This is a genomic window from Andreprevotia chitinilytica DSM 18519, assembly GCF_000711875.1.
GTDB classification, from domain to species: Bacteria; Pseudomonadota; Gammaproteobacteria; order Burkholderiales; family Chitinibacteraceae; genus Andreprevotia; species Andreprevotia chitinilytica.
In genome coordinates this window covers 40,522-84,879 of the sequence record NZ_KL543993.1, presented here as the reverse complement: position 1 = coordinate 84,879, position 44,358 = coordinate 40,522, and the positions used below count along the sequence as shown (strand labels likewise).

38 protein-coding genes, 1 tRNA gene and 1 pseudogene are annotated in these 44,358 nt (G+C 57.2%); 11 read left to right on the top strand and 29 right to left on the bottom strand.

The genetic code is table 11. The features are described from left to right. Both BR41_RS23375 and BR41_RS24980 read right to left on the bottom strand, forming a co-directional pair. On the bottom strand, positions 1-1,716 hold a 1,716-nt coding region (locus BR41_RS23375; RefSeq protein ID WP_169741354.1), incomplete at its 3' end, for an RHS repeat domain-containing protein. Between the two features lie 419 nt (positions 1,717-2,135). Beyond that, complete coding sequence (locus BR41_RS24980) at positions 2,136-2,288, bottom strand: hypothetical protein (protein ID WP_156970881.1); 153 nt, start codon at positions 2,286-2,288, stop codon at positions 2,136-2,138. A 115-nt stretch (positions 2,289-2,403) separates the two neighbouring features. On the opposite strand from BR41_RS24980, the gene BR41_RS22020 reads away from it, so the two are divergent. Beyond that, positions 2,404-2,715, top strand: coding sequence for a helix-turn-helix domain-containing protein (locus tag BR41_RS22020; RefSeq protein WP_035061664.1), 312 nt, complete (start codon positions 2,404-2,406; stop codon positions 2,713-2,715). Positions 2,716-3,410: 695 nt separating this feature from the next. Beyond that, positions 3,411-4,199: a substrate-binding periplasmic protein gene (locus BR41_RS22010; RefSeq protein WP_084187532.1), complete on the top strand. Its 789-nt coding sequence runs from the start codon at positions 3,411-3,413 to the stop codon at positions 4,197-4,199. 116 nt (positions 4,200-4,315) lie between these two features. Here the strand turns inward: BR41_RS22010 and BR41_RS22005 are convergent, their stop codons facing one another. Then, the gene (locus BR41_RS22005) at positions 4,316-4,873 is read right to left on the bottom strand and encodes a MarR family winged helix-turn-helix transcriptional regulator (protein ID WP_084187530.1); all 558 of its coding nucleotides are present in this window, start codon (positions 4,871-4,873) and stop codon (positions 4,316-4,318) included. A gap of 38 nt (positions 4,874-4,911) precedes the next feature. Then, the gene (locus BR41_RS22000) at positions 4,912-5,235 is read right to left on the bottom strand and encodes a DUF2917 domain-containing protein (RefSeq protein ID WP_035061656.1); all 324 of its coding nucleotides are present in this window, start codon (positions 5,233-5,235) and stop codon (positions 4,912-4,914) included. Between the two features lie 95 nt (positions 5,236-5,330). On the opposite strand from BR41_RS22000, the gene gcvA reads away from it, so the two are divergent. Beyond that, complete coding sequence (gene gcvA, locus BR41_RS21995; protein WP_035061654.1) at positions 5,331-6,230, top strand: transcriptional regulator GcvA; 900 nt, start codon at positions 5,331-5,333, stop codon at positions 6,228-6,230. A 4-nt stretch (positions 6,231-6,234) separates the two neighbouring features. On the opposite strand, the gene BR41_RS21990 is transcribed toward gcvA, so the two are convergent. From BR41_RS21990 to BR41_RS21935, 12 genes are all read right to left on the bottom strand, one after another. Beyond that, positions 6,235-7,527 (bottom strand): cation:proton antiporter, encoded by a 1,293-nt coding sequence (locus tag BR41_RS21990; RefSeq protein WP_051711625.1) that lies wholly within the window; start codon positions 7,525-7,527, stop codon positions 6,235-6,237. Between the two features lie 30 nt (positions 7,528-7,557). Then, positions 7,558-9,999, bottom strand: coding sequence for a penicillin acylase family protein (locus BR41_RS21985; protein WP_035061652.1), 2,442 nt, complete (start codon positions 9,997-9,999; stop codon positions 7,558-7,560). 196 nt (positions 10,000-10,195) lie between these two features. Continuing rightward, complete coding sequence (locus BR41_RS21980) at positions 10,196-11,071, bottom strand: GNAT family N-acetyltransferase (RefSeq protein WP_035061649.1); 876 nt, start codon at positions 11,069-11,071, stop codon at positions 10,196-10,198. Positions 11,072-11,092: 21 nt separating this feature from the next. Further along, the gene (locus tag BR41_RS21975) at positions 11,093-11,419 is read right to left on the bottom strand and encodes a hypothetical protein (RefSeq protein WP_035061646.1); all 327 of its coding nucleotides are present in this window, start codon (positions 11,417-11,419) and stop codon (positions 11,093-11,095) included. Positions 11,420-11,447: 28 nt separating this feature from the next. Next, entirely contained in the window at positions 11,448-15,377 is a 3,930-nt protein-coding gene (locus tag BR41_RS21970; protein WP_035061643.1) for a non-ribosomal peptide synthetase, read from the bottom strand. Positions 15,378-15,534: 157 nt separating this feature from the next. Continuing rightward, entirely contained in the window at positions 15,535-16,083 is a 549-nt protein-coding gene (locus tag BR41_RS21965; RefSeq protein ID WP_035061640.1) for an RBBP9/YdeN family alpha/beta hydrolase, read from the bottom strand. A 60-nt stretch (positions 16,084-16,143) separates the two neighbouring features. Beyond that, positions 16,144-16,848 carry a 4'-phosphopantetheinyl transferase family protein gene (locus tag BR41_RS23370; protein ID WP_156970879.1) on the bottom strand — a complete coding sequence of 235 codons (705 nt, stop codon included), beginning with the start codon at positions 16,846-16,848 and terminating at the stop codon, positions 16,144-16,146. 2 nt (positions 16,849-16,850) lie between these two features. After that, positions 16,851-18,575: a tryptophan 7-halogenase gene (locus tag BR41_RS21955; protein WP_035061637.1), complete on the bottom strand. Its 1,725-nt coding sequence runs from the start codon at positions 18,573-18,575 to the stop codon at positions 16,851-16,853. 254 nt (positions 18,576-18,829) lie between these two features. Next, positions 18,830-19,525, bottom strand: a complete 696-nt coding sequence (locus BR41_RS23365; RefSeq protein WP_051711621.1) for an acetyltransferase — start codon at positions 19,523-19,525, stop codon at positions 18,830-18,832. Next, on the bottom strand, positions 19,522-20,913 hold the full coding sequence (locus BR41_RS21945; RefSeq protein ID WP_035061634.1) for an ANL family adenylate-forming protein: 1,392 nt from the start codon (positions 20,911-20,913) through the stop codon (positions 19,522-19,524). The genes BR41_RS23365 and BR41_RS21945 overlap by 4 nt, the downstream gene beginning before the upstream one ends. Then, on the bottom strand, positions 20,910-21,638 hold the full coding sequence (locus BR41_RS21940) for an SDR family NAD(P)-dependent oxidoreductase (protein ID WP_035061631.1): 729 nt from the start codon (positions 21,636-21,638) through the stop codon (positions 20,910-20,912). Before BR41_RS21940 ends, BR41_RS21945 begins: the two co-directional genes overlap by 4 nt. After that, entirely contained in the window at positions 21,635-22,021 is a 387-nt protein-coding gene (locus BR41_RS21935) for a hypothetical protein (RefSeq protein ID WP_051711618.1), read from the bottom strand. The genes BR41_RS21940 and BR41_RS21935 overlap by 4 nt, the downstream gene beginning before the upstream one ends. Positions 22,022-22,613: 592 nt before the next feature. Between BR41_RS21935 and BR41_RS21930 the strand changes: the two genes are divergently transcribed. Then, positions 22,614-24,368, top strand: coding sequence for an LTA synthase family protein (locus tag BR41_RS21930; RefSeq protein WP_035061628.1), 1,755 nt, complete (start codon positions 22,614-22,616; stop codon positions 24,366-24,368). Positions 24,369-24,384: 16 nt separating this feature from the next. Here the strand turns inward: BR41_RS21930 and BR41_RS21925 are convergent, their stop codons facing one another. From BR41_RS21925 to BR41_RS21910, 4 genes are all read right to left on the bottom strand, one after another. Continuing rightward, positions 24,385-25,311 carry a Dyp-type peroxidase gene (locus BR41_RS21925; RefSeq protein ID WP_035061626.1) on the bottom strand — a complete coding sequence of 309 codons (927 nt, stop codon included), beginning with the start codon at positions 25,309-25,311 and terminating at the stop codon, positions 24,385-24,387. Continuing rightward, positions 25,308-25,913 carry a YqiA/YcfP family alpha/beta fold hydrolase gene (locus BR41_RS21920; protein WP_084187527.1) on the bottom strand — a complete coding sequence of 202 codons (606 nt, stop codon included), beginning with the start codon at positions 25,911-25,913 and terminating at the stop codon, positions 25,308-25,310. Before BR41_RS21920 ends, BR41_RS21925 begins: the two co-directional genes overlap by 4 nt. Before the next feature lie 21 nt (positions 25,914-25,934). Further along, on the bottom strand, positions 25,935-26,924 hold the full coding sequence (locus BR41_RS21915) for a quinone oxidoreductase family protein (protein WP_035061624.1): 990 nt from the start codon (positions 26,922-26,924) through the stop codon (positions 25,935-25,937). 194 nt (positions 26,925-27,118) lie between these two features. Beyond that, positions 27,119-27,194, bottom strand: a tRNA-Thr gene (locus BR41_RS21910). Positions 27,195-27,481: 287 nt separating this feature from the next. On the opposite strand from BR41_RS21910, the gene BR41_RS21905 reads away from it, so the two are divergent. From BR41_RS21905 to BR41_RS21880, 7 genes and pseudogenes are all read left to right on the top strand, one after another. Further along, positions 27,482-28,633: an O-antigen ligase family protein gene (locus BR41_RS21905; RefSeq protein WP_169741353.1), complete on the top strand. Its 1,152-nt coding sequence runs from the start codon at positions 27,482-27,484 to the stop codon at positions 28,631-28,633. 116 nt (positions 28,634-28,749) lie between these two features. Continuing rightward, positions 28,750-28,851, top strand: a pseudogene (locus BR41_RS25345) (prepilin-type N-terminal cleavage/methylation domain-containing protein); the annotation flags it as partial. Positions 28,852-28,949: 98 nt separating this feature from the next. Further along, a complete protein-coding gene (locus tag BR41_RS24475; RefSeq protein ID WP_156970877.1) occupies positions 28,950-29,297 on the top strand; it encodes a hypothetical protein in 348 nt (115 codons plus the stop codon). Positions 29,298-29,909: 612 nt separating this feature from the next. Continuing rightward, on the top strand, positions 29,910-30,788 hold the full coding sequence (locus BR41_RS21895) for an ABC transporter permease (protein WP_035061614.1): 879 nt from the start codon (positions 29,910-29,912) through the stop codon (positions 30,786-30,788). A 10-nt stretch (positions 30,789-30,798) separates the two neighbouring features. Further along, positions 30,799-33,219, top strand: coding sequence for a tetratricopeptide repeat protein (locus BR41_RS21890; RefSeq protein ID WP_035061611.1), 2,421 nt, complete (start codon positions 30,799-30,801; stop codon positions 33,217-33,219). Positions 33,220-33,302: 83 nt separating this feature from the next. Then, positions 33,303-34,067 carry a hypothetical protein gene (locus tag BR41_RS21885; RefSeq protein ID WP_156970875.1) on the top strand — a complete coding sequence of 255 codons (765 nt, stop codon included), beginning with the start codon at positions 33,303-33,305 and terminating at the stop codon, positions 34,065-34,067. Continuing rightward, entirely contained in the window at positions 34,064-34,966 is a 903-nt protein-coding gene (locus tag BR41_RS21880) for an ABC transporter ATP-binding protein (protein ID WP_035061605.1), read from the top strand. Before BR41_RS21885 ends, BR41_RS21880 begins: the two co-directional genes overlap by 4 nt. A gap of 41 nt (positions 34,967-35,007) precedes the next feature. Here BR41_RS21880 and BR41_RS21875 read toward each other — a convergent pair whose 3' ends face one another. The 9 genes from BR41_RS21875 to BR41_RS21835 form a co-directional block, all read right to left on the bottom strand. After that, positions 35,008-37,434 carry an O-linked N-acetylglucosamine transferase family protein gene (locus BR41_RS21875; RefSeq protein ID WP_084187525.1) on the bottom strand — a complete coding sequence of 809 codons (2,427 nt, stop codon included), beginning with the start codon at positions 37,432-37,434 and terminating at the stop codon, positions 35,008-35,010. Between the two features lie 85 nt (positions 37,435-37,519). Next, positions 37,520-38,962 (bottom strand): sulfate adenylyltransferase subunit CysN, encoded by a 1,443-nt coding sequence (gene cysN, locus BR41_RS21870; RefSeq protein WP_035061601.1) that lies wholly within the window; start codon positions 38,960-38,962, stop codon positions 37,520-37,522. Positions 38,963-39,079: 117 nt separating this feature from the next. Then, positions 39,080-40,006 carry a sulfate adenylyltransferase subunit CysD gene (cysD, locus tag BR41_RS21865; RefSeq protein WP_035061598.1) on the bottom strand — a complete coding sequence of 309 codons (927 nt, stop codon included), beginning with the start codon at positions 40,004-40,006 and terminating at the stop codon, positions 39,080-39,082. A gap of 170 nt (positions 40,007-40,176) precedes the next feature. Further along, a complete protein-coding gene (gene rsfS / locus BR41_RS21860) occupies positions 40,177-40,548 on the bottom strand; it encodes a ribosome silencing factor (RefSeq protein ID WP_035061596.1) in 372 nt (123 codons plus the stop codon). Between the two features lie 149 nt (positions 40,549-40,697). After that, positions 40,698-41,330 carry a nicotinate-nucleotide adenylyltransferase gene (gene nadD / locus BR41_RS21855; protein ID WP_035061593.1) on the bottom strand — a complete coding sequence of 211 codons (633 nt, stop codon included), beginning with the start codon at positions 41,328-41,330 and terminating at the stop codon, positions 40,698-40,700. Then, positions 41,327-41,935, bottom strand: coding sequence for an ATPase (locus tag BR41_RS21850; protein WP_035061591.1), 609 nt, complete (start codon positions 41,933-41,935; stop codon positions 41,327-41,329). The genes nadD and BR41_RS21850 overlap by 4 nt, the downstream gene beginning before the upstream one ends. After that, complete coding sequence (locus BR41_RS21845; RefSeq protein ID WP_035061588.1) at positions 41,932-42,129, bottom strand: hypothetical protein; 198 nt, start codon at positions 42,127-42,129, stop codon at positions 41,932-41,934. The genes BR41_RS21850 and BR41_RS21845 overlap by 4 nt, the downstream gene beginning before the upstream one ends. Before the next feature lie 29 nt (positions 42,130-42,158). Further along, entirely contained in the window at positions 42,159-43,415 is a 1,257-nt protein-coding gene (locus BR41_RS21840; protein ID WP_035061585.1) for a glutamate-5-semialdehyde dehydrogenase, read from the bottom strand. A 92-nt stretch (positions 43,416-43,507) separates the two neighbouring features. Further along, complete coding sequence (locus tag BR41_RS21835; RefSeq protein ID WP_051711613.1) at positions 43,508-44,284, bottom strand: trypsin-like serine peptidase; 777 nt, start codon at positions 44,282-44,284, stop codon at positions 43,508-43,510. Positions 44,285-44,358 lie beyond the last annotated feature (74 nt).

Below are 44,358 nucleotides of genomic sequence, written 5' to 3'. Positions count from 1 at the left end.
TTCGAGATTGCGGGCTTGGTCGTATGCATAGGTCGTTGTAACGCCATTGAAATCGGTGCGACTCGCCACATTTCCGTTCGCGTTATAGGTCGTTGCATTCGACGCGTTCAGATTCCCGGCCCCACCGGGCTGGGTTTGAACAATCGGTTTGGCAACGCCAAGCACATTCTGGAATGTATAGTTGCGTTGTGCACCGAGCGGATCGGTGACAGTAGCTTGGGTGTTAACACTCGTAATATCGGTGAAGCTCACAACGTCGTAATGCTCAACCTTGCCTGCATGCTCGGTGGAGGTGGCTTTGCCAGCGCTGTTGTATGTATAGGTAGCAAAGCGCACGCCGTTTTCGTCGGTAATGCCGGTCAAGGCATAGGGCAGATTGTTTTGCGCCGTCTTGTCCTGTTCGTTGTACCAATAAGTTTTCTTTGTGCCGTCTGGGTAGGTCACGGAAGTTAGAACGCCAGCAGCCGGGTTACCCGATAAAACAATCGAACTCGCTTCGTCGTAGGCATAGGTATAAACACCGCCTGCGGGATCGGTCATTGTCGCCATTTGACCGGCGCTATTGTAGGTAAATGACAAGGCATGGCCGAAGGCATCGGCAACTTTGGTCAACAGGCCCGACCTCGGGGCAATGGCAGCTGGTGTAGCAGCGTCGGAATAAGTGAACGTTTGCACTTGACCATTGCGGTCGGTGACTGACAGCAATTGCCCGGTCAGACCATAAAACTCGGTCGAATTGTTGGCGGCATTAGCAACGCTATAGCCAGTAATGTTGCCGCTGGCATCGGTCAGTTTTGTCACACGGTCGTTGATGTCGGCAGCAGGTGCGAGACTCGTTGCCGTTCCGAAATTCAGTATGCGATCCGCGCCACGTTGCACTGCAAAATCGTTTGCTAATGCAACCCCGGATTGATCCGCGTTGGCCATGTAGTGGAAACACCAAGACTGGCCGGTAGTTGTACCGAAACCCGGATAGCACGCGTTATCAGGCCAAACGCCGTTGATTGCATTCAGATTGGCTTGAATGTTGGCGTAGTCGATACCTGTGACTGCGTAGTTGTTAGACCACGTGTTGCGGTCACTACGATAGGTACGGGTAAATCGCAAAGTATTGCCGCTACTACCTTGGTAATCGGTTTCGATTTGCTGCTTCAAACCAGTCGAAGGGAGGATCGGATTGCCAGCTTTGGGTGGTTTGTTGCAGCTGTCGCAATCAGGCTCTGCGGGATCGAGCATGACGCAATATGCCCTGTTCGACTGATAGGGAACGACAACATCAAACTTTAGCTGGAAGTACGCAGGGCATTCCGCATGCAGAATAATGCCCGATTCTTCCAATATTGGCGGCAAATTGTTAGCAATGCTAACCTGGGTAACCCAATGCCAGTAATAAGTATTGTGTCTTCCATTGGTAGTTTGATCACCATCGGGAATAAACAACTCCTGATAGATCGGTGCTTGCTGAGGAGGAACCAGCTCAGGGTGCGCGGCAGTGTACGCAGGCGCATTTTGCAGTATGACTGCATACACAGCCTCTGCCGTGTTCTGTGGCGCATTATATGGCGCATCGCCAAAGCAGAGGATGCAAGGCGTTCTAAGCTGATAATAGAAATGCGGCTCAATGTCTCGCGCGTGGACGCTAGTGCCAGTTGCCAATAACATCAAGCCAGCCAAACCAAGCCAGTACGATTTCTTCAGTCGAATAATGAATTGCACAAACGTCCCCTGATTATGTTTGGACGAATAGCGTCAATTGACGCAATTGCGAAAGCCGTTTTCTTATTTGCTCGGACAGCATTACCCCTGAACTTGCTTTTGTTTTGTCCGAGGGATTCTGCGTTTATTTGGAACTACTCGCTCAGCGTATTGCTTTCGCGCAAGTAGCATCGCTACATGCCCAGTACCGAATATCAGCTGCAGACGGGAGGTAAGAAGAGAAAATGGGGGCAAGACCAGCCAAGCGGAATTCTTTCATGTTTTCCCTGCAACTTCTTAAATTTGTAAGAAAAAACCTTAAGCATAGTGACAGCATTTAAGATTCGGGTTTTTACCTATTTTGATACCCAATGCCAACGGCATCCCGACAGACGGCAGAGTGATAAGCGAACATGGTTTTAGCGTGTGGATGTCGGGTTTCATTGGCCTCTGCCCTCCGGATACGGCAACCGGATGGCATGCCAAAGCGCTAGTGGGAAAATGACAAACCCGTACAGATACCAGCCAACAATCGAACGCCCTTTGAAGTTGGCAATCATGGCCGGGATGGCGGCCAGCGACACGGCGAACATCAAATACACCATCTGCACATTACTCCGGCTTTCTTGAACCCAACAACACTACCGAATCGGTAGTATTTAAACAAGCAGGACAGCTGACCATCTTGTTTTTGTGCTTGGGGTCAGCATGTCGGTGCTTGCGAAACGGCTAAAGGAAGCGCGCCTGCGGGCAGGGCTGTCGCAGGAACGGCTGGGGATCGATGCGGGGCTGGACGAGATGTCCGCCAGCACGCGAATGAACCGCTATGAGCTGGGGAAGCGCATTCCCGACCCGGAGCTGGTCGAGACTTTTGGCGCGGTCTTAGGGGTGCCAGCCGCCTACTTTTATGCGGTCGAAGATGAGGTGGCGGAGCTGTTGCTTGGTTTCCACGCCTTGCGTGTGGAACACCGAAAGCAAGTCTTGGCCTATATCGAAACGCTGCCGCAGCAACACGAATAACAAAAGGCCGGAAATCCGGCCTTTTTTGCTGGGGTTCATAAAGGTAGGTATCTGCTATAGCGTTGCGAATGCGCTTGGGAGTCCAAAGACCAGTGGCATCACCAACTGGAAAGCATCGGAGGTGGAGCAGCTTTTTTAGCGCGATCCGGCGCTCAAGACCTGTCTAATTAGCCGGTCACACGTGGCGAATTCATTGGCTTGGGGGATTGGCGGCAGGGACAAAATATTAGACACTTGAACCCCTGCGTTTCCTTATCTGCCGCGCCTTAGCGGGCCGAAAGACTGAGGGACTTTTAATCCGTTGGTCGCAGGTTCGAGTCCCGCACGACCCACCATGAAATACGTAGCAAACCAAGGGCCTGACATTGATCAGGCCCTTGTTGTTTCTGCAGGTTCTCTTCCGCAATTCCCCTTCTGTTCCGCCAATATATTCTCTGCGCGTCGGTTTCCCTCATCGCCGTGCCTGTGGGGCCGAGGCCGAGAGAATCCTTGGCTTGATAGGCACCATGCTGCCTCATCGCTCGCTGTGCGACCATCCTCTCTGGCGGCAACTCATCGGAATCACATCAATTGATATTTGGTCGAACTGGACAACGTGCCAGCGCGTAAACTATTCATAAGATGATGAATTGAAGGTAATTCCCCGGTTTTGCTGGGGTGCTTGATTTGGCAAGGTTATATGTCAGGTGCACGCAATGAATAAAATGCTTCAGCGATGCTGGTGCTTTCTTGCTGCAATATGCTGCTGTGCCAGCTTTTGCATGGCCGGAGAGCCTGTGTTGATTGTTTCTTCCGATTACGAGCCATATACGTCTTCCCGCAATAATGGTTCGGGTGTTGTATTGGAATTGATAAAACAGGCCTTTGCTGAAATGCATCGCGATGTCACATTTCAGTTCTACCCGTGGGTCCGCTGCGAAACCATGGTCGGTGCTGGAGAGGCATTTGGCGCGGCCCCTTATTTCAAAAATGAAGAGCGCCTGAAAAAATACGATTTTTCCGATCCAATTGTCTATTCCTCCAATCGCTTTTTCTTTAATAAGGAAAAATTCCCTAAAGGGTTTTCATGGCATACGTTAAAGGACTTTCGCGGATACAGAGTAGGTGGGATCAGGGGGTATTGGTATATTCCGGATTTTGAGCAGGCCGGACTGACAATCGATTATGTCAGCGATGATCAGGCAAATTTACGAAAGCTTGTTTTCGCGCGCATTGATTTTCTCGTTCTCGATGAATTCGTCGGGCAGAAAATACTGCGAGAAAATTTCTCGGCCGCAGAAGCCGCAAAAATCGGCGTATTGGAGCGGCCTGAAAGTTTCATCAAGTTCCACCTGATGATTTCCAGAAAATACCCTGACCATGCAGAACTGGCAGCGGAGCTTAATCAAGGATTGAGAATAATGAAGAAAAAGGGGAGTTATCAAGCGATCCTGCAGCGTTACGGCCTGCCTAGTCATTTTGCAGTTGATGATCCAGACAAATAGCTATTCCAAACGCGACGAAACGATTAGCAAGAAATGGCCAGGGATACAAGCCGCTGCCGCCACATCTGGCGGCAGCGGTGATGTCGGCATCGGACGTCAAGCAGATCTAACAGCCCTCACTGCCGCAACCCGGCATGGCTTGTTGGTTCGATGAACTGGATTTGCGGTACGCGCGTACTTTGATCCGGCACGATGGCGCAGGGGTCATGCGCGCTCAGTTTGTGCAGCATGCGGTAGAACACCGTGCGCTGCTCGCCCAGATCGCTGAAGAAGTCCATATCGATCCGGTTCACGGCTGGCATGGCGCGTAGTACGGTTCTTTCGCCGATTTCAGTCAGTACCAGGATCTTGGCGCGCGTGTCGGTCGGGTGAGGGTTGCGCTCGACCAGGCCACGCGATTCAAGCGTGCGCAGCACTTGGGATGTCATCATCACGTCGCTGCAGGTGTGGCGTGCCAGTTTGACTTGCGTGACATACGTTTCATGCTCGGAGAGCTGCAGCATGCCGGAGAGCAAGGTGAACTGGGCTTGCGTCAGGCCGTAGGGGCGTAATGCGGCGGTGATGGTGCGTTGCCAGGCGCTTGATACCTGCAAGAGCAGGAAGCCTGTGCTGTCCCCTATGTGTTCGCCAATGTGTTCGTTATCTGCGTGGTCTGGCAGGGCCAAGTTTGTCATTCTGCTATTCACCGGAAAGTCCCTTGTTGTGCGAATGTTCATGCAGCGGGCTGCTGCTCGCGTTGGTCGCCACTGGCCCCTTGGTGGAAGCTTGCACCGTGGGCGCTTCCCAGGTTGCTGATGGAACGCCCCGGAAAGCGGGAAGGCTTGGCGACAGACCACAGGCTCAGCGTGCAATCGCCCTCTACCAACAGGTCGCCCTTGGGCAGTTCCACCTGGTCAGCATCGTTCAGGACGTAATCGGTGCCGGTGCTCGATACGGTAAGCCACGCGACCCCGCTCTCGCACCGTGCCGCGAGGTTGCCAATGCGGGCGGAAAACAACTCCCCCGGATAAATTTTCAACCTGAGATAGGTGAGCATTTTTGGATAGCAACCGAGCCTGTTTCCGCCACTATACTGCGTAAAAAGAAGCGGTTCGCCGATCTGTTTTCACCTTTTATGTGAGAGAAATTAACATGCGAGAGCATCCGCCACTGGCGGCGTTACGGGCGTTTGAAGCGGTGGCGCGAGTGGGCAGCGTGGTCAAGGCTGCGGAAGAGTTGCATGTCACGCACGGGGCGGTGAGCCACCAGTTGCGTGCGTTGGAGGAGTACCTCGGCATCGAATTGTTTGCGCGCAAAGGCAAGCGGTTGCGCCTGCTGGAAGAGGGGCGTGTCTACGCTTTGCAGGTGCGCCTGGTACTGGAGGAAATAGCGCGTGCCACGCGGGCGGTGCTGGCCCAGCCGCGCGCCAACGAGTTGTTCGTCGGCGTGATCCCGTCTTTTGGCCAGCACTGGCTGGTGCCACGCTTGCCGACGTTCTCTGCCATGTACCCGGAGTTGCGCCTGCATCTGCGCGCCTCGCTGGAGATGGAAGACCTGCACACGGCGCAACTGGATATCGCCATCCGCATGGGCGCGGGGGGCTGGGAAGAGCTGCACCAGCGACGGTTGATGAACGACAGCTTGCTGGCGGTGGCCTCCCCACACTTCAACGGCGGCAAGTTGCCTGTCAAACCAGAGGACGTGTTGGCGTGCCCGATCATCCAGACCGCCGAGCCGTGGGGATCATGGCTGATGGCCGCCGGGTTGGAGGAGCGCCCGCCCAGCGGCATCTGGATGAACGACTCCAACCTGGTGCTGGAGGCCGTGCGCCTCGGCCAGGGCGTTGCGCTCAGCCGCCGTTCGCTGGTCGATGGCGCATTGCGGCGGGGCGAGCTGGTGCGGGTGACCGAGATCGAAATCCCGTACCAGTACCCCTACTGGCTGGTTTGGCCGCCGCGCTCGCACGGGTCGGCCAAACTGGAAGCCTTTTCACGCTGGATGGCGGACGAGGTAGCCCGGTACGAGGCGAATCTTGAAGCAGCAGCGACCTGACCGCTCAAACGCCATTCTCGGTGGCGACATCCTGCAGCAAGGGTGATTGAGTCGCCATGCGTGTCCGCCACCAGTGCAGCATCGGTGAGGTCAGCATGGTGGTCACCAGCGCCATCAACACCAGCATCGAAAACACGCTGGCCGGAATCACACCCAGGCTGAAGCCGATGTTGAGCACGATCAGCTCCATCAGTCCGCGCGTGTTCATCAGCATGGCGATGACACGTGAGTCGCCGATGGCCAAGCCACTGGCCCGCGCGGCCACATAGCTGCCGCCGTATTTGCCGACGATGGCGCACGCGATGAACACGCCGGTCCACAACGACATCTGGCCCGAGAATAGCGCCGACAGATCCATGTTCAGCCCCGTATAGGCGAAGAACACCGGCACCAGCAGGATGTTGACCAATGGCGGCACGCTGATCGACCAGCTGCCCAGCGCCTTCTGCTGTTTGCTCAACAGCAAGCCGAGCATGAAGCCACCGAACGCCGTGTGCACGCCGATATAGGACGTGGCCGCGGCCGACACCAGGACCAGGCATAAGGTCACCGCCAGTTTGGCTTGTTCGGCCAAGGCGCTGCCGCGTGCATCCAGAATCGCCAGTGCCCGCAGCAACAACGGTTTGACCACGAAAGAGAAGACCAGGCAATACGCGCCGAACAGTGCCAGCTTGCCGGCGAACTGCATCGGATCGAAGCCGGCGCTGGCAATCGCGACAATCGCCAGCAGCATGAACCAGCCGATGACGTCGGTCAGTGCAGCGGCGGACATCGCCATGCTGCCGGCGGGGGTGTCCTGATAGCCCAGATCGCTGATGATGCGGCCCAGTACCGGCACGGCGGTGATGGATAAGCCGATGCCGCAAAACAGCACGTACGCGGCGCGCGGTACTGCTGGCGCAAGGAGGGCATGGGAATACCAGCCTGCTAGTGCGCCGAGTGCGAACGGGGCGATCAATCCGCCCAGGGCGATGCTGAGCGCGGCGCGGCGGTTTTTGCGTTCGCGCAGGTGATCCAGGTGGAAGTCGAGCCCGAACTGGAACATCAGCAACACCAAGCCGATCTGGCTCAACAGGTACAAGCCGTTCTTCACCCCGCTGGTGGCCAACAGGTTGTGCAATTCCGGCACCGCTGCGCTCAGGCAAGACGGCCCGATCAGGATGCCGGCGAGGATTTCGCCGATCACCGGCGCCTGGCCGAGGCGTTGGGCGATGGCACCCAGCGCCAGCGCGAAGCCGACGATGCAGACGATGCTGAGGAAGAAACTGATCAAAGCGCTTTCGTGCAGGGCGGACATGATGTTCCCGTCTATAGATCGTGGTTAGGGTTAATTATCGCGAATCGGCGTTAACGTCAGCGTGGAAAAACCATCGCCGCTCAATGCAGCCGGCGCCGTTGGAATGGCGATATAAGCGCCCGACCGCCACATGCTGACCAGATTGCGGTAATACGGCGAAAGCACGTTGCCGGACTGGCCGGTCGCCAGCACGAAGCGCGAGTGTTCCAGATCTGCCAGATCGTAGAGCGCCCGGAAGACAGCGCCGTGACGGCTATCGAACGGGTGTTGCTCATCCTTGAAATTGATCCGGCCGACATTGACGGTGAAGGTGTCGCCGGCACTGGGCGTCTCGATATTGAACAGGCGCGACAGCAGCGGATGCTTGGTGAACGGCCGGTGCTCGAAGCGGGCATGGTGGGCGTCGCCCCAGCGCCAGTCCTGGGCATCCTTGCCATAGCGCTGGCGCAGTTCGGCCAGTGCCAACGGCAAGGCGGCGGTGATCAGGCGCTGGCAAGCGGCATCGCCCTGACCTTGCTTGTCCTTGCACCAGGCGGCTTCGCCATCGACGTTATGCAGCACGTTCAGCAGCGTCTGCTGCACGCTGCGGTGCTCCCAGTAGTCGTCGAACAAGGCTTTGCCCAACGGCGGCTCGAAGATCATTTTCGACAGCTGGCGCAGCCACGCGGTCGCCAGCAAAGGCTCGGCGTGATCCGTGTCCATGGTGCCGTCCCAGTTCCGCAGCTGATCCATGGCCTGGCGGGATGCATCGTCCGCTGGCGGCGCAGCGAGCAACGTCAGCAACAGGTCGAGCAGCGCTTGCGAGCGGGTATCGGCCTGAATGGCAGCGAAGCTATCCAGCGTGTGGCGCGGCTTCTGCTGCAGCAGCGCCGCGATCCGGTCGTAGCGATAGGGCAGCCCCCACTCGCTGGTCAGGAAGTACGGGTAATCGTCCGGGACGATCTTCTGATTGGCGCTGGCGATCCAGCCTTGCGCCGGGTTGTATTGCTGTGGCAAGGCATCGAAAGGGATGAAGCCGCCCCAGTCGTAGCGCGCCTCCCATCCGGGGGCGGGCACCATGCCATGCAGATCGTTGTCTCGCCGGCGCAGCGGCACGCGGCCGGGGGCGATAAAGCCGATATTGCCGCTGTCATCGGCGTAAACCATGTTCTGCTGCGGCGAATGGAAGTCGCGCAAGGCGGTGCGGAACGACGCCCAGTCCGTTGCCTTGCCCAATGCGATACCCGCACGCACGGTTTTGTCATCCGGCTCCAGCGCCGTCCAGCGCAAAGTGATCACGTGGCTGCCATCGCCTTGTAGCGCTTGGCGGGCGGGATTCAACACATCGCTGATCACCGGCCCGTGACGGGTGCGGCGTACGGTGAGCGTGATGGGTTCAGCGCCTTTGATGCGAATCTGTTCCTTGTGGGCGGCGAAATCCGCCCAGCCGTCCGGCGTGCGGTATTGGCTGGGCTTTTGCGAATTGATCGCCTCGATGTAAAGGTCTTGCACGTCTGACCCGGTATTGGTGAAGCCCCACGCGATGTGGCTGTTATGCCCCAACAGCACCACCGGCAGCCCCGGCACGGTTGCGCCGACCGCGTTCAGCCCCGGTGCGGACAAATGCGCCAGATAGAACACCGACGGCACCGACAAGCCCAAGTGCGGGTCGTTGGCCAACAGCGGTTTACCGGATTCGCTGCGTTTGCCATCCACCACCCAGTTGTTAGAGCCAATCCCCTCGACATGGCCGGTCGGCGCAGCGGCCAACAGCGCACCCGCTTGCTCGGCCGCGCCATTCAGGCCGCGATACAGCTTCACGTAGTTGGCGGTGGCCGGCGGCAGCTCACCGGGGTAGGGCGCGATGAATTGCTGGATCTGCGGCAGATCGAGCTTTTGCGCCAGCCGCATGCGTTGCAATTCCATCGACCAGTTGGTGCTCAAATCCCACGCCAGCATGGTTTGCCACGCGATGCTGTCCACGGGCGTCCACGGCTCGGGGGCAGGGGCGCCGGTCAGCAGGAACTCGGGTGGCAACGGGCCATGCCGCTGCGCCAGATACGCGTTGACCCCGTCCGCATAGGCTTGCAGCGAATCGACCGTGGTGGTGTCGAGATTGGCGTAGATACGTGCTGCGTTCTCGTGCACGCCGATGGTGCGGATGAACTTGTCGATATCGAGCGCCGCCGGCCCGAGAATCTCCGCCACGCGGCCGCTGGCGATGCGCCGGTTCATTTCCAGCTGCCACAAGCGGTCTTGGGCATGCACAAAGCCCAGCGCGAAATAAGCCTGATTTTCGCTGGCTGCAAACAGATGCGGCACGCCATTGCCATCGCGGACGATCTTCACCGGCGCTTGCAAGGTCGCCGAGTTGATCTGGCGGGTGCCGGACAGCTGCGGCAAGCTGGCGCTGCGATACCAGAGCAGTGCTGCAGCGATAAGCAGCAAGAGGATCAGCAGGCTGGTGGCGGTGATTTTCAGGGCTTTTTTCATTCGTTCTTATGGTGGTTCGGGTCTGCTTGCTGGGGCGGTGACGTTAACGTCGCTCCACAATCTAGTCCCCTCTCACACTTGTGGGAGAGGGTTAGGGAGAGGGTCGGGAAAAGGACGCTGCACATGACATGCGCCCTCACCCCCAGCCCCTCTCCCACAAGTGTGAGAGGGGAGCCCTTGTGCTACCGTCGTCAACTCACTGCATGTAGTAATCCAGCACCAACGGTGCCGAATACAGGTGATTGATATCCTGCTTGCCCAGGTTCTTCGACTTGTAGATCGACGGCACTTCCCGCGTCATGCGGGATGAGAAGCGCGGTGTGCGGCCTTCGAGCAGGTCGTCGTTCATCACCAGACAACGCACTTTCAGCTTCAGGCACAGACGGGTGCGTAACACCGGCAGCAGCTCGTGGAACACCTTCAAGTTGCTGATGTAAAAAACACGGGCATAGGGTTCGAGGTGGCTGCGGCGCAGTTTCTTCACCATCAGGTAGCACGTCTCGCCGGCGGCATTGCTGGCCAGCACGTGCAGGCAGTTCAGGTGACGGTGATCGTCGAACACCCGCCGCCCTTCGCCTTCCAGCTGTTCGTCGATGCGCTCGGGGTCATATTGGAGGCGGTAGCGGGTGGTGAACGATGCCAGCGTCGGCAGCGGATAGATCACGCGCAGATGCGTTTCCAGATCGACGAAGCCGAACTTGCGCTGGATATCGAGCACGCCCTGTGTCGGGGTGAGGTTGGTGATTTCATAACCACGCAGGCCGCAGATCGGGAAGAACAGCTTCAGGCTTTCGTTGCGGTAGGCGTCCTGCACATACCAGCTATGGATTTCGCAGAACTTGCGCTCCACGCCACCCACCTCGCGCCGGCTGAACAGGGTGCCGATATAGCCCACCACCTTGTCCTCGTCCGTCATGACATAGCCGTAGTAATCCTCTTCCCCGCCCCAGTGGCGGCGAAACATGCGCTCGCGATTTTCCCGCGGCAAACCACGCGAATTCAGCGGTGATGAACGCAGCAGCTGGTAGACCTGCTCGCAGTCGTTCTCGGTCGCTTTGCGGATATCAACCATGTTGCCCTCCTCGCTCGGCGATCAGACCGTTGCCGCTTCCAGCGTTTCTGCCGCGGCTGTCACGCCCAATTCCTCGTGGATGAAATCGATCAGTGCAGCCACGCTGCTGAACGGACTGATCTTGCGCGACACGGCTTTTTCCGAAGTCAGCGACACGCTTTGATCCATCTCGTCCTCGATTTCTTCTTCCAGCGTGGACAGGAAGTTGACCAGGCCCATCGAATCGAACACGCCGTTGGTGCCATACAGTGCCAATTGCAAGCCTGCGCTGGTGTCGATGGGGTTGTCGCGCTCGGCGTTGATGGCTTCGAGCGTTTTCATGATGAGCGAGAAGACTTGGTTTTCCATGGCAATGTCCTTGCAAAAGAGGTGGAGGTCAGTGAACCGGGAATGGGTTGGGTGTTGCGTGAGTGATTTCGGCCAGCACCGGTGCGGCGGCCTGATCGCGGCTCAGGTACGCGATCAGGTGCGCGGCCAGCATGGCTTCGTTGGGGCCATCGAGCACATCGAAGTGGTCGCAATCGAGGTCGATCAGGTTGAAATCGCCCCGGGTGCGGGCTGACCACAAGTCGAGGTTCGGCCGGCGTTCGTTGCGTGCGGCGCGGAACACGGTGATATCGCCGTCGATCAGGCCATGCGCGGCATGGGCGGCATCCAGCCGCATGTTGTGCAGCAGCGTTTCCATCAGGCGCGGCCCGATTTCCAGATCGCCGCGCTGGCTGGGCATCACCCGCTCGATGTCTTGCGTCAGCCGGCTGCGGGCGGCATCGGGGTCGTATTTCGGATCGTCTTGCGGTCCGCCATCGAGCAGGAACAAGCGGACTTGCTGACCGGCCCGCTCCAGTTCGCGGGCGATTTCAAAGGCGATCTTGGCACCCATCGAATAGCCGACGATCACGAACGGTCCTTGCGGCTGATTCAGCACGATTTCGTGGTGGAAGCTTTCGGCCAGCGCCGCCAGTGAGTCGAAACGGGCTTTCTCCCGCTGCGCGTGGCCGTCGTCCCAATGGTTGTCGTCGTATTGCAGACCAAATGCCCGGCAGGCCGATCCCAGCCGCTCCGCCAGCGTGCGATAGATGGTCGACGAGCCGGACATCGGTGGGATGAAGAACACCTGCTGCGCCGTGGCCGCCGCCTCGTTGGGGCGGGACAGCGGAATCAGCAGGCTGTTGTTGTCCTCGCCCTGTTGCTCCATGCGCTGCGCCAGCTGGCGGATGGTCGGATAGTGGAATACATCGCGTAGGCCGAGCGTTACTGCGCAATGCTCGCCGATCTCCTGCAGCATGCGGATCGCCAGCAAAGAGTGCCCGCCGATGGCGAAGAAATGATCGTCGATGCCGATGTCCCGCTCGGGCAGCAAGGCTTGCCAGATCGCCAGCAGTTGGTGCTCGCTCGCAGTCTGCGGCGGGGTGCTGGCTACGCCGCTGGTGGCGACGCTCGGTGGCGGCAGCTGATCGACATCGAGCTTGCCGTTCGGTTTGGTCGGCAGGCGATCGAGCTGGATGAACAATGTCGGCAACAGCGCCTGTGGGAGCCGCGCGGCGAGTTCGGCACGCAGGCGGGCAATATCCATGACCGTCGTCGCGGTGAAGTACGCCACCAGCATCTGCCCGCCACCATCGGCGGTGGCGACGGCGCGTACCGTCGCTTCCTGCACATGGGCGCACGCCAGCAGCGCATTGGCGATCTCATCCACCTCGATACGCACGCCGTTGATCTTCACCTGGCCGTCGATGCGGCCCAGGTATTCCAGTTCGCCGCACGGGCTCAGGCGGGCCAGATCGCCGGCGTAATACAGGCGCTCGCCCCACGGCGCGGTCAGGAAGCGCTCGCGATTGAGCGTGTCGCGGTTGATATAGCCGCGCGCCACCTGAATGCCACCGAGGTAGAGCTGGCCGACGCAACCGACCGGCACCGGCTGCAACTGCGCATCCAGCACGTGCAGCGTGGTGTTCCACACTGGCTTGCCGATGTAGACCACGCTGTCTTGCGGCCGGACGACGTAATAGCTGACGTCGATGGTGGCCTCGGTCGGGCCGTAGAGATTGAGTAGCTGCACGTCCGGCATTGCGGCGAAGACGTTATGCGCAGTGACCGGCGACAGTGCTTCGCCGCTGGTAACTACATGGCGCACTGAGCGCAAAGCGGCCCGTTGCACCGGCCCGACGGCGGCGAGCACCGCGTTGAGCACACTGGGGACGAAGTGCAGGCAGGTGACGCCGGTTTCTTCGATCAAGCGGATCAGCGCCGGCGGATTGTGGGTGACGGACTCCGGGCATAGCACTTGCCGTGCACCGAAGCACATCGGCTGCAGGATTTCCCAGACCGAGACATCAAAGGTGTAGGTGGTCTTCTGCAGTACCACTGCGCTGGGCGAGAGCTGCAGAAAGTCAGCCTGCCATGCCAGCCGGTTCAGCAGCCCGCCGTGCTCCACCATCACGCCCTTGGGCTGGCCGGTGGTGCCGGAGGTGTAGATCACGTAGGCCAGATCGGCGGGTTTGGCGGTGCTGGCAGGCTTGCGATCGCTGGTGGCGGCGATCTTGGCGGCGTGCATGTCCAGTTCAATCACTTTGCCCGGCAACCGTGGGCGTCGCGCCAGCGCCGCGGAGTTACTCAGGGTGGCGACACTGCCGCTGTCGTCGATCAGGAAGGCGATGCGCTCAGCCGGGAAATCCCGGTCGATCGGCACATAAGCCGCACCGGCCTTGAGGATGGCCCACACGGCGACGATCATTGCCGCGCTGCGCTCCAGCATGACTGCGATGCGGGTATCCGGGCCGCTGATCAGGCCGCTGGCGAGCAGGTAATTGGCGAGCCGGTTCGCTTGCTGGTTCAGCGCTTGATAACTCAGCTGCGTATCCCGATCCTGCACGGCGATGGCATCGGGCTGGCGTTCGACTTGCTGGTGGAACAAGTCGAGTACGGTCTGTGCATCTGCGTGTGGCAGGTCGTGGCCGGTATGGTTGTACTGATCCAGAAAAGTCCGATTGAAATGGCTGTGCTGGAAGTCAAAGGCGCTGGCCGGCGCAGCCAGTTGGGCGGCGAAATCACGCAAGCCGTGCAGGTATTGCTCAACCAGCGGCTGAATGCCGTACGTGCCCCAGTAGTGCTGGTTGAAGTCGAAATGCAGCTCCGGCGCTTGCGTCTCGCCGAAGTCGCGCACGTGCAGCGTGAGCGGGAATTTCTCGCCTTCGCGGGTGACAGGGGCCAGCCGGCAGCGGGTGCCGAGCAAGGCAGGGCCGACGTCTTGGCGCTCGAACGAAAACACGCAATCGAACAGCGGTTTGCCCAGCGCGCCGGCACCGGTGGCGACCCGGCTCAGCGGGTAGCGTTGATGGCGATACAGGTCTTTCAGTTGCCCTTGTAGCGCGTGCAGAAAATCGCCCAGCGTGGTCTCGTCGTCGAGGTGCGCGCGGACCGGCAGCAGGTGGACGAACAAGCCCGGTACGGTGCGCTCGGCGGCGCTGTGGCGGTTGAGGATCGGCATGCCGATGCACGGCGAGCGATTACCGGACTGGCGGCTCAGCAGCAGCAGGAACAGGCCGAGAAACACCGCTGCCGGCCCGATACCCATGGCCTGTGCCTGGGTTTGCAATGCTTGATAGAGCGCTGGATCAAGCGCGATCTCCGCCCGGTCGGAGCGACCCTTGATGCGCTGCGGATGCGGGAACAGCGGCTCGGGCAAATCCGGGAAATGCGCCGACCAATAAGCCTGATCGCTGATGCAACGGGCGGACTCGGCATAGTTGCCGTCGCCGCAGTGCGGCCAGACTTCAACGGGCGTCCCGCTGACCAGCTTGCCCATCAGCATTGGGTCGTTATTGATCGGGTCGTTGTAGGCCGCGACCAGCCGCTTGTAGAGCAGCAGACCGGTCCAGCCGTCGATCAACAGGTGGTGGCAGGCAAAGACCAGCGTATGGCGATCGGGCTGTTCGAGGATGACCAGCAGCCGATGCAACAGGCTGTGGCCGTCGAAGGCGAACGGCTGGTCGAAGAGTCGCTCGACATGCTGCTCGACGCATTCCGGCGTGGCGCGCTCGCCCAGTGCCGTGATCTGCAGGCGGGGCGGCGGGGTATCGGCCGGCAGCACCGTGATCGCAGGCTGGTGGTTATGCACCGCCACCGTGCTGCGCAGGGTGTCCACATCGCGGAACACCGCGTGGTAGGCGCGCTCCAGCCGCGCCAGATCGAGCGGCCCGTCGACATCGATGCGGGCACCGACGTGATAGAGCGTGCCCGATTGCTGCAGCACATCGAAGTAAATGTCCTGCTGGGCCAGGTTGAGGTCGTAGCGCGGATGACTCACGAGTATTCCTGTCTGGAGAGTGGGCGGTGGTGCACTTACTCCCCTCGCCCATTTATGGGAGAGGGGCGGGGGGTGAGGGTCGTGCAAGCTGCAACTTGCTTTGCAAGCACCCTCTCCCTAACCCTCTCCCATTCCATGGGAGAGGGGATAAAAATGCTCAATGACTCAACAACCGATCCAGATAAACCTGCCCGGCACTCCACTCACCCAGATTCGATTTCGAATTGATATGGCCGGCCGAGCCGATGCTGATGCAATCGGCACCCCAGGCATTGGCGAAGTCACGGGCGCGGTCGATGTCGACGTAGGGGTCGTCATCGCTGGCGATCACCAGGCTGCGGAACGGCAGGCGGTGCGTCGGCATCGGGGCGAACACATGGGCTTCGGCCGGCGTGTGTTCGGGTGAATCGACGTCGGCCGGGGAAACCAGCAGCGCGCCCAGTACCTTGTCGCTGATGTCGGCGGCGCTCGATGCCCAGTTGGCGATCAGCGCGCAGGCGAGGCTGTGGGCGATCAGCACGACCTTGCCCGGGGTTTCGCGCACGGTGCGATCCAGCGTGTCGATCCAGCTTTGGCGGTCGGGGTGATCCCAATTTTGCTGCTGCACCCGCAAGGTGCCGGGGTACTTGTATTCCCAGTGGGTTTGCCAGTGCTCCGGCCCGGAATTGCCCAAGCCGGGCACCACCACCAATGTTGCTTGCGTCATGTCAGGACTCCTCCTTGCTGCGTTTCACGATGGGGCTCGTGTCTGGTTTCGTGATGGATTTCACGAGGTGTTGCGTGACGGATTGCGCGGGGGCGCGAACTGCAGATGATGGATATGCAACGCCTTGATCGGTCGCGCCGCGGCGACATAACCAAAACTGCCGTCGGTGGGCGAGAGCGGGGCCAGATGCCAGCGCCGGCCATGCAAGGTGCCGCTGGGCCAGGGCGATTGCGGATCACACTCCAGTTGCACGTGCTTGCTGCCAAGCACGATGCCGCAGCCGTCCGCTTTGACGATGCTCTCGAACGCCGTCCACAAGCGGGTGGTGGCATCGATCGGGCCGCGCCAGCCATCGGCTTGCGCGATCAGGCCGGCATCCATCACCTTGTTCAGTACCGTGCGCTCGACCTTGCCGGCTTCCTCGACATCGATGCCGACCATTCCACCGCTGCAGAGCGCTGCCGCGACCACATCGGTGGAATGGGTCAGACCGATTTCCACTTCACTGCCTGCCAGGTACGGTTTGCCTTGTTCGCCATAGCGCAGGTCGGCCAGCCTGGCCGCCGCGCCGCACAAACGCAGGCCGCGATGAATCAACAGGCGGCCGAACAAGCGCGCCTGCCGATCCTGCCAGCGCCGCATTCGCAGCACGGCTTCGCGTTCGTCCTCGGGCAGCAGGCGCAGGTAGCGCCCGAGCGCGGGCTCGGAGAGCTGCCGGCCGATGCGGGCGCAGAGCACCACGACATTGCTGCCCCTGGACTGCACGATCAGACCTCGTACTCGGCGCCGACGCCGTCAAAGCGCAGGCGGCGTTGCACGTGGACTTGTTCGCCCGCGTCGTCGTAGCCCTTGATCAGACCGGCTTCGAGCAGGCGGATGATGATTTGCGAGGCGCGATCCTGCCCGTCGACATCCTTGAGCTGGCGCAGCAGTTCCTTGTAGCCGATCTTCTGGCGATTCACCTGCGCCAGGATGTCGCGGTGCGCGGCGGAGAGCGGGTACTTGTTCATGCGCACGTCGCTTTCGTTGCCGATCACCTGATAGGCCTTCAGCTCGAAGCTGTGCGGATCGATCTTGAAGGTGTCGTTCAGCCGGACTTCATCGCCTTCCCAGCGGAACGCCGTGATGCGGTTGAGCGACTTGGTGAGCTTGGAAATCCAGTTCAGGCGGGCGGCGTTCAGCTCTTCTTCGGTGAAGTCTTCGGTGAGCGTTTTGCGCAAGTGCTGGCCGATGTTGATCATGTTGCCCGAGCGCTGCACGAAGTCCTCGACCGCATCGCGATCGCCGCTGGCCGGCTCGTCATGCGCCTGCCCGGTGAGTTTGGCGAACCACAATTTGTTCTCGAAACGCTTGTCCGCCAGCCCGTCGACGCGGCGTTTGGTCCAGAACGACGAGGCCGGCATCAGGCGCGAGGCGAAGCTGTAGAACGAGGCGAGGAACTCGTGGTACTGCGAATACGATTCGCGGTAGGAGCGGTCGTACCACGCATGCACCTGGTCAGCCCGTGCCGGATTGTCCAACAGGTAGTCGATGGCAGCGGCGGCACTGACGCCAGATTGGGTGGCCAGATGCACGCCCTGCGAGAACAGCGGATCGGTGAAGCACGCCGAATCGCCGGACATGAAGACGCGGCCGAAGGAGAACTTCTCCGCGTCATACGACCACTCGCGGATGATGCGGGTTTCGGTCAGCGGCTCATCGACGTTGATGATGGTGGCGACTTCCGGGGCAGAGCGCAGGCAGTGCTGCAGGAAGTTCAGATCGCCCATCGCCTTCATGTCTTTCAGGCTGTCCATATCGACCACCGCGCCGACGGAATAGGTGCCGTCCTTGAGCGGGATCATCCAGATCCAGCCGTCCTTAAAGGTGATCGAGAACGTGGTGCCCTTCAGATCGCCAGTGAATTCGCGCGTGCTCTTGAAGTAGTTCCACACTGCCAGGCTGCGGTAGAACTCGTCGTAGCGGCGCAGCTTGTATTCGCGGGCGATCAGGCCGCCCTGGCCGGAGCAATCGATCACGTAGCTGCCTTCGTCGCGGCCACTTTCCTGATCGGTGGCCCATTCGATGTGCACGCCATCGGCATCGTCCAGACCGATCTTGGTGACGTTGTGGCCTTGCTTGATGACTACGCCGGCTTCGCGGGCGGCATCGAGCAGCAGACCATCGAATTCGGCGCGGTGCGCTTGCAGGGCGTGATCGAAAATCCACGGTTCCGGGCACGGCGTGGCGAAGGAGAAGGTCCACGGTGCTTCATCGGCACCCCAGATGAAGGTGGCGGACGGTTTCTTGACGAAGCCGGCGGCATCGATGCGATCCATCAACCCGAGGCGCTTCAGCAGCGACAGCGTGCCGGGCAGGAACGATTCGCCGATCTTGTACTGCGGCGTCGGCGCGCGTTCATACAGGATCACGTCGCGACCGAGTTTGCGTAGCGTCAGGGCCGAAGCGCAGCCGCCGGGGCCAGCGCCGATGATCAATACGGGTTTGCTCATGGATCTTCCTGTTCGTGTTGGTGTGTCGGAAAAAACGGGCCGAAGCCATTCAACGTTTTTGTTCCCTCGCCCATCCCGTGCAAGGCTTTGCCTTGTTCAGGGACAGTGGGAGAGGGTTAGGGAGAGGGTGGTGAAAAGGACGCAGCCTTTTAAAATCACCCTCACCCTCACCCCCAGCCCCTCTCCCACTTTCCCTGAACAACGCTAAAAGCCTTGCACGGGATGTGAGAGGGGAGAAAGTCAGCCTTTCATTCTCAAGTCAGTGCTTCTTCAGTACTGCCGGCCGGGCTGCCGGCGATGCGCCCATCGTTGAAGATGAACGCAGTCTTGTTGGTGTCACGGTGGAAATAGAAGGCGTGATCCGGCACATCGCTGGTGACGGTGGTGCCGGCCTGGATCTTGTTGCCCTCGCCGATGGTGGTACGCGGAATGACGCTGGCGCTGATGCCGAAGAAGTTGTCGCTGCCGATCGACACGTAGCCGGCCAGCTGGCAATTGGAGGCCAGCACATTGTTGTTGCCGAGCACCGAGTCATGGCCGACCGAGCAGCCGTAATTCAGCACGTTGTGATTGCCCAGCCGCGCTGCCGCGCCGATATGGCAGTGCGGGCCGATCACGTTGCCGGTGCCGAGCCGGGCGGTCGAATCGATGGTGGCGCTGGGGTGGATGATGTTCACGCTTTGCCAGTCCACCGAGAAATAGGTGGCGATGATGCCCTTGCGGGTGGCGATGTCCGCCATGCCGAGCACGAACACTTCGTTCGGGTCGGTGAGGTGGATGGCCTCGTTGCCCAGATAGCTGCCGGCAAAAAAGATGTTGGGTGCATCGGCGCGCCGATCCAGGTAGCCCTTGAAGCGGGGGCGGCGGTTGTCCGCATCGCACATGGCCCGGTAGTAACCCAGCACTTCGCGGGCAAAGCCGCCGTTACCGATCAGGATCAGGTCTTTCATTCTTCTTCCTCTAAATACTGTGTGGCTGCTTTGAGCTTCTTGAATCGCGCTGAATAGGCCAGTTGCGCTACCACGTTGATGCGGGTGGGGGCCTTGAAGGCATCCATGTTGTCGCGGGCGAAGCGCTTGATTTCCAGCGCGCGCGCCTTGTGTTCTTCCGGCGGCGTATCGCGCAGCACCACGTCGACACAGACCGATTGGCCGGTGATGGCGTTGGGCTGGCCATAGGCTTTGCAATCGACGATGAAAGGCAGCCGCAGCAGGATCGATTCGACTTCGGCCGGGAAGACCTTTTCGCCACCGACATTGACGATGTCGCTATCGCGGCCCTGAATGCGCAGGAAGCCGTCTTCGCCTTGTTCCACCATATCGCCGGTCTTGTACCAGCCGTCGTCGGTAAAGCGGTCGCTCTGATGGTTGAGGTAGCCGAGGATCTGCCGCTTGCTGCGCAGCCAAAGTTCGCCATTGACGACGCGGTGTTCGGTGTCGCCGTCGTCGAAGCGCATGAACAGGCTGTCCGACGAGCGCGAGGCGGTGCTGACGATGCCGGTTTCGCTGGTGCCGAAGGTTTGCAGCAGCTTCACGCGTGGCAGGCGTTCGCGCAGGCGGGCCAGCAGCGTGTGTGGCATTGGCTCGGTGCCGTAGGTGATCATGCGCAGGCTGGACAAGCGCACCGGATCGAGCAGGCCGCTGACCAGCAGCAGGTTCAGGAAGGTGGGCGAGGTGGGCAGCACCACCACCTTGTAGCGCTCGATCATCGCCGCGACGTTTTCCGGGGTCTTTTCGCCCGGCAAGGTAGCGCTCGCGCCGGAGGCCAGAATGTTGAGCAGCGTGTTGATGCCGCCGATGTGATCGAACAGCAGGAACAGCAGGATGTTGGTGGCCTTGGCGCGGCGGCCGAGGAAGGCATCCACCAGCGTATCCAGATCGTGCAGCATCGCCTTCGGCTCGCCGGTGGTGCCACTGCTGAACAGGATCAAGCCAGCCCGATTGCGCTCACGCAGGCCGTTCAGCAGGCGGTTCTCGGCGGTGGTTGCCGTGCCGGTAGCAACGTGGCGGGTGATCACGCCTTGCGCATCGATGCGGTAATCCGCTTGCACCACCCGCAATTTGGTGGCGATCTCGGCCTCGTTGGTCGAGGTATTGAGCACGACGATATTGCCGTTCTGATACAGCGCCAGAAACAAGGCAATGCGCGCCAGCGAGTAATCGCCCTGCACGAACACGGTCTGCCCCGCTTGCACACCGGAATAGGTCAGCAACGACAGATGACGTTCGATCTGCATGCACAGACCGTGATAGCTGGTGGTGCCGGCGGCATCGTGCAGGAACGGGCGCTCGCCATGGCTGCGCAGCTGTTCGATGCAGGGCTTGTAGCTGAGCGTCATTGCAGTGCGCCTCCGAGATAGATGGTTTGGCCGGTGATGAAGCTGCTCTTGGGGCTGACCAGGAAGTCGACCAGATGCAGCACGTCATCCATATGGCCCATGCGCTTGATGGTCTGGCGCTCGATGAGTTGTTTCATCGTGTCGCTTGGCACCGTGCGCGACATGCTGCTGGGCACCGGCGTCGGCCCGATCGCGTTGACGGTGATGTCGTACGCGGCCAGTTCCTTGCTCATGATTTCGGTCAGGTTCACTACTGCCGCCTTGCTGGCGGCATAGGCGCTGGCGCCTTCCAGCCGCATCGGCACGGCAATGGAGGAGAAATTGACGATCCGCCCGCCAGTCTTGCTCTTCTTGAGCAACTTGGCCGCTTCGCGGCAGCACAGGAAGGTGCCGACGACATTGGTTTCCAGCAGGCTGGAGAACGTCTGGCGCGGGGTGAGCAACAAGTGATTCATCGATGCGGATGCTGCGTTGTTGATCAGGATGTCCAGATGCCCCGCGCTTTGCCGCACCGTCTTGAAGAATTGCTTGATATGCGTTTCATCGGCGACATCGGCGCATACGTGTTGGTAATTGGCATTTGCAATACTGGCATCGCCGCGACTGCAGCCAAATACCGTATGCCCTTTGGCCAGGAAATGTTCTGCCAATGCCTTGCCGATTCCTTTGCGTGTGCCGGTAATGGCAACGACGCGGGGCGATTCACTCTGGGGTGATTCAATCATGTAGCGGCATTCAATCGGAGGGTTTTACGGCGCACCAATAATGTGCAAAACACGGTGCCGACTAAATAAGATGGCGCAATCGTGGCCAATATATGCGGTGTGCCGGCCAGCCAATGGCCGGCAATGAATACCAGCGCCAGCAAATTGATCGGCAATAACGCAGCCACGCACTGATGGAGCACGCTTTTGCCTTTGCTCAGAATAATATCCATCACGAATACCAGAATGGATGAGGCACAAAAACTAAGCGTGAATTGCATTGCGCCGGCTCGGATTGCCGCAATTAGGCCGTGGTCGAAATTGGCAATAAACGCCCAGCTGCCGTAAAACGCACCAGAGATGAAGCCCCAGTAGACGGCGGGCTTGTCCTGTTTGCTTGTCATAGAGTGATGTCGCTACAGAATACTTGGAAGTGCCGCGGATAGCGCGGCAACAGCACCGAATTGAGATCGCTTCTGGCTATATCGTTTCGATGTTCTATTCTTGACGAGTCAGACGAACCTGTAAGGGTATCTGCCAATGCTCGTTTTCTAGATTGATGTAAGAATATTCGCAGCAAAATTATCATTGTAATTTTGCAAAGTCAATGACGATTGCGAGAATTGTTCAATTGCAAGTGCAAATATAATAAGCTTATTTACATTAATCGTATCTATTAAAACAATATTGCTTGATTGATGTTGGCCTAATTGGTGGCGCTGAATTCGATTTAGCACGCTGGTTTGTTCATGTCATGTGTGACATGGTCAAAAAACCTTACTTGGTTTTAATTCAATCTGACGTGGTTTTTTTGTAATGGAATGCCATGCGAGTGTAGGATTATTTGAGCGGGCTGTTTAATTCTAGTTAGGAATTCCAATCCTGACGGGTGGGCTCTGTGTCTTGATGTGATTGCCTGAACTGGCATCGGTCATCTTGGTCGGAGCGGAAGTTTTCCAATGGTGGGCATGGCGTCCCCATGTTAATTTCCGCCGCATGCGTAAGTTGATTCATCCCGCCGGCGACGCTGCTGCACCGCTCGGCCTCGTTCAGATCCTTCCCCTGTTCCGCCCGCTCTACTTGCTCCATCGCCGTTGGCCGGCATGGCTGCCGCGTATCGTTGCGCCGTTATTGACGCTCATCGTCGGGCATATCGCTGCGGATACGGGCGTTTATCCACCGCTGCTGTTCTTCTCGCTGTTGCTATTCGGGTTTTTCGCGTTCTTTTTGCAGCGCTGGGCTGCGTTGTTCGCCACCATCGGGCTGGAGAGCCTGCTCAACGTCGTGACCGCCATCAAGGAAGGGATGACCGATGAGCCACTGGTCGCTCGCGATCTGCTGGCGGCCGGGCAAGGTGCCGCACTGACGAGTTATCTGGACGCGGAAGTGGTGGGCTGGCTGGTGGTGACGGTGCTTGCCATTGGCATCGGGCTTTGGCGGCAACCGCCTTGGAACCGCCGGCGTTTAGGGCTGCTGCCATTCGCGTTGATCTTGCCGCTCATGTTGTTGGTGCGGGTCTATGCCCCGCATGAAATCAATCGTTATCAGAATGCGTTTCTGGAAGATCAGCTCGGCGCGCATTACCTCTCATATAACTTCCACGAGAACATCCGCAGCAACGGCATTCTGGGCCATGTGTTCTTTACTGCAGAAAGTGTCGAGGTGCCCGAACGTGGCCCGCACGATTTCTATGCCGTAGCGCCGATGCAGTCGTCCGAACCGACCGTTGCGCCCGATGTGGTGATGATCCTGTGCGAGGCGTGTTTCACCAGCCAGGATGGGCGTTTCAGCACACCGATTGCCCAGCTGACCCAACGCGGATTCAGTCTGGCGTCGGTCGTGAGCCCGGTTTTTGGTGGCGGTACAGCGGAAGCTGAATCCGAATTCCTGATCGGTCTGCCGTCATCGGTGCTGCCGGGCATTGATTATCAGAACTTCGCTTCGGCCTACCGCGACAAGGCCGATACCCTGGCAGCACTGTTTAAACGTGCCGGCTACCAGACGTTCGGCATCCATAACTTCCATGCCAATTTCTGGAAGCGCGAAGACACCTATCCCAAGTTCGGCTTCAACGAGATGCACTTCATTGATGAGATGCAATGGGAAGAAAAAGGTTGGCCGGCCGACAGGCTGCTCTATGACAAAGCGCTGAGTCTTTATGGCAAGCAGCCGAAGCGCAGCCGCACATTCATGTTTCTCGTCACCGTGCACACGCATGGTGCATATGCCGAGAAGGAGGGCGATGGCGGGCGAGGTGATTACGAAAAGCGGCTGGCCGAGGCGGTCGCCGACCTCAACCGCTTTGTACCCAAGCTGGAAGCGAAGGCAAAGGCGCGCGGGCGCAAGCTGATGTTCATGCTGGTCGGCGATCACAAGCCATCGCTCTCGAAAGCGTTTGTCGATGCCGGCGTGTTTGATCAGAGCTACTTCCGCGCTACCGGGGCGCGTAATGGTGATTTCAGGTTCGCTTTGAACCTGACGCCGCAACAACGTGCCGTGCGCGGCGAGGTGCCGCTGTTTGTGCGCTATGCCGCAGAGCCGATGCGGGCGAAGGCGATGGGTCAGACGCTCGCAGGCCGACCGATGTTCTGCGTGCCTGCGGTAATCGCGCAGCAACTGCCCTATCGGGATCGTTATTTCGATACATTGGCAGCGCGTTGCGAGCGTGATCCGGCGCAGCTGGCGGATGAGGCGGCGAGCGGCTGGCAGCGCGAGTTTCCCCGCGCCTTGTTTGCCGAGCGGCTGTTTTGATGGAACGAATGATGAATCAGGTCTTGGGCTCGGCGAGCGATTCGAGCTTTTCGATGCTGGGGGCGAACAAGGCGGCCCCGGTCACGGCGCGCGTGTAGTTGAGCATGTGATCGACACGGCCGTCACTGGTAGGAGCGATCATCCGTGCCAGCATTTTTTCAAACACGAAAGGCGTATGGCAATAGCTGGTGAAATACAGGCCCTGTTCCCCACCCGGCAACCCGTACGGCATCGAGCGGCGCAGCATCGCCAGCTCCTCGCCTTTCTCTTCGATCACGACCCGGCTCACGTGCGAGGTAAGCGGGCGGTCGTCATCCGGCAATTCTTCGTCCGATTCCTTGGTGCGCCCGACGATGGTTTCCTGCTGCTTGACTGCCAGTTGTCGCCACGTCTGCAGGCGGTGCACGTAGCGTTGTATATGAAGATAACTGCCGCCAGCCCAGTCCGGATCGTCAGCCGCGACCAGGGCGACTTCGGCTTTCTCCTTGCCCTGCGGGTTCTCGGTGCCATCGACAAAGCCGGTCAGGTCGCGGCCGCCGTGAAAGCGAAAGCCTGGGATGCTTTCGGTGACTTCGAGCCAATCCGCCACGCCGGCGACAAACTGGTCGGCCAGCTCATGCAGCAAGTCATACCGCTCACCACGCAAATGCAGCAGCAAGTCGATATCGCTGACCGGCGCCGGATGGATTGCCCCGGCAATGCGCGGAAACGGGCGCAATTGAGCCGGGCGATTGCCATCAAATAATTCGCTCCACGCATCCGGGCCAATGGCGACGACACCCAAGGCCACACCGCCGTTAGCCAGTTTCGCCGCCACCTTGGCTGGCAGTTGCGACAACGCTCGCCTGCTGGCGGCATCGAAACGGCGGCCGATGCGGCGGCGTAGCGATACGAACAGGGCATGGGTAGAGGCGTCGGGCAGGATGCCGCTTTGTGGGGTCATGGGGTCTCCTTGAGAGTCGCATCGGCGGTCTGATTCGCGAAGGCCCAGATCTCTGGCAGCCAGCGCGGGAAGTCGACAAAGCCGTGGTTGCCGCCCGGCTCGATGGTCTGGCGGCAGGCTGCAAATTTCGTCACTGCTTCGCGGTAGTCGAGCACTTCATCATCGGTCTGTGTGAGCAGCCAATAACGTGATGGATCCGTCGGCACCCGGTCGTAGGCACGCAATGCATCGGCGAAGCCCGGCTCGATGCTGTAAAGCTCGCCGGTCTGGTAATTGCGCTGTGGCCCGATGTAATGCTTCAGTTGCTCATAGGGTTTGACGGCCGGATTGATCAATACCGCCCGCCCGCCGAATTCCTCGACCGCCCACGTTGCAAAATAGCCGCCCAGCGAGCTGCCGACAAAGCAGATTCGCTCACCCTGCAGTTTCTCGACCGTTTCCCGGATCAACTGACCAGCCGCGACCGGCTCCATCGGCAACTGCGGGCAGTGGAAGTAGTCGGCGAGATGTTGCTCCGCCATCCAGACCGCAATGTCCTGCGCCTTTTGCGAAAACGGGCTGGAGAGAAAACCGTGTAAGTAAACGAGATGCGGGGGAGTCATGGCGTCCGGTCAGTGAATCAATCAGGGAATCAGGATGGTCGAGCCGGTGGTCCGACGCGCTTCCAGATCGCGATGGGCTTGCGCCGCTTCTGCCAGCGGATAGCGCTGACGCACCTCGGCATGGACATTGCCGCGTGATACGGCCGTGAAATAGTCCTCTGCCGTATCGATCAGCTCCTGGCGGGTGAGGGTGTAATGCCCCAGCGTCGGCCTGGTAAAGAATAGTGAGCCCTTTTGCGCGAGGATGCCCGGTGCAAATGGCGGCACCGGGCCGGACGAATTACCAAAGCTCACCAGCATGCCGCGTGGTGACAGGCAATCGAGCGAGCCCTCGAAAGTCGCCGCGCCAACGCCGTCATACACCACCGGCACGCCCGCACCGTGCGTGAAGTCACGCACCTTCGTTACGAAATCGTCTGCAGCGTAGTCGACAACCAGATCGCACCAACGTGCTGCTTGCGCCGCTTTCTCCGGCCCGCCCACGGTGCCGATCACTTTTGCGCCGAGTGCTCGCGCCCACTGGCAAGCAATTTGCCCGACCCCGCCGGCCGCGGCATGAATCAACACCGTCATCCCCGCTTTGACCGGGAAGGTTCGCTTTAATAGATACTGTGCCGTCATCCCACGCAACAGCGTGCCCGCTGCGACCTCATCCGAGATCGTCGCCGGCACCGGCACCACCTTGGCCGCCGGCATCACCCGCCAGGCCGCATAGGCACCAGGCGTGCCGCCCGTATACGCAACCCGATCCCCCGGCTTGAACTCGCGCACATGGTTGGCACCAACCGCTTCGATCACACCCGCCGCTTCCACACCAAGCCCGCTGGGCAAGGGCAGGGGATATAAGCCGGAGCGGTGATAGGTATCAATGAAATTGACGCCCGCCGCAGTCTGGCGAATCAACACGTCATCCGGCCCGACTTCTGGCAGCGATTCGGTCTCAAGGCACAGCACCGATGAATCGCCATGTTGATGGATGCGGATCAGGGAGGTTTGCTGCGGGGTCGGCATGGAAGGCGCTCCATCAGAATTTGCTTCATTTTAGAGAGCAAATGTCACTTATGCCGATCGTGCGAATTCACATCTTTGGTCAAGGTGGCCGATTTGAGCCGGCAGGTGACAATTTCCGTCACTTACTGCGTGGCAGCGGCAGCAGATGGTTACGGAAAAGCAAAAGGCCTGCTTGCGCGGGCCTTGGGAAGTGCTGGTGCCGTTGAAGTGAATCGAACACTCGACCTACTGATTACGAATCAGTTGCTCTACCGACTGAGCTACAACGGCATGGCGCAAGATTCTAACAGGTGTGCCACCTAAGGCCAAGCCCGGGCGCGGCTGTAAAGGTCTGCGATCGCAAGGAGAGTCGTTATTCAAATTGAATATGCATATGTGCTAACATCAAATCGGATAATCAAATTATTTAATCTCTGATGCCTCGCACGTTGGATCAGAAGCTCTTGAAGGACAGCCATAAATTGACGAGCATACTTTTTCCAGCTCCGTGGTTTTCCGCCTCCGTATTCGCGATGCTTATGGCAATCTTGCCATTTGGGGTTTGGCCTGAGATTGTCATGATCATAGCTGCCGGATTTCTTGTGATCTTATTGATGCTGAATGGATTTTCTCAGTCAATGAGGAGGCTGAATTTATATGACTACATTTTTATCCTATTTTGTATTTGGAGGGTGGCATCCTGTGCGTGGTCGCTCTACCCGCACCTCAGTGTTCTGACGGTCAAGACTGATGTTATTCCTTCGATTCTTGGGTATCTGCTGGTGCGTATCGGTATTCCTTTGGCGTGTGTTCCGGTTGTTACGTTGCTTAAGTCATTGATCTTGAGCTGTCTGGCAGCAATGCTGTTGCGTACTTTGTATTTACTTTGGCCTGATTATTTCTATTTCAGTTGGTTGAGCACGCAAGTTATCGATATTGTGATGTTTGGTACGTTGCTTGCGGCGATTGCGCCCGTGCTCTTGTGTGGGTGGGTGTTCAGGGGCATGCCGGCGTTCCAGTTCGGGTGGGCGCGCAAGGACTGGATCGTTCTGTTCCTGGCGCACTACGTCGCGAGCGGTCTACTGTTCTCCCGAATTTTAGAACTGGCATTCGCAGTAATGGTGATTTTTTGCGGCACGCTTCTATATTTATATGATCGACCACGCTTCTATTCGAATAGATTGATGCTATTCGTTGGTGCGGTTTTTTATTTCGTAGGCATGGTTTTTGTGATTGATATCAGAAATGAGTATTTTCAATATGGGAATATACTTTGGGACACATTTTCCAAAACAGAACGGTGGATTATTTACAGCAACTGGATTCGATTCTTTCTCGATTTTGGGCATTGGTATGGCTGGGGCTTGGGTTGGGGAGGGCCGGCTGGGGTGGTAGGTCATTTAGGATTACTTCCAAAAGGGCTGCCTACACTTTGGTTTTCACATGGGCATAACGTATTTCTAAATGCGCTATTGCAAACTGGGTACCCTGGTGTCGCATTGCTGCTGGTATTTATATTTGGTAGTGCACTTAGGTTCGCTCGGCAGATAACCTTGAATGTGCCTGCCGCGACATTTGGCTTGCTTATATTGGGGGTGTTTGTCATTAAGAATGGCCCTGATGACGGGGCGAGGGGGGCTGTGTTCACCTGTTTCGTCATGCTGATTGCCTTGGCCCATTCACTTTTGGATGCATCGGGTCGCGACGCAGTTCGTCCGGTGGAGGGCTAGTTTTTCATACTTGGCATAGTACTTGCATGCTATACCTCGCAAGGCGATCCAGTTTCGGAGGAAGTGTTCCCTGCTCCTGGGTCGATTCTGAGACGAACGTGACAACAGAGGTCATCATGAAAAAACTGCAACAAGGCTTCACGCTCATCGAACTGATGATCGTGGTTGCAATCATCGGCATCCTGGCCGCGATTGCTATCCCGCAATTTTCGGCATATCAGAAAAAAGGTTACGACAAGGCTGCACAGTCTGATAACCGTAACTTCCTGACTGCCGCTATTGCCAACGCCCAACAGTAAGTCGGGGAGAGATTAAAATGAAAACTTGCTTGAAGATTGCTGGTCTTGCCATTCCTGTTGTGCTTGCAATGCAAGCCAATGCCGGAACGATCGCCCCGACCGCGACTGCTACTACGCAAACGGCAGCTACAGGTAGCTTCATTGTAGCGGCTTTTTCTTTTGGTTTGTCCGCCAACGTGGGGCTGGGTTATACGGAAAGCCCGACCAATGTCGTCATCAACACCGGTAACATCAAGGGCAGTGTGACGTTTGGCGCTAACTCGACTGGTGGCGCGGTGGCACCTTGCACTACCAATGCAACGCCTAGTACTGCTAACGGATATTCGGTAGCAGCTCCATCTACCGCTGGCAGTGGTTGCAGTTAATCGATAGCGGTTCTTTTGTCCTTGAGGAGGGTGGAGCGTTCTGCCCTCCCTCATGGGATATGAAGCAAAGCACCAGATCGGCTTCACGCCTTTGGGTTTTGTATGGTTTTGAGTAGGGTTGTTTGCTCTGGGGGTGCCCCATGGAAATCCGTATCAAAATCGCTGGCATGGCCGTTCCCTTGGTCTTGATGGGGGGCATGGTAGATGCTGTCACGTTTCTTCCCCAAACGACCCCTCAACTTGTGACTGCCGTGCCTGTGAGTTCGTATGTTCTGACGGCGTTCTCATTTAATATGTCCGCTGGCGTTGGTTTGGCATATGCAGAGAATAGCACTCAGGTGTCAGTACAGACCGGTCACTCTAAAGGTACAACGACATTCGGATCGCAGTCTGGAGGTGGTGCGGTGGCACAGTGTCAGACACCTCCAAATACTTCGACGGGCTTCACGCTCGTGCCGAATGCTACTGGTAATGGCTGCACCTAAGATTGCCTTGCGTTGCCAGAGCATTTGCGGTACCTGCCATGCGCCACTGCTGGTCTTTAGGTGGTGCATATCTATTTTTCTTTTTCGCACAGCCGTGATCTGACACAATTATTTGCATAGAAAACAGATGAAGCGGCATGCTGCAGCCGGTTTTCATAATGATCTCTTGGCAAATTTTCCATTTTTCTTTCCTGATTGGACTGTTATGTGGGCGCAACTGAAAGCTACCTTGTTGGCGGGACATCGCAGCCGTAGTTTCCGGATACTGCTGATTTTTGCTGTGGGGATGGTGGGCGCATCCGTTCTCGCGGGAACATTCTCCGGCCGTCAGCCGCAGACTGTGATGCTGGATGTTTCAATCAGCAGCATCCGGATGATCGGATTGATGATGGTGCTGTTTTGGTGCCAGGACTTGATCAGTCGTGAGATTGATCGACGCACTGTATTGTTTATGCTGGCGTATTCGCGCCCAAGATACAGTTATTTGCTTGGGCGCTATTTCGGCATCTTGCTGCTTGCACTTGGTTCCTTGGTTGTCCTGTCGGGCTTGGCAGTATTGATGGCTGGCACGGAGTTACTTGGCTACAAGCAAGCATTACCACCGGATATTACCAAGCTGCCGGTTGTAGTGATGATGTTGTGGCTAGAGTTGGCGGTTGTGGCGGCTTTCACCATAGCAATGACAGCATTCAGTACAACGCCCTATTTGCCTTTGGTCTTGGGGGGGGCTTTTGCGGTGTCGGCCCGTCTGCTGGGGCCGGTCATGGCATATTTGGCAACGCAAACGGCAGACGCGTCAATCAAAGCAAATTTTGCGAAACTGGTAGACCTCATTCATTGGCTGCTCCCGGATTTGAGTAGATTAGATATCCGGGGCGTGGCCTTATACCACTTGCCAATACCAGTGGCACAAATTGTAAATGTCAGTTTGCAAGCGCTGGTGTTTTCCGCACTATTGCTCTGGCTGGCGGTGCAGGTTTTCAATCGGCGTCAATTCGAGAGCTGACTGATACGGTATGAAGAACAAGCAACGATTTGTCGCCCAGTTGGCAGGCTTACAACGACATTTGCAGAGCGGGAAGCCACCGTTTCTCTTGCAACCCGAAACAATGCAAGAGTTGATGGGCTGGTTACGACTGTTGGCCCAATACGGCCGATCTGATGCGCTGTACGAAGCGTGGCGTAAATATGCGAAAAAGCCCTTTTGGACTGGCGAAGCATCTGCTCAAGTCGGAATTTCTTTGTTGGCGAATGGTTTCGATGCAAAGGCGGGATCCGTTGTCGACGACTGCACGACGACTCACCGCCTGCCCTTTTATACCGTAGCGCATGAGCTCCTTGACTCGTCGCTCTTTCAGCTGGCTGAGCGATGGGTGTTGTTACTGCAGTCTCGTTGGGATGACGAGACCCGGCCACGCATATTGTTGGCGCGTCTCGATCACCATCGAGGTTTCTTTCAAAAAGCGGTAGACCAGTTTGAACCCTATCTGGGGGCTCATCCAGATGACGAGAATGTCCGCATCTGGCTGGCATCTGCTCAACACAAAATGGGGTGCCGATCAGACGCAATCAATACGCTTCAGCCTCTTCTGGTGCATCCTCCAGAGTCAACTGTAACGAAAATTGCTTTGGCATCGCTGTTAAATGAAGTAGCACTTTGGCCTGAATTGCTGTTTTTGGTGCGCGAGACAGAGCAGCAAGCAAATAACACTTTGTCTGTTATCCAGCAAATCTTACGCGCTCAAGCCTATGCAATCGCGCGTATGGAACGCGTTGCACTGGCAGATTTTGCGAGGCTGGAAGCAGAGAGCCCAGATCCTGCAACGGTCATGGGATTTCGGTCCTTGCTTTACTATCGCCTCGGCAAATATGAGGAAATGTTGCGCGAAAATGATCGAATGACGGCGCTTTATCCTTTGCAGAGCATGGGCGACTATAACCGGTCCCACGTCCTATTTTTGCTGGGCCGTTACGAGGAAGCGTGGCAAGCATGGGAGAGTAGGTTTCAGTCCGGTACTGGCATGGCGCAACGTGAGCATAATTACAGCGGGCTGAAAGTATGGGACGGCGCTGTAACGCCGGAAATGTTGGTGATCCACACGGAACAAGGGCTCGGTGATGTGATCCAGATGCTGCGATACCTGCCCGATGTCATTTCGAAGGTTGGGGGATTAACTTTCGATTTTGCACAGGCTTTGTACGCGTTGTTGGGTGCGTTGTCATTTGAGGATGGCGAGCCTGATGAGACAGACTCGCCCCGAGTGCCGTTAGTTGCAGATGGGTTTAGCGAAGTGAGCCCAGATGATGCGCTAGAGCCCCCCCCCCTTGTGCCTACCTTTCAGCTGCCCATGATGAGCTTGCCAAGGGTGCTAAATAAACCATTGCCAGAAGGGTCGGCTTATTTCTCTCTAAACTCATCCGTTATTGAACGTACGAAGCCTTGGCTAATAGACGGGGGATTGCGGGTAGGGTTGGTTTGGGCCGGCAATGCTGCTCACTTGGGGGATCATTTCCGCTCGGTCCATTTGCTGGAACTGATGCCGCTGGGGCGAATACCGGGCATTGAGTTTTACATTTTGCAAAAGGGGCCGGTGGATATCCAGCTCGACTATTTGCCGTCTAATTTCAACGTGGTGCGAATAGATCAACGTATTGATGACCTCGCCGATTTGGCGGGCGTGATAGCACAGATGGATCTATTGATCAGTGTTGATTCTATGCCTGTGCATCTGGCTGGGGCGTTGGGTAAGCCAGTTTGGGCGCTGATTCCCTTTACGCCAGATTGGCGTTGGGGGACCGCAGGAGAGAAAACGGATTGGTATGACTCAGTCGTGTTATTCCGCCAAAATCGTGTTGCAGATTGGCGGCCAGTAATCACGCGCATGTGTGAATGGTTGGAAAAATTGAGTGGACATAAGGCCGTGGATCCGAAGTTCATCGAGCCGAACTCTTCTGGGGCGGTGCATGAGCAGCTGATCGATGCCCCATTTAACGTGCTGGAGGCGTTTTTACGTGCCGCTGATACAAAAGCGGATCCAAAGACATCGCTTAGTCTGTTGAACGAAATTGCAGCTCAAAGTCAGCGTCCGGCTGTTCTCGGCGTGAAAGCGCGGTTAGAAATTGCATCCGGGCTGCTAGAAGCTGCTGAAACAACGCTGAATCACCTCATCAAAGTGGACAATAAGCACGTTGGTGCCATGCTTACGTTGTCGCGACTGCTATTGGCTCGTGATGACGTGTATGGCGCTTTGCGTTGGGCTAGTGAAGCCATGCATCTTGGTTCTGATGTCTTACCGATTTGGCGCCATATGCAAGATTTGTTTGAACGCCAAGGGATGGTTATTGAGGCACAACGCGTCGCTGAGCGCATCTCGATATTGATTGAGGAAGGGGCGCACGAAGATTGGTTCGGTTGGGGGGGGGGCGCTGACATATGAGTTGGCTGAGACATATCCCTGCGTACGTAGCCTTGTCGTTGTTGGTACTGACATTTAGCGAAACTGTCAGGATCGGCGACCAGATGCAGCGCCCGCGCCCTGTGGATGAATTGCGAGTAAGAATGCCTGTTCCATTGCAGATACTTGGCGCTACAGGTGATCAAGCGTTGGCCGCTAATATTGACGTTTTCCGAGCGACGTTGGTTGGCACCGGGCAGTTGGATGAGGAAACCATGCATGTGCTTGGTGCATTGCAAGTGGATGCTAGCTTGATGAGTCCTATGCAAGAAGATAACTATTATCTTGCAGCAGGGATTCTCCCATGGGGGGGGGAAGTGGATTCGGCCATTGAGGTTTTGCAGCGTGCAACCCAAGCTCGCACATTTGATGCCTTGCCTCCCTTCTTTCTTGGATTCACGCAGCAATATTTTCAAGGTGACTATTTGTCTGCGGCGCATTCGATTGATATTGCGGCGGCTCGTAGCTCTGGCACAAACCGTCTTGGTTTACAAGCCATGGCGGCCCGTTGGTATGAGAAAACACCTGACCCGCTGCAAGCATTATCGGTTCTGCGTGCGATGGCTCAGCAAAGCAGGGATCAAAGGTTCAAGCGTTATCTTGAGGCGAGGGCTCTGCGTGTGGACGGCCTTATTCAATTGAAAAATGCAGAAAGAGAATTTCGTGCGACAGTGAACCAAGTGCCTAGCAATTTGGACGTATTGGTTGGTTATGGTGGGTTAAAGGCTCTTCCCATTGATCCGACTGGCATTGGTTATATTCTTGATAAAAATGGGCATCCAGACTTTGCTGGCAAACGGCAGCAGATCAAAACGATGGTGAATAAATGACCGCTATCAGCTTGCAGGGAATCAGCAAAAGCTTTCGAGATAAACGTTTTCGCAAGTTGAGTGCATTAAGGAATATATCGCTGAGTGTTGAGCAAGGAGAGGCATTTGGCTTCATTGGCCCCAATGGTGCAGGAAAGAGCACGACGATTAAGATACTTACCGGAATGATTCGACCTGATGCCGGTACGGCTAAGCTATTTGATATTAATTGCGCCAACTACCAAGCACGGAAGAGTTTAGCTTATGTGCCAGAAAATCCGTACTTGCCGGATTATCTAAGCCCGCTTGAGATATTGAAAATTGGTATTGAAATGCAAGGGCTCAAACTAGATCATCCTGAAGCGCATTGTATGGCGTGGTTGGAACAGTTTGGTATCGCCCACGTTGCGAAAAAGACTATCCGCGGATTTTCCAAAGGCATGACGCAACGCACTGCGTTGGCTCATGCGTTGGCATTGCAGCCACAATTGCTGATTTTGGATGAACCCCTTTCTGGTTTGGATCCGATTGGGCGCCGGGATGTTGTGGACATATTGATGGCTTTTCGTCAGCGTGGTGGCACTATTTTCTTTTCTTCTCACGTATTGCATGACGTCGAGCGGCTTGCTGACCGGTTTGGGTTGATTCATAAAGGTGAACTGAGGACGGTTCGAAGTCCTGTGGAGCTTGTCGCAGATGGTGGGTTGGTGCAAATACGTAGTGAAGGTAATACGCCGTTAGCGGAAATGCAGGCAGATGTCGGCGGGCGCTGGTGGATTGAGGTCGAGCCTGGTGACGTCTGGTTGACTTTGCAGAAAATACAAGCCGCAGGCCATCATTTGATCGAGGTGAAGCCAGGCTTGTCGTTAGAACGAGCTTTTATGACGGTGGTAAAAGAAAGTTCAATCGCTGATGTTTGACTGATTATTGAAATTACCGATTGAGCTTGGCTTCGGTAATTTCAGATTGGCTTGATTGCGTGCAAAGCCAAGTCAAAGCCGATCGTCTTAATGTCAATTTGAATGAACCCTGCTCGCGAAATGGCGTCGTGAAGAGTTTGGGCTGAGAAGCCTGTTCTGTGCGCCATAAAGCCATTACCTTGAGCAATGGATTCACTGTGCCCATAAAGAATATCCAGAACTTGGATGGGGCCAGCTGCAGATTCGTAGACTACCTGATCTAATTTGCCTTGAGCGATATGATTACCCAAAGTACTCAGATCTGGAAGGCGCATACGTAGCTCTCCACCTGGTTTGAGGATGCGGAAAAAGCCGGCCAGAATTATTGGTGTTTTGTGCGCTGGTAGATGTTCAATATTGTGGCTATTCCAAACGGCATCAACAACGCCATCTGGAATCATCGATAAGTCATCGACGCTACCCTGCAGGTCGGGTTCTGCTGCTGGATCAATGTCAAACCTAATTTCTTGCCAAGTGTCTGTTGAATAGCCAAGCCATAGGCTTTGATTGCTCTTGCTTCCACAGCCTATATTAATTACTACTTTTGCTTGATCATTGAGAATCTTACCCCAATTTTCTTGGCGAAGAGAGGGGGCAGGTAACATATCTAGCGTAGTCTGCAATGCAGACGCAAACCCATCTATATCACACCATGCCGAAGTTGCTAATTTATGTCTGAGTGTATTGCGAATTGTACTTAATTTGGCTCGGTTTTGCGCTAAATTCAGTGCAGTTTCCACGAATTTTTCGTCATTTTCTGCAATCCAGTCTGAGTAGCCAAGAGTCTCGACAATTGATGCAGTGACACGGGAGATCGGTGTATTGCCACGGCGGGTGATAATTGGGATTCCCATCCAAAGGGTGTGAAAACTTGTTACGCCTCCAGAATAGGGATAACTATCGAGAGCAATATCTACGTCCGCAATATTTCCGAGGAAGGTGTGCAATGCAGCAGAACCAATGCAACGAACACGATTGGCAACGCCGCGCTCATGGAAGGGCGACAGAAATGCATCGACAAGATCAGGGTTTTTCTCCCAATCTTGCGCGAAGATAATCATCCTCGCATCAGGCTCGCGAACAAGGATATCGGCATAAACGGGTAACATGCAGCTCGTTTTAGCCGGCTTGTTGAATACACCAAATGTGATAAATCCATTCAGTTCGGCTGGTAGCGACGAGACGTCAGGCGCATCCTCAGGCTGTTCAAAAGGCAGTGCGACGGGAAGGCGAAGCAGTTTTTCGGTATGCAAATATTCCGTTAGCCCAGGAGGATCAATACGATGATCGGTAATCCGATAATCCATTGCCTCTAGGCCTGTGCCATATGCATATCCAAGCCAAGTAAGCTGTATAGGAGCTGGTTTGCGTGCAATCACGCCCAGGCGACTTTGTCCACTATGTGCATTTATATCAATAAGGACATCAATTCCATCATTCCGAATTTGCCGAGCGACGTCTGTGTCAGATAGCCCTCTAATATCTATAACCGTCAATCCTGCTTCTCGATAGGCGCTGGTGACCGAATCGGTATCGCCTGTGTGGTATGCAACCCAATGCCTTGTTTGGAAGTCAAGTTTCTTCACGAGCGGCAATAAGAAATACTGCATGACGTGAAAATTAAACTCGCCGCCAATTAGAGCAATCTTCTTGGGATGATTTGCGCTGGTGCGCGTAATAGGAGGGGCTAGGCGCGTATATTTATTATAGAGCCTGGCTGCAATTGATTTGTGACGCTCAAATATCTCTATTTCTGAATATTTGTTGCTGTGCAAAGCATAGAGTAATGCATTACTCGCTTCAATCGTTTCATCTAAGCCTTGCAAATATCGATGCTCGGCAATTTCTTGAGCGGCATCAACTTGCCCAGACATGAGCAAACACCTTTCAATCCAAGGATAAATTGAATGATGCCCGGGTTGCTGATTGGCTATGCTCACAAAATTGTTGAGCGCACTTTGCACAAGCCCGGCACGAAGCAATAGTTTGGATTTTAGAAATAGCGCATCAATAAATTCTGGGAGTTCCGCAAGGATTTTGTCGACCAGAAGTTCGGCTTCATCTTGTTGCCACGTGGCGTACAGCACTTTCGCTAGCCCAAGGGAGGCGGAAGCATCTTGTGGCGAAAGGGAAACCAACTGACGGTACGCAATAACCGCTTCATCGAACCGGCCAACTTGTTCTAGTGCTAGCGCATAATTACGCCAGAAATCTGAGTGCTCTGGCCTTTGCTGGACCGAGTAGCCCATCATTAGCAATGCTTCGTGGCGCCGATCTCGTTGATGCAACAATAAGCCAAGAAAATGAATTGCATCGGCATTATACGGGTCCGCTGAAAGCACTTGCCTATATAGAAGCTCTGCTCGATCAAGCTGATTTGCTTGATGTGCGCTTGTGGCTTGTGTAAGCAAGTCGGATTTCAGGCTCATCGATTTTCCTGGCTAAAATGCGCAGATTTAATGATACAAAATATAATGCCTTGAAACGAGAGATGTTGCTACAGCATCTAGGCGGTCATTCAGCTTTTAGAAGTGGGGCAATTTCCTTCACCCCCCAATGCGGAAAATGCTTCCGCACCAAGGCATTCAGCTCCACTTCAAACGCCCGCAAGCGAGCCAGTTCGTCCGCCTCACCCGCTGTGTCGGATGACGTCGCAGTTTGCAGAATCATCCCCGCCGCCGCCGTCGCGTTGCTCAGCCGGTCAATCACGATAAAGCTGCCCGTGCCGCGGCATTGCGCATAGGCATCGAACACGACCGGCGCGTTTACTTCAACTGAAACCAGCGCAATCTCGTTCAGGCCCAGTTGTCCGGTTTCAGCTTGTGCCAGCGTATTGACGTCGATCCGATGCTGGATGCGGGTGACGCGGCCGAAGACGTTTTTGCCGGCGAGTTTGAAGGCGTATTCCTTGCCCAGGACTAGCGGGCTTTCGTTCATCCACACGATATGCGCGTCGAATGCTTGTGAAATGTGCGGGTGGGTGTCGCCGGTGCGCACGAGCGTGTCGCCGCGGCTGATGTCGATTTCGTCTTCCAGCGTCAGCGTGATGGCTTGGCCGGCGAAGGCGGCAGGTTGGTCGCCTTCGAAGGTGACGATGGCTTTGACCTTGCTGGATTTGCCTGACGGCAGCGCGACGATTTCGTCGCCCGGCAGCACGTGGCCGGCGGCGATGGTGCCACAGAAGCCGCGGAAGTCGAGGTTGGGGCGGTTGACGTATTGCACCGGCAGGCGGAAGGCGTCGAGCTGGGCGTCGCGGTTGATCTGTACGCTTTCCAGCAGCTTCATCAGCGTTTCGCCGTCATACCACGGCGTGAGCGCGGACTCGGTCACGACGTTGTCGCCACGCAGGGCGGAGATCGGGGCGAAGCGGATGTCCGGAATCGCCAGTTGTTCAGCGAAGGTCAGGTATTCCGCTTTGATTTCGTTGAAGCGCGTTTCGGAGAAATCGACCAGGTCCATCTTGTTGACGGCGACGATCACGTGCTTGATGCCAAGCAGGCTGACGATGAAGCTGTGGCGGCGCGTTTGCGTCTGCACGCCGTAGCGGGCATCGATCAGGATGATGGCGAGGTCGCAAGTAGAGGCGCCGGTCGCCATGTTGCGGGTGTACTGCTCGTGACCCGGGCAGTCGGCGATGATGAATTTGCGTTTATCAGTGCTGAAGTAGCGATAGGCCACGTCGATGGTGATGCCTTGCTCGCGCTCGGCTTGCAGGCCGTCTACCAGCAATGCCAGATCGATTTCCTGATCGGTGGTGTTGTACTTCTTGCTGTCCTTCTGGATCGCGGCGAGCTGGTCTTCGAAGATCAGCTTGGAGTCATGCAGCAAGCGACCGATCAGCGTGGATTTGCCGTCATCGACGTTGCCACAGGTGATGAAGCGCAGCAGGTCTTTGTTCTCGTGCTGCTTGAGGTAGCTGAGAATATCGCTGGCGATCAGGTCGGACTGGTGGGACATGGTATCTGGCTCATGTGAGGCGGATTAGTCATCTGTGATCTAACCAGCCAGGCAGTTGTGTCGTGGGGGGGGGGGTTAGGCCGCAACGCGGCTAGCCCACCCTAAGGGCGCGATGGCTTAGAAATAACCTTCCATCTTTTTCTTTTCCATCGAGCCGGACGAATCGTGGTCGATGACGCGGCCCTGGCGCTCGCTGGTGGTGGTCAGCAGCATTTCCTGAATGATTTCCGGCAGCGTGGCGGCGGTGGATTCGACCGCGCCGGTAAGCGGGTAGCAGCCCAGCGTGCGAAAGCGCACCGATTTGGTCTCGATGCTGGCTTTCTGTTCCGGCGTCAGGTACTGCAGGATGCGGTCGTCATCGATCATGACCAGCGTGCCATTCAGGTTGACCACCGGGCGTTCAGCGGCGTAGTACAGCGGCACGATGTCGATGTTTTCCAGGAAGATGTATTGCCAGATGTCGAGTTCGGTCCAGTTCGACAGCGGGAACACGCGAATGCTTTCGCCCTTGTCGATCTTGGAGTTGTAGATGTTCCACAGCTCGGGGCGCTGGTTTTTCGGGTCCCAGCGGTGGTACTTGTCGCGGAAGGAGTAGACGCGCTCTTTGGCGCGGCTCTTTTCTTCGTCGCGGCGGGCGCCGCCAAAGGCCGCATCGAAGCCGTATTTATCCAGCGCCTGCTTCAGGCCCTGTGTCTTCATCACGTCGGTGTGCTTGGCAGAGCCGGCGGTGAACGGGTTGATGCCGGCCTTTACGCCTTCTTCGTTCACATAGGTGATCAGGTTCCAGCCTTCGGCCTGTTGCTTGTCGCGCAGCTTGTACATCTCCTGGAATTTCCAGGTGGTGTCGACGTGCATCAGCGGGAAGGGTGGTTTGCCCGGGGCGAATGCCTTTTTCGCCAGATGCAGCATCACGGCCGAATCCTTGCCGATCGAATACAGCATCACTGGGTTTTCAAACTCGGCGGCGACTTCGCGGATGATGTGGATGGACTCGGCTTCCAGCTGCTTGAGATGGGTCAGGCGGGCTTCACTAATGCTGTTCATGCGGACTCGACAAGGGCTCTTAACGAGCCGATTGATTCAATTTCGCAAATGTATCCAAAAAACGGATAAAAGAAAAAGAATCTGTAGTTATGTTTTTATGTTTTAAAGGCGGGTTGCCAGACCCGCCTTTTCAGTACTGATGCGACTTATCGGCCAATACGGCCGTTAGATCAGACCGCGCTCCAGCTCTTGCCGAGCGGGTTGAAGGTCGGTTTCTGGCCGCCCCACAGCTGCTCCAGGTCGTAATAGTCGCGTACGGCCGGCAGCATGACGTGAACAACTAGCTCGCCGGCATCGACCAAGACCCAGTCACCGGATTCTTCGCCTTCGGTGCCGACGATCTCATAGCCCTTGGCTTTCAGTTCGACGGAGACGTTGTTGGCCAGTGCGCGCACCTGACGGTTCGAATCGCCAGTGGCGACGATCATGCACTCGAACAGTTCGGTCAGGGTGGTGGTATCGAGGGTGAGGATGTCCTTGCCCTTGATGTCTTCGAGCGCAACGATGGCGACATCGCGCATGGCTTGGGTTTGTTCGTGCATGTGTATTCCTGTGTTCATATGTCTGGGTCCGTTTTGGGGCCGCAAACAAAATCCTGCTGGCTGTGTTGTGCTCACTTGCCGTACGAAATGTACTGTCTGCGTTTCGCACGCCTTGCCAGCACCGCTACGCTGGATTTTGTTGGCGGCCTTTATTGAGGACAATAAAGCCCGCTGTGCATCACGGCCTCGGCCACCGGGGTCAGGGCGCTGACGTCTTCGCCGCGCGCGAGTTTTTCTCTTAATCCGGTAGACGAAACCGCCATCAGCGGGCTCGGTAATAGACTGATTTTACCGCGAGCGAGCGATTGGCGCGCAGCAGAAACCCGCCGCTTGGCGAATTCTTGAGCAATTTCAACGGGTAAAGCAGCCAAATCGTGCTCCGGGCGGGGTGCGACGACGAGGTGGCCGAGTTCCAGCAGCGTGCGCCAGCGATGCCAGGAGGGCAGATTGGCGAACGAATCGCCGCCGATCAGCCACACCAGCAGCGTATCCGGCTGGGCTTGCTGCAGCGCTTCCAGCGTATCGACGGTGTAGCAATAACCGGCGCGGTGGATTTCGCGATCGTCGGCAATCAGGCCGGTTTCATCGGCGAGTGCTTGTTGCACCCAAGCGAAGCGTTGTTGTGGCGTGACCGGCGGGTCGGGCCGATGCGGCGGGTGGCCAGTGGGGATCAGGCGCACTTCGGGTAGGGCAAAGGTATCGCGCAGCATACTGGCCAGCGCGATATGGCCGTAATGGATCGGGTCGAAGGTGCCGCCGTAGATGCCGATGGCTGATGTCATTCTGCTGCGTGAGGCAGGCTGTCAAATAGGGGTTGGGCCCATGCCCGGATATCGCCATATGTTTTGACGATGGCGCCATTCACGGTACGGAATATCAAGTGAGGATCCGCTCGATCGACGGAATTGTCGTAAACGTAGCAACGATCAGCCAGCAGCGCAGCCGGGCCGCATTGGGCGATGGAGCGCGCATAGCGACTGATGATTTTCGGGATGGGTACGTCGTGCCCGCCTTCCAATACTCGGTGAGCAACGCGCGAGGCGTTGATGGCGGGATGGTCGGTACCTACAAAGAAAATACGGATGAAAAAGCCCGCATGGTGTGCCGCTTGCAGGAAATCAAGTTTGTCCGGCGCAGAGAAGACGGTTTCGAAGGCCAGACTCCGACGCGCATGCAAGCATTCTTCCCGTATTGCCTGTGCACGTTGCGCCGCTTTCAGGATTGCATCTGGTGCGTTCCAGTCACCATATTCGTCACGGGCAATCAGATCCGGGTTGACGTAGACACAGCCATCAAACCATTGGTGGCGCAGAATTTGCTCGGTAATCGACGTTTTGCCCGAGCCGTTTGGTCCGGCAACTACAATCAGACGAGGGCGCTCTGTCATGCCGGCTTGGCCACAGTCAACTTGATGTAGCGTTCTTGCGCAGCGGCCATTTCATCTGCCAAGTGCCGCTGCCAAAGCGCATTTGCTGTGTCAGAGCGCAGTTGCGCGGCCAGTGCGACCTCGTGCATGAGTGCCTGCAGTTTTTCGTCGGCAGGCTCATCCTGTCTCAGCAAGTAACCAGGTTGCAGCTGCATATCGTTCCCTCCTCGGATCAACTTGCGGATCAGGCTCGAACCTCGCCATCTCCCAGCACGATCCACTTCTCGCTGGTCAGCCCGTCCAGCCCGACCGGACCGCGCGCGTGGATCTTGTCGGTAGAGATGCCGATTTCAGCGCCCAGACCATATTCAAAGCCGTCGGCAAAGCGGGTCGAGGCGTTGACCATCACCGATGCCGAATCCACTTCACGCAGGAAGCGGCGGGCCTTGGTGTAGTTCTCGGTCACGATGGCATCGGTGTGGTGGCTGCCATAGGTGTTGATGTGGTCGATGGCTTCGGTGAGGTCGCCAACGATCTTGATCGACAGGATCGGTGCCAGATATTCGGTGCTCCAGTCTTCTTCGGTGGCGGCGACGATGTGCGGCAGGATGTCGCGCGTTTTGGCACAGCCGCGCAGCTCGACTCCCTTGGCGGCGTAGACTTCGGCCAGTTTCGGCAGGATCAGATCTGCGATGTTCTCGTTCACCAGCAGCGTTTCCATCGTGTTGCAGGTGCCGTAGCGATGGGTCTTGGCGTTGTCGCTGATGCGGATGGCTTTTTCCGGGTCGGCTTCGTCGTCAAGGTAGACGTGGCAGATGCCGTCCAGATGTTTGATCACCGGCACGCGAGCATCGGCGGAGATGCGGGCGATCAGGCCTTTGCCGCCACGCGGCACGATCACGTCGACGAATTCGGTCATGGTGATCAGTTCACCGACCGCAGCGCGATCCGGCGTTTCGATGATTTGCACGGCGGCGGCTGGCAGGCCAGCAGTGGCCAAGCCTTCTTTCACCAGTTTGGCGATGGCTTGGTTGCAATGGAATGCTTCGCGGCCGCCGCGCAGGATGGTGGCGTTGCCGGATTTGATGCACAGGCCCGCTGCATCGGCGGTCACGTTCGGGCGGGCTTCATAGATGATGCCAATCACGCCGAGCGGCACGCGCATCTTGCCGATCTGGATGCCGGACGGGCGATATTTGAAATCGCCCATATTGCCGATCGGGTCCGGCAACGTGGCGATCTGGCGCAGGCCTTCCGCCATGGTTTCGATGGATTTGTCGGAGAGCTGCAAGCGGTCGAGCAGGGCCGGTTCCAGACCATCGGCACGGGCTTGCACCATGTCTTGTTCATTGGCGGCTTTCAGCGCGGCGGCGTCGCGCAGGATGGCGTCGGCGATGGCGTTCAGCGCGGCGTTCTTGGCGGCGGTGCTGGCCTTTGCCATGTCGCGGCTGGCGGCACGGGCGCGGCGGCCGACGTCTTGCATGTAGTTCTTGATGTCCATGGGCTTGCCCCGGTAGGCGGGAAATCGAATCAGATCAAGGCATTGTATCGTCTTGATGGCGCGGCATACAGCGGCCGCATTCGTCTAACAGGTTAAGGCCGCTTCGGCGTCTGCAGCACTGTCACACCGATATTGTCGACCATCTTGCGTTTGAACCAGTCCGGTGCCGAGCTTTGCGTGGCGATCAGCAAGGGGCCATTGGGCGTATCCAGCCAGATGGGGCTGCCGGAATCGCCGGACAGCGTGTCGCAACGGTGCAGGATGGTGTTGTCCGGGCGCAGCTTGGTCAGCTTGCAGCCACGATGCGCGGTCAGTACGTCCTCATGATCGCCGGCGTAGCCCGATTGGGTGACAACCGCGCCGGCCGTCTTGATGGCAGCTTGCAATGCCTTGCGGTCGCCATTGAACATCGCCATCGGTTGCGGCGGCTTGCCATCGACGAGTTTGAGCTTGAGCCAGGCGATATCGTAGGGTGAGGCCTCGGGCAGGATGTAAAGGTCGTCGCCCTTGTACAGCAGCCCTTGCTTGAAGCGCGGGTGGAAAGTCTGGCTCAGCACCTTGTAGCGCGCGGTGTACTGGTCTTTGTAGGCGCCGGTCTTGAACCATTCGCCATCGTCGATCTTGCGCGGCTCCATCAGGAAGCAATGCGCTGCCGTGACGGCGAGATCCGGTGCGACCAGTGTGGCCGTGCAGGTGCTGCCGGCGTGGGTTTCAAGCCGGCCGATGGCGGCGAACGGTGCGGGATAAGGTGCGGCGATGAACTGACGATCATCGTGACCGAAGAAGAGGATCTTGCGTTGTTCCGGGGTTTCGTCGGCGCGTACGGTGGCGGCGAGGAACAGCAGGATGCTGAAAAGAAAACGAGTCATGGGTTGCCTTGCAAAACAAAAACGGGGGCAGCGCCCCCGTTTTTGAATTCTACTTGAACCGCGATATTACTTGG

What these genes read in the sequence shown, in the direction of transcription:
- BR41_RS21905 (WP_169741353.1), top strand. Translation starts at nt 27,482, where the DNA reads ATGATCATAGCTGCCGGATTTCTTGTGATCTTATTGATGCTGAATGGA.
- BR41_RS24475 (WP_156970877.1), top strand. Translation starts at nt 28,950, where the DNA reads ATGAAAACTTGCTTGAAGATTGCTGGTCTTGCCATTCCTGTTGTGCTT.
- BR41_RS23365 (WP_051711621.1), bottom strand. Translation starts at nt 19,525, where the DNA reads ATGAAAGACCTGATCCTGATCGGTAACGGCGGCTTTGCCCGCGAAGTG.
- BR41_RS22005 (WP_084187530.1), bottom strand. Translation starts at nt 4,873, where the DNA reads ATGACAAACTTGGCCCTGCCAGACCACGCAGATAACGAACACATTGGC.
- BR41_RS21890 (WP_035061611.1), top strand. Translation starts at nt 30,799, where the DNA reads ATGAAGAACAAGCAACGATTTGTCGCCCAGTTGGCAGGCTTACAACGA.
- cysD (WP_035061598.1), bottom strand. Translation starts at nt 40,006, where the DNA reads ATGAACAGCATTAGTGAAGCCCGCCTGACCCATCTCAAGCAGCTGGAA.
- BR41_RS21945 (WP_035061634.1), bottom strand. Translation starts at nt 20,913, where the DNA reads ATGACGCTCAGCTACAAGCCCTGCATCGAACAGCTGCGCAGCCATGGC.
- BR41_RS21935 (WP_051711618.1), bottom strand. Translation starts at nt 22,021, where the DNA reads ATGACAAGCAAACAGGACAAGCCCGCCGTCTACTGGGGCTTCATCTCT.
- cysN (WP_035061601.1), bottom strand. Translation starts at nt 38,962, where the DNA reads ATGTCCCACCAGTCCGACCTGATCGCCAGCGATATTCTCAGCTACCTC.
- BR41_RS21985 (WP_035061652.1), bottom strand. Translation starts at nt 9,999, where the DNA reads ATGAAAAAAGCCCTGAAAATCACCGCCACCAGCCTGCTGATCCTCTTG.
- BR41_RS21885 (WP_156970875.1), top strand. Translation starts at nt 33,303, where the DNA reads ATGCAGCGCCCGCGCCCTGTGGATGAATTGCGAGTAAGAATGCCTGTT.
- BR41_RS21955 (WP_035061637.1), bottom strand. Translation starts at nt 18,575, where the DNA reads ATGAGCAAACCCGTATTGATCATCGGCGCTGGCCCCGGCGGCTGCGCT.
- BR41_RS21835 (WP_051711613.1), bottom strand. Translation starts at nt 44,284, where the DNA reads ATGACTCGTTTTCTTTTCAGCATCCTGCTGTTCCTCGCCGCCACCGTA.
- BR41_RS24980 (WP_156970881.1), bottom strand. Translation starts at nt 2,288, where the DNA reads ATGTTCGCCGTGTCGCTGGCCGCCATCCCGGCCATGATTGCCAACTTC.
- BR41_RS21840 (WP_035061585.1), bottom strand. Translation starts at nt 43,415, where the DNA reads ATGGACATCAAGAACTACATGCAAGACGTCGGCCGCCGCGCCCGTGCC.
- BR41_RS21895 (WP_035061614.1), top strand. Translation starts at nt 29,910, where the DNA reads ATGAAGCGGCATGCTGCAGCCGGTTTTCATAATGATCTCTTGGCAAAT.
- BR41_RS21925 (WP_035061626.1), bottom strand. Translation starts at nt 25,311, where the DNA reads ATGACCCCACAAAGCGGCATCCTGCCCGACGCCTCTACCCATGCCCTG.
- nadD (WP_035061593.1), bottom strand. Translation starts at nt 41,330, where the DNA reads ATGACATCAGCCATCGGCATCTACGGCGGCACCTTCGACCCGATCCAT.
- BR41_RS21880 (WP_035061605.1), top strand. Translation starts at nt 34,064, where the DNA reads ATGACCGCTATCAGCTTGCAGGGAATCAGCAAAAGCTTTCGAGATAAA.
- BR41_RS22020 (WP_035061664.1), top strand. Translation starts at nt 2,404, where the DNA reads ATGTCGGTGCTTGCGAAACGGCTAAAGGAAGCGCGCCTGCGGGCAGGG.
- BR41_RS22000 (WP_035061656.1), bottom strand. Translation starts at nt 5,235, where the DNA reads ATGCTCACCTATCTCAGGTTGAAAATTTATCCGGGGGAGTTGTTTTCC.
- BR41_RS21845 (WP_035061588.1), bottom strand. Translation starts at nt 42,129, where the DNA reads ATGCAGCTGCAACCTGGTTACTTGCTGAGACAGGATGAGCCTGCCGAC.
- BR41_RS21920 (WP_084187527.1), bottom strand. Translation starts at nt 25,913, where the DNA reads ATGACTCCCCCGCATCTCGTTTACTTACACGGTTTTCTCTCCAGCCCG.
- BR41_RS22010 (WP_084187532.1), top strand. Translation starts at nt 3,411, where the DNA reads ATGAATAAAATGCTTCAGCGATGCTGGTGCTTTCTTGCTGCAATATGC.
- rsfS (WP_035061596.1), bottom strand. Translation starts at nt 40,548, where the DNA reads ATGCACGAACAAACCCAAGCCATGCGCGATGTCGCCATCGTTGCGCTC.
- BR41_RS21965 (WP_035061640.1), bottom strand. Translation starts at nt 16,083, where the DNA reads ATGACGCAAGCAACATTGGTGGTGGTGCCCGGCTTGGGCAATTCCGGG.
- BR41_RS21940 (WP_035061631.1), bottom strand. Translation starts at nt 21,638, where the DNA reads ATGATTGAATCACCCCAGAGTGAATCGCCCCGCGTCGTTGCCATTACC.
- BR41_RS21850 (WP_035061591.1), bottom strand. Translation starts at nt 41,935, where the DNA reads ATGACAGAGCGCCCTCGTCTGATTGTAGTTGCCGGACCAAACGGCTCG.
- BR41_RS21875 (WP_084187525.1), bottom strand. Translation starts at nt 37,434, where the DNA reads ATGAGCCTGAAATCCGACTTGCTTACACAAGCCACAAGCGCACATCAA.
- BR41_RS21980 (WP_035061649.1), bottom strand. Translation starts at nt 11,071, where the DNA reads ATGGTTGATATCCGCAAAGCGACCGAGAACGACTGCGAGCAGGTCTAC.
- BR41_RS21930 (WP_035061628.1), top strand. Translation starts at nt 22,614, where the DNA reads ATGCGTAAGTTGATTCATCCCGCCGGCGACGCTGCTGCACCGCTCGGC.
- gcvA (WP_035061654.1), top strand. Translation starts at nt 5,331, where the DNA reads ATGCGAGAGCATCCGCCACTGGCGGCGTTACGGGCGTTTGAAGCGGTG.
- BR41_RS21990 (WP_051711625.1), bottom strand. Translation starts at nt 7,527, where the DNA reads ATGTCCGCCCTGCACGAAAGCGCTTTGATCAGTTTCTTCCTCAGCATC.
- BR41_RS21915 (WP_035061624.1), bottom strand. Translation starts at nt 26,924, where the DNA reads ATGCCGACCCCGCAGCAAACCTCCCTGATCCGCATCCATCAACATGGC.
- BR41_RS21975 (WP_035061646.1), bottom strand. Translation starts at nt 11,419, where the DNA reads ATGGAAAACCAAGTCTTCTCGCTCATCATGAAAACGCTCGAAGCCATC.